The sequence below is a fragment of the Brachybacterium sp. SW0106-09 genome (assembly GCF_001293905.1).
In the GTDB taxonomy this organism is placed as follows: domain Bacteria; phylum Actinomycetota; class Actinomycetes; order Actinomycetales; family Dermabacteraceae; genus Brachybacterium; species Brachybacterium conglomeratum.
Genome location: NZ_BCAK01000003.1, coordinates 57,672 through 115,342, shown reverse-complemented (window position 1 = coordinate 115,342; position 57,671 = coordinate 57,672). Strand labels below are relative to the sequence as shown.

At 73.6% G+C, this 57,671-nt stretch carries 46 protein-coding genes and 1 tRNA gene (2 of these 47 cut by a window edge); 26 read left to right on the top strand and 21 right to left on the bottom strand.

All coding sequences use genetic code 11. The features are described from left to right. Both Y09_RS02685 and Y09_RS02680 read left to right on the top strand, forming a co-directional pair. A protein-coding gene (locus Y09_RS02685; protein WP_053916144.1) for a TadE family type IV pilus minor pilin crosses the window boundary here: on the top strand, positions 1-358 show its 3' portion. 38 nt of this gene lie to the left of the window's left edge; 358 of the gene's 396 nt are visible here — the last part of the coding sequence; the start codon falls outside the window, past its left edge; it ends in the stop codon at positions 356-358. Then, positions 355-693, top strand: a complete 339-nt coding sequence (locus Y09_RS02680) for an Rv3654c family TadE-like protein (RefSeq protein ID WP_053916118.1) — start codon at positions 355-357, stop codon at positions 691-693. The genes Y09_RS02685 and Y09_RS02680 overlap by 4 nt, the downstream gene beginning before the upstream one ends. A 61-nt stretch (positions 694-754) precedes the next feature. Here Y09_RS02680 and Y09_RS02675 read toward each other — a convergent pair whose 3' ends face one another. Together Y09_RS02675 and Y09_RS02670 are read right to left on the bottom strand one after the other, a co-directional pair. Beyond that, positions 755-2,098: a heparan-alpha-glucosaminide N-acetyltransferase domain-containing protein gene (locus tag Y09_RS02675; RefSeq protein WP_053916117.1), complete on the bottom strand. Its 1,344-nt coding sequence runs from the start codon at positions 2,096-2,098 to the stop codon at positions 755-757. A 172-nt stretch (positions 2,099-2,270) separates the two neighbouring features. Further along, the gene (locus tag Y09_RS02670) at positions 2,271-4,715 is read right to left on the bottom strand and encodes a DEAD/DEAH box helicase (RefSeq protein ID WP_053916116.1); all 2,445 of its coding nucleotides are present in this window, start codon (positions 4,713-4,715) and stop codon (positions 2,271-2,273) included. A gap of 93 nt (positions 4,716-4,808) precedes the next feature. On the opposite strand from Y09_RS02670, the gene Y09_RS02665 reads away from it, so the two are divergent. The 9 genes from Y09_RS02665 to Y09_RS02625 all read left to right on the top strand — a co-directional run bounded on the left by Y09_RS02665 (position 4,809) and on the right by Y09_RS02625 (position 17,044). Beyond that, positions 4,809-6,434, top strand: a complete 1,626-nt coding sequence (locus Y09_RS02665; RefSeq protein ID WP_053916115.1) for a methyltransferase — start codon at positions 4,809-4,811, stop codon at positions 6,432-6,434. Next, positions 6,431-7,411: a phosphatase PAP2 family protein gene (locus Y09_RS02660; RefSeq protein ID WP_053916114.1), complete on the top strand. Its 981-nt coding sequence runs from the start codon at positions 6,431-6,433 to the stop codon at positions 7,409-7,411. Before Y09_RS02665 ends, Y09_RS02660 begins: the two co-directional genes overlap by 4 nt. Before the next feature lie 101 nt (positions 7,412-7,512). After that, positions 7,513-10,215, top strand: coding sequence for a type I DNA topoisomerase (topA, locus tag Y09_RS02655; RefSeq protein WP_053916113.1), 2,703 nt, complete (start codon positions 7,513-7,515; stop codon positions 10,213-10,215). A 299-nt stretch (positions 10,216-10,514) separates the two neighbouring features. Continuing rightward, positions 10,515-11,867 (top strand): ABC transporter substrate-binding protein, encoded by a 1,353-nt coding sequence (locus Y09_RS02650; RefSeq protein WP_053916112.1) that lies wholly within the window; start codon positions 10,515-10,517, stop codon positions 11,865-11,867. Then, positions 11,864-13,018 carry a carbohydrate ABC transporter permease gene (locus Y09_RS02645; RefSeq protein ID WP_053916111.1) on the top strand — a complete coding sequence of 385 codons (1,155 nt, stop codon included), beginning with the start codon at positions 11,864-11,866 and terminating at the stop codon, positions 13,016-13,018. Before Y09_RS02650 ends, Y09_RS02645 begins: the two co-directional genes overlap by 4 nt. Continuing rightward, positions 13,015-13,878: a carbohydrate ABC transporter permease gene (locus tag Y09_RS02640; protein ID WP_053916110.1), complete on the top strand. Its 864-nt coding sequence runs from the start codon at positions 13,015-13,017 to the stop codon at positions 13,876-13,878. Before Y09_RS02645 ends, Y09_RS02640 begins: the two co-directional genes overlap by 4 nt. Before the next feature lie 129 nt (positions 13,879-14,007). After that, a complete protein-coding gene (locus Y09_RS02635; RefSeq protein ID WP_053916109.1) occupies positions 14,008-15,081 on the top strand; it encodes a Gfo/Idh/MocA family protein in 1,074 nt (357 codons plus the stop codon). Beyond that, on the top strand, positions 15,078-15,869 hold the full coding sequence (gene tmk, locus Y09_RS02630) for a dTMP kinase (protein ID WP_010549528.1): 792 nt from the start codon (positions 15,078-15,080) through the stop codon (positions 15,867-15,869). Before Y09_RS02635 ends, tmk begins: the two co-directional genes overlap by 4 nt. After that, entirely contained in the window at positions 15,866-17,044 is a 1,179-nt protein-coding gene (locus Y09_RS02625) for a DNA polymerase III subunit delta' (protein ID WP_053916108.1), read from the top strand. The genes tmk and Y09_RS02625 overlap by 4 nt, the downstream gene beginning before the upstream one ends. A 140-nt stretch (positions 17,045-17,184) precedes the next feature. Here the strand turns inward: Y09_RS02625 and Y09_RS02620 are convergent, their stop codons facing one another. The 4 genes from Y09_RS02620 to nth form a co-directional block, all read right to left on the bottom strand. After that, the gene (locus Y09_RS02620; RefSeq protein ID WP_053916107.1) at positions 17,185-18,228 is read right to left on the bottom strand and encodes a DUF3027 domain-containing protein; all 1,044 of its coding nucleotides are present in this window, start codon (positions 18,226-18,228) and stop codon (positions 17,185-17,187) included. Between the two features lies 1 nt (position 18,229). Next, positions 18,230-18,616: a cold-shock protein gene (locus tag Y09_RS02615; RefSeq protein WP_053916106.1), complete on the bottom strand. Its 387-nt coding sequence runs from the start codon at positions 18,614-18,616 to the stop codon at positions 18,230-18,232. A gap of 270 nt (positions 18,617-18,886) precedes the next feature. Next, on the bottom strand, positions 18,887-19,585 hold the full coding sequence (locus Y09_RS02610; protein WP_053916105.1) for a CoA pyrophosphatase: 699 nt from the start codon (positions 19,583-19,585) through the stop codon (positions 18,887-18,889). Next, positions 19,582-20,277, bottom strand: a complete 696-nt coding sequence (gene nth / locus Y09_RS02605; protein ID WP_053916104.1) for an endonuclease III — start codon at positions 20,275-20,277, stop codon at positions 19,582-19,584. Before nth ends, Y09_RS02610 begins: the two co-directional genes overlap by 4 nt. A 156-nt stretch (positions 20,278-20,433) precedes the next feature. Between nth and Y09_RS02600 the strand changes: the two genes are divergently transcribed. Further along, entirely contained in the window at positions 20,434-21,111 is a 678-nt protein-coding gene (locus tag Y09_RS02600) for a Crp/Fnr family transcriptional regulator (RefSeq protein WP_010549522.1), read from the top strand. Positions 21,112-21,273: 162 nt separating this feature from the next. Here Y09_RS02600 and Y09_RS02595 read toward each other — a convergent pair whose 3' ends face one another. The 4 genes from Y09_RS02595 to Y09_RS02585 are packed head-to-tail and all read right to left on the bottom strand — an operon-like array spanning position 21,274 to position 23,114. Further along, positions 21,274-22,095 (bottom strand): MBL fold metallo-hydrolase, encoded by an 822-nt coding sequence (locus tag Y09_RS02595; RefSeq protein ID WP_082358592.1) that lies wholly within the window; start codon positions 22,093-22,095, stop codon positions 21,274-21,276. Positions 22,096-22,106: 11 nt separating this feature from the next. After that, positions 22,107-22,613 (bottom strand): RidA family protein, encoded by a 507-nt coding sequence (locus Y09_RS02590; RefSeq protein WP_053916102.1) that lies wholly within the window; start codon positions 22,611-22,613, stop codon positions 22,107-22,109. A 4-nt stretch (positions 22,614-22,617) separates the two neighbouring features. Continuing rightward, on the bottom strand, positions 22,618-22,788 hold the full coding sequence (locus tag Y09_RS17045) for a DUF4177 domain-containing protein (protein WP_010549519.1): 171 nt from the start codon (positions 22,786-22,788) through the stop codon (positions 22,618-22,620). Positions 22,789-22,811: 23 nt separating this feature from the next. Then, the gene (locus Y09_RS02585) at positions 22,812-23,114 is read right to left on the bottom strand and encodes a WhiB family transcriptional regulator (RefSeq protein ID WP_010549518.1); all 303 of its coding nucleotides are present in this window, start codon (positions 23,112-23,114) and stop codon (positions 22,812-22,814) included. Between the two features lie 238 nt (positions 23,115-23,352). Between Y09_RS02585 and Y09_RS02580 the strand changes: the two genes are divergently transcribed. The 6 genes from Y09_RS02580 (at position 23,353) to Y09_RS02555 (ending at position 30,796) form a co-directional block, all read left to right on the top strand. Then, on the top strand, positions 23,353-25,752 hold the full coding sequence (locus Y09_RS02580) for a penicillin-binding protein (protein WP_053916101.1): 2,400 nt from the start codon (positions 23,353-23,355) through the stop codon (positions 25,750-25,752). Between the two features lies 1 nt (position 25,753). Further along, on the top strand, positions 25,754-26,692 hold the full coding sequence (locus Y09_RS02575; RefSeq protein ID WP_053916100.1) for a metallophosphoesterase: 939 nt from the start codon (positions 25,754-25,756) through the stop codon (positions 26,690-26,692). Between the two features lie 55 nt (positions 26,693-26,747). Further along, positions 26,748-26,821 (top strand) — tRNA-Pro (locus Y09_RS02570). 678 nt (positions 26,822-27,499) lie between these two features. Next, a complete protein-coding gene (locus tag Y09_RS02565) occupies positions 27,500-28,555 on the top strand; it encodes a peptidoglycan-binding protein (protein ID WP_234695602.1) in 1,056 nt (351 codons plus the stop codon). A gap of 202 nt (positions 28,556-28,757) precedes the next feature. Then, positions 28,758-30,170, top strand: a complete 1,413-nt coding sequence (locus Y09_RS02560) for a beta-N-acetylhexosaminidase (RefSeq protein WP_053916098.1) — start codon at positions 28,758-28,760, stop codon at positions 30,168-30,170. A gap of 8 nt (positions 30,171-30,178) precedes the next feature. After that, the gene (locus tag Y09_RS02555; protein WP_053916097.1) at positions 30,179-30,796 is read left to right on the top strand and encodes a LytR C-terminal domain-containing protein; all 618 of its coding nucleotides are present in this window, start codon (positions 30,179-30,181) and stop codon (positions 30,794-30,796) included. 25 nt (positions 30,797-30,821) lie between these two features. On the opposite strand, the gene Y09_RS02550 is transcribed toward Y09_RS02555, so the two are convergent. Continuing rightward, positions 30,822-32,783, bottom strand: a complete 1,962-nt coding sequence (locus tag Y09_RS02550; protein ID WP_053916096.1) for an Ig-like domain-containing protein — start codon at positions 32,781-32,783, stop codon at positions 30,822-30,824. Between the two features lie 88 nt (positions 32,784-32,871). Here Y09_RS02550 and Y09_RS02545 point away from each other — a divergent pair, with 88 nt between their 5' ends. Further along, positions 32,872-34,416: a phosphotransferase gene (locus Y09_RS02545; RefSeq protein ID WP_053916095.1), complete on the top strand. Its 1,545-nt coding sequence runs from the start codon at positions 32,872-32,874 to the stop codon at positions 34,414-34,416. Here Y09_RS02545 and Y09_RS02540 read toward each other — a convergent pair. The 8 genes from Y09_RS02540 to Y09_RS02505 all read right to left on the bottom strand — a co-directional run bounded on the left by Y09_RS02540 (position 34,379) and on the right by Y09_RS02505 (position 45,511). After that, on the bottom strand, positions 34,379-34,888 hold the full coding sequence (locus Y09_RS02540) for a hypothetical protein (protein WP_010549510.1): 510 nt from the start codon (positions 34,886-34,888) through the stop codon (positions 34,379-34,381). The genes Y09_RS02545 and Y09_RS02540 overlap by 38 nt on opposite strands. A gap of 139 nt (positions 34,889-35,027) precedes the next feature. Continuing rightward, positions 35,028-38,441 carry an ATP-binding protein gene (locus Y09_RS02535; RefSeq protein WP_234695601.1) on the bottom strand — a complete coding sequence of 1,138 codons (3,414 nt, stop codon included), beginning with the start codon at positions 38,439-38,441 and terminating at the stop codon, positions 35,028-35,030. A 54-nt stretch (positions 38,442-38,495) separates the two neighbouring features. Then, positions 38,496-39,530, bottom strand: coding sequence for an alcohol dehydrogenase catalytic domain-containing protein (locus Y09_RS02530; RefSeq protein WP_053916093.1), 1,035 nt, complete (start codon positions 39,528-39,530; stop codon positions 38,496-38,498). A gap of 41 nt (positions 39,531-39,571) precedes the next feature. Further along, positions 39,572-41,533: an SIP domain-containing protein gene (locus Y09_RS02525; RefSeq protein ID WP_053916092.1), complete on the bottom strand. Its 1,962-nt coding sequence runs from the start codon at positions 41,531-41,533 to the stop codon at positions 39,572-39,574. 4 nt (positions 41,534-41,537) lie between these two features. Next, entirely contained in the window at positions 41,538-42,554 is a 1,017-nt protein-coding gene (locus Y09_RS02520; RefSeq protein WP_053916091.1) for an iron chelate uptake ABC transporter family permease subunit, read from the bottom strand. Continuing rightward, complete coding sequence (locus Y09_RS02515) at positions 42,551-43,549, bottom strand: iron ABC transporter permease (protein WP_053916090.1); 999 nt, start codon at positions 43,547-43,549, stop codon at positions 42,551-42,553. The genes Y09_RS02520 and Y09_RS02515 overlap by 4 nt, the downstream gene beginning before the upstream one ends. Before the next feature lie 3 nt (positions 43,550-43,552). Next, positions 43,553-44,611, bottom strand: a complete 1,059-nt coding sequence (locus Y09_RS02510; protein ID WP_053916089.1) for an ABC transporter substrate-binding protein — start codon at positions 44,609-44,611, stop codon at positions 43,553-43,555. A 204-nt stretch (positions 44,612-44,815) separates the two neighbouring features. Next, entirely contained in the window at positions 44,816-45,511 is a 696-nt protein-coding gene (locus Y09_RS02505) for a DUF4194 domain-containing protein (protein WP_053916088.1), read from the bottom strand. Between the two features lie 170 nt (positions 45,512-45,681). On the opposite strand from Y09_RS02505, the gene Y09_RS02500 reads away from it, so the two are divergent. The 4 genes from Y09_RS02500 (at position 45,682) to Y09_RS02485 (ending at position 49,419) form a co-directional block, all read left to right on the top strand. After that, a complete protein-coding gene (locus Y09_RS02500; protein WP_053916087.1) occupies positions 45,682-46,164 on the top strand; it encodes a hypothetical protein in 483 nt (160 codons plus the stop codon). Positions 46,165-46,389: 225 nt separating this feature from the next. After that, positions 46,390-48,189, top strand: a complete 1,800-nt coding sequence (locus tag Y09_RS02495; RefSeq protein WP_053916086.1) for a hypothetical protein — start codon at positions 46,390-46,392, stop codon at positions 48,187-48,189. Between the two features lie 118 nt (positions 48,190-48,307). After that, complete coding sequence (locus Y09_RS02490) at positions 48,308-48,676, top strand: MGMT family protein (RefSeq protein WP_082358591.1); 369 nt, start codon at positions 48,308-48,310, stop codon at positions 48,674-48,676. After that, positions 48,673-49,419 (top strand): hypothetical protein, encoded by a 747-nt coding sequence (locus Y09_RS02485; protein ID WP_053916085.1) that lies wholly within the window; start codon positions 48,673-48,675, stop codon positions 49,417-49,419. The genes Y09_RS02490 and Y09_RS02485 overlap by 4 nt, the downstream gene beginning before the upstream one ends. Before the next feature lie 27 nt (positions 49,420-49,446). On the opposite strand, the gene Y09_RS02480 is transcribed toward Y09_RS02485, so the two are convergent. Beyond that, positions 49,447-51,009 carry a DUF3375 domain-containing protein gene (locus Y09_RS02480; RefSeq protein ID WP_053916142.1) on the bottom strand — a complete coding sequence of 521 codons (1,563 nt, stop codon included), beginning with the start codon at positions 51,007-51,009 and terminating at the stop codon, positions 49,447-49,449. Positions 51,010-51,320: 311 nt separating this feature from the next. On the opposite strand from Y09_RS02480, the gene Y09_RS02475 reads away from it, so the two are divergent. The 3 genes from Y09_RS02475 (at position 51,321) to Y09_RS02465 (ending at position 56,233) form a co-directional block, all read left to right on the top strand. Further along, a complete protein-coding gene (locus Y09_RS02475; RefSeq protein WP_053916084.1) occupies positions 51,321-54,371 on the top strand; it encodes a glycoside hydrolase family 2 TIM barrel-domain containing protein in 3,051 nt (1,016 codons plus the stop codon). A 132-nt stretch (positions 54,372-54,503) separates the two neighbouring features. Next, on the top strand, positions 54,504-55,247 hold the full coding sequence (locus Y09_RS02470) for a hypothetical protein (protein WP_234695600.1): 744 nt from the start codon (positions 54,504-54,506) through the stop codon (positions 55,245-55,247). 155 nt (positions 55,248-55,402) lie between these two features. After that, a complete protein-coding gene (locus Y09_RS02465; protein ID WP_053916082.1) occupies positions 55,403-56,233 on the top strand; it encodes a proline-rich domain-containing protein in 831 nt (276 codons plus the stop codon). An 85-nt stretch (positions 56,234-56,318) separates the two neighbouring features. Here Y09_RS02465 and Y09_RS02460 read toward each other — a convergent pair whose 3' ends face one another. Further along, positions 56,319-57,671: the 3' portion of a hypothetical protein gene (locus Y09_RS02460; protein WP_053916081.1), read on the bottom strand. Its footprint extends 237 nt past the window's final position; the window shows 1,353 of its 1,590 coding nt (coding positions 238-1,590); its start codon lies off the right edge, out of view — the gene reads right to left on this strand; it ends in the stop codon at positions 56,319-56,321.

Below are 57,671 nucleotides of genomic sequence, written 5' to 3'. Positions count from 1 at the left end.
CCGGGGGTCCGCCACGGCGGAGACGGCGATCGTGCTGCCCGTCGTGGTGGTGATGGTGGTGGTCGTGCTGCTGACCGGTGCGGGCCTGGCCTCCCAGCTGCGGCTCGAGAGCGCGGCGCGCGGCGCGGCGCGGGAGCTCGCACGGGGAGAGGAGACCGCGGCGGCGGTCGAGGTCGCGGAGCGGATCGGCGGGGAGGGCACGGCCGTGTCCGTCTCGGGATCCGGCCAGTGGGTGCGGGTCGAGGTGACGCGCACGCTGCAGGCCCCCGCGGGGCCGATGTCCGGCGCGTCCTGGTCCCTCAGCGCCGACGCCGAGGCACGGCTCGAGCCGCAGCTGCTCGAGAGAGGGACGCCATGAGCACGTCGAGCGCGTCGGTGCTGGCCTGGACGGGGACGACGACCACGGTGGTGGCCGCCCTCGCGCTGCTGGGCGGCGGGGTGCTCGCCCGGGCCGAGGCGGGCACCGCCGCGGATCTCGCCTCCCTCGCGGGCGCCGATGCGCTCGCGGTCGCCCATCCGCACCCCTGCCGGGTGGCGGCGGAGACGGCCGAGCGCAACGGCGCGAGGCTCTCCGGCTGCGAGCAGCGGGAATGGGACGTGCTCGTCCGGGTCGAGGTCGACGCCGGAGCGCTCCCCTCCGCGGTCGCGGAATCGAGGGCGGGCCCCGGGCCGTCGGAGGTCCCGGAGACGTGAGCGAGGACGGGCTCCGCAGGAGACGAAGGCCCCGACGCCGCAGCGACCTGCCGCCAGCGACCTACCGGACGGCGGACCTCGGGGCGGGGCCGGGTGCCGCGGCGGGGACCGCCTGCCCGGCGCGCCGCGCGGCCCAGGCGGTGACCCGCTCCAGCGGTCCGCGCCCCTTGAGCGCGGACCAGGCGGTGCAGGCCACGAGCAGCACCACGGCGGAGGCGACCCAGACGCGGTCGTCCTCGATCCATCCGCCGGGCCCGGCGAGCACGACCAGGGAGACCAGGTGCACCGAGTAGGCGGTCAGCGGCATCGATCCCATCGCCGACAGCGGCAGCAGCACCCAGCGCAGGGGTCGCGCGATCAGCAGCAGCCCTCCGATCACGGCGAGCGCGATCCCGCCCGAGCGGAAGATCTCCAGCGTCGAGCCGGAGTGCGGCGTCAGCGAGATCACGGACTCGCCGAGCTCCCACGCCGGGTCCATCTCCGCGAGGGACTCCCCATAACCGTCCCAGCCGAGGCCGGGCTCGTCCTCCTCCTCGGCGCTCTCCTCGACGACCGCGCTCGGTGCCGCGGACTCCGCCTCGGGCCCGTACACCTCAGGGGCGAGCGTGCCGAGCAGCGCCGCGAGCGCCATCCCGGCCACGGTCGCGAGCACCGCGGCCCCCGCGCCGATCGCGGCGATCCTCGCCGCCACCCCGGGACGGTCCAGCGGCATCCGGCCCAGCGCCATCCCCAACAGGATCAGCGGCGCCCAGGAGGTGAAGCGATAGCTGCCGATCAGCACGAGATCGGCGCCGGGGCCGTAGGAGCCGAGCGAGAGCATTTCGGCGAGCGTGACCAGCACCGGCCCGAGCAGCGCGATCGGCAGCGCGAGCAGGAGCAGGCGGGAGGGGCGCAGCCGGATCACGGGCAGCGCCGCGATGTACACGACCCCGTAGAAGGTGAGGATCACCGCGACCCCGGTGCCCATCATCTCGAGCACCAGGCCGATCAGGAAGATCGCGATGCCCCGGCCCAGCAGGGAGGCGCGCAGCCGCGGCAGCTCGGCCGGCTCCGGGATCCGCCGCCGCCCGGTCACCAGGGCGATCGAGATCCCCGCGAGCACGGCGAAGAGCATCGAGGAGTTGCCGTGCACGATCGAGAGGTAGCTGGCCGGCCAGGTCGGGTCGAAGGGCGGGATGTCCCCGACGTGCGCCCCGATCATCCCGAGGATCGCGAGGGCGCGGGCGATGTCGAGGGCGTTGACGCGCGGCGGGGAGACCAGGGCGGCCAGCCTCTCGCGCGGACCGCGGCGCGCCGGAGCACCGGACCGCGCAGCCGGGGCCAGATCCGTCCCCGCGCTGCCGGTCGCTGCACTGCCGGTCGCTGCAATGCCGGTCGCTGCAATGCCGGTCGCTGCGCTGTTCATCGGCGGCTCCTCAGCCCGATGCGGCCATGCCGCTCCACCCGCACCGCGGGGAGCTGCTCGAGAGCGGGCCCCGACGGCCGCGCCCGTCCCGGGCGTCGCACCCCAGTATGGCCCCGAATCGGACATTTCATCCATCGCGGAGGGGTGCGGTGCGTCCGTCGGCGCGCCGCCCTCACTCCTCGAGCAGCCCCAGGAGCCGCACGGCCTGCGTCTTCGACAGGGGCTCGTTGCCGTTGCCGCACTTCGGCGAGACCACGCAGGCCGGGCAGCCCGCCTCGCAGCCGCACTCGGCGATCATGTCCGCCGTGGCCCGCACCCAGGCGGCGGCATCGTCGGCCCCGCGCTCGGCGAAGCCCGCGCCGCCCGGTGCCCCGTCGTACACGAAGATCGTCGGCTCCCCGGTGTCCTCGTGCTGGGCGGCGGAGAGCCCGCCGATATCCCAGCGGTCGCAGGTGGCCAGCAGCGGGAGCATCGAGATCGCGGCGTGCTCGGCGGCGTGCAGCGCCCCGGGCAGCTCCTCGGCGGGGATCTCGGCGGCGTCGGTGCGCTCGCGCGGGACCACCCACCACACGGCCTTGGTGGTCAAGGTGCGCGGCGGCAGGTCCAGCGGGTGCTGGGCGAGGACGGCCTGCGTGAACACGTCCCGCACCTGGTAGCCGGTGACCTGGTCGGTGACGTCCACGGTGCCGAAGCACAGCCGCACCCCGTCCTTCCAGGGCACCTCGCGGTCCACCTGGCGGATCCGCAGCGTCGAAGCGGACTGCGGATGGGTGGAGTGCAGCGGGTCCTCCCGTCGCACGAAGGCGACGGCCTGGTCCACGTCCAGTCTGTTCACCACGTAGCTGCGGCCCTGGTGGAGGTACACCGCGCCGTCGTGGACCTGGGTGTGGGCGCTCGCGGCGTCGACCGTGCCCAGCAGCTCCCCGCCCGCCTCCTCGACGATCCGCACCGGCTCCCCGCCGCTGCCGCGCAGGTCGGTGAGCTCGTGCGCGGACTCGCTCAGCGTCCAGTACCAGCCGGTGGCGCGGGAGCGGAGCACGCCGCGGGCGGCGAGGGTCGTGAGCAGCTCCCGCGCCGTCGGCCCGAAGATCTCCTCCTCGCCGTCGCGGATCGCGAGCTCGGAGGCGGCGGCGCACAGGTGCGGGGTCATCACGTAGGGATTCGCGGGGTCGAACACGGCCGCCTCGACCTCGGCGCCGAACACCGTCTCGGGATGGTGGACCACGTAGGTGTCCAGCGGGTCCTCGCGGGCGACGAACAGGGCCAGGGAGCCGCCGCCCGAGTCCTGCCGGCGGCCGGCGCGGCCGAACTGCTGCCACAGCGAGGCGCGGGTGCCGGGCCAGCCGGCGACGACCACGGCGTCCAGCCCCGAGATGTCGATCCCGAGCTCGAGGGCGTTGGTGGAGGCCAGGGCCCGCAGCTCGCCGCTGCGCAGGGAGTCCTCGAGCACGCGCCGCTCGCGGGCGAGATAGCCGCCGCGATAGGCGGCGATCCGCTGCGCGGCATCGGCCAGGCGCGCATCGGCGCCCTCCTCCGCCTTCTGCCCCAGCAGGCGCCGCGCCCCGGTGGAGACGAGCTCCGCCCCGCGCCGCGAGCGGGCGAAGACGAGGGTCTGCACGTCCCGCTCGACGAGATCGGCGAGCAGCGCGGCGGCCTCGCTGGTGGCCGAGCGACGCAGCGGCTCCTCGCGACGGCCCTGCCCATCCTCGTCGGGGCCCTCGTCCTCCTCGCCGTCGTTCGCGTCGCGGCCCGGCTCCTCCCACCGCGCCGGGTCGCCGCGGCCGTCCACGCGGGTGCGCGTGCCCGGCTCCCACAGCCCGATCGTGAGCCCGGCCCGGGGCGAGCCGTCCTCGGTGACCGCCTCGACACCCCGTCCGATCAGCCGTGAGGCGGACAGCTCCGGGTTCGCGGTGGTGGCGGAGGCGAGCACGAACGTGGGATCGGCCCCGTACCGCGCGGCGATCCGGCGCAGGCGCCGCAGCACCATCGACACATGGCTCCCGAACACCCCCCGGTAGCTGTGGCACTCGTCGATCACCACGTAGCGCAGCGCCCGGAAGAAGTGGGCCCACTGCTCGTGCCCGGGCAGGATCCCGAAGTGGAGCATGTCGGGGTTGGTGAGCACCACGGTGCCGTGGCGGCGCACCCAGCGGCGCTGCTCGGCCGGGGTGTCCCCGTCGTACACGGCGATGCGGGCGTCGCGGATCCCGGCCCCGTCGGCGAGCGCGGTGATGTTCGTGAGCTGGTCCGCGGCGAGCGCCTTGGTGGGCGAGAGGTAGAGCGCCGTCGCCCGGGGCGCCCCGGGGTCGATCTCCCGCGCCCCGATCGCGGTGAGGGTCGGCAGCAGGTAGGCGAGGGACTTGCCGGAGGCGGTGGCGGTGGCGAGCACCACGTCCTGGCCGTCGTGCGCCAGGCGCGCCGCCTGCTCCTGGTGGATCCAGGGGGCGGTGATGCCGCTCTCGGCGAGGTGGAGGACCAGGCGCGGGTCGGTCCACTCCGGGAAGGTGCCCCGTCGGCCCTCGCGGGCGGGGCGCCGCTCGACGTGGGTGAGGCAGCCGTGGCGGATCAGCGGGGCGCTGAGGTCGGCGAGCAGCTCCGAGGCCCTGCCTGCCCGCATCCCTCACCGTCCTCCCGCGTCCCCACAGGGTCTGCGCATTCTCCGCACGTCCTCCCCGGAATCCTCCGGGCGCGCTGGGGCACAATCGTAGCCATGCCCGCCACCGCCCCGGAGCACGCACCGGCCGCCGCCCCGACCGTCCTGACCGCCCAGATCGCGGCCCTCGGCACTGACCTGCGCGAATCCCGCTACGTCACCGAGCACCTCGAGGAGGTCCTCGGCGCCGTCGCCTCCGCCGCGCTGCGTCGCGAGGACCCGGCGCCGGCCCGTCGCCGGCTCGCCGGGAGCACCGATCCGGCCGCGACGCTCCTGGCCCTGTTCGTGCTCGGCGAGACGCTGCCCGCGGCCCGGGTCGCCGCGGCGCTGCCCACCCTCGGCCTCGACGGCGCGCAGCGGCTCGGCCTGCTCGCCCCCGCCGACCGGCCCGCCGGCGACCGGCCCACGGCCGACGGGCATGACGGGCACCCCGCCGACGGGTCCGCGGCGGACGGGCCCTCCGTCCGCGCCCTCGTGGACCTGGCCCCCTACGCCGCCGAGGACGATGCCGGCCCGCTCCACTGGTGGATCGCCTCGGACCTCTCCGAGCTCGCGACCGGCGCCCCGCTCTCCCCCGAGCACGTCCTCGGCGTGGGCGGCGCCTCCCTCACCCTCGCCCGGATCACGCCTCGCACGCCCGTCGGCCGAGTGCTCGACCTCGGCTGCGGCGGCGGGATCCAGGCGATGCACGCCTCCCGCCACGCCGAGCACGTCGTGGCCACCGACCTCTCCGAGCGTGCCCTCGCCTTCGCCGCCTTCAACGCCGCGCTGAACGGGATCGAGCTCGACCTGCGCCGCGGCTCCCTCCTCGAGCCCGTCGCCGGCGAGGTCTTCGACCTCGTCGTCTCCAACCCGCCCTTCGTGATCACGCCCCGCGCGGGCGACGACGAGCACGACCCCTGGACCTACCGCGACGGCGGCCGCGCCGGCGACACCCTGCTCGCCGAGCTGCTCGCGCAGCTCCCCGCGCACCTCGCCCCGGGCGCGAGCGCCGTCATGCTCGGCAACTGGGAGATCACCGACGAGGAGGACGGCTTCGCGCATCCGCGGGCATGGCTCGAGCCCGCCCTCGCCGACGGAGTCGACGCCTGGGTGCTGCAGCGCGACCGCGAGGACCCCGCCGAGTACGCCGGGACCTGGGCCCGCGACGGCGGGATCACGCCGCGCGATCACCGCTGGGACGCGCTGATCGACGCCTGGCTCGAGGACTTCGCCTCCCGCGCGGTCGAGGGCATCGGCTTCGGCTACCTGCTGCTGCGCCGTCCCGACGCCGGCCGACGGGGCCTGCTGCGCACCGAGCTCACGACCGGCACCGGGAGCGGCACCCTCTCGGAGCACCTGGCCGCCTCCCTCGCCGCGCTCGACCGCCTCTCCGCGCTGGACGACGAGGCGCTCGCCGCGACCCGCCCCGTCCGCGCCGAGGACGTCGTGGAGCGCCGCCATCTCACCCCCGGCCAGTGGGACCCGCTCCTCATCGAGCTGGTGCAGGGGGCGGGCCTCGCCCGCACCGTCCCCGCGGACCAGGCGCTCGCCGCGACCGTCGGCGCGCTCGACGGGACGCTCACCCTCGGCCAGGTGATCGCTGCGGTCTGCGCCCTCACAGACGCCGACGTCGAGGAGACCCGCGCCCGGATCCTGCCCGCCGTGCGCGAGCTCGCGCTGACGGGGATGGTGACCCTGTGACGGCGCCCGAGGCCCTCCCCGCGGCGGAGCCCGCACCGCCCTCCCCCGTCGGCCTCGCCCGGCCGCTGCTGTCGCTGCTGGTCGCCGCGGTGTGCGGCGCGGCGGTGGTGCTGATGGCCCGCGGCGCGGTCGGCACCGCGAGCGGTCAGCGGCTGGACCAGCTGACCCTCTCCGGCTCCCGGAACCACGACGGCCTCCTCTCGCGGATCGCGGAGCTCGCGGTGGAGACGGTGAGCATGCCGGTGATCATCGCCCTGCTCGCGCTCACCGCCGTGGTCGCGCTGCTGCGACGCCGTCCCGCGCTGCTGCTGCCGCTGGCCTCGCTCGTGCTCGGCGCGAACCTCACCACCCAGGTGATCAAGCACCTGCTGGTCAGCCGCGAGGTGCTGGGCCCCGGCATCGAGCCGACCACGAACTCCTTCCCCTCCGGCCACTCCACCCTCGCGGCGACGACGATGATCGCGCTCGTGCTCGTCGCCGGACGGGCCCGGCCGCTGGTCGCCCCGCTCGGCCTGCTGTGGAGCGGCGCCGCCGGCATCGGCACCCTCGTCACCGGATGGCACCGGCCCAGCGACGTGATCGGCGCGATCGCGGTCAGCGCCGCCTGGACCTTCCTCGTGCTCGGGGTCGACGGCCTCCACACGAGGCGGCGGCTCCGCCACGCGGCCGCGCACGCCGGCCGGGGGCGGCGACGTCGCGGACACGACCTCCGCCAGGACGTGCCGCGCCTGCCGCGGGCCGAGCTGGCCTGCGCCCTCGTGCTCGGCGCGATCGGCGCCGTCGGCCTGGTCACCGGGGCCGCGGGCATCGCCGGCCTCCCCCTCCCGCTGGACCTCGCCGACCGGGCCTCGCAGCTCGCGGCCTTCCGCGCCACCGGCGCCGTGATCGCCGGCGCGACCGCCGTCTGGGTGGCGCTGGTCATGGTGCTGCGCACGCCGAGCGTCCTGCGGGCACCTCCGGCGGAGCGTGTACCGTGAGCAATCGCCGCGCGCCGAGTCAGCGCCCGGCGGAGATGCGACCCCGCGACGGGGCGTGACGTACGGCCGCGAGCGACGCGGCGAGGAAGGACGCAGGCGACGTGACAGGCGGACGGCATCTGGTGATCGTCGAGTCCCCGGCGAAGGCACGGACCATCGCCCGGTATCTGGGCGATGAGTACGACGTCAAGGCGTCGGTGGGCCATATCCGCGACATCCCCGTGCCCCGAGACCTGCCCGCCGAGATGAAGAAGGGGCCGTACGGGAAGTTCGGCGTCGACGTCGAGGGCGGCTTCGACCCGTACTACATCGTCAGCCCCGACAAGAAGAAGACCGTCGCGGAGCTGAAGAAGTCCCTCAAGGACGCCGACACCCTCTACCTCGCCACCGATGAGGACCGCGAGGGCGAGGCGATCGCCTGGCACCTGCTGGAGACCCTCAAGCCCAAGAAGTCCACGCCCGTCAAGCGCATGGTGTTCCACGAGATCACCAAGGACGCGATCCAGGGAGCGCTGGAGAACACCCGCGACCTCGACGCGCACCTGGTCGACGCGCAGGAGACCCGCCGCATCCTGGACCGCCTGGTCGGCTTCGAACTCTCCCCCGTGCTGTGGCGCAAGATCAAGCCGTCGCTGTCGGCCGGGCGCGTGCAGTCCGTCGCGACCCGCCTCGTGGTCGAGCGGGAGCGGGAGCGGATGGCCTTCGTCGCCTCCGACTACTGGGACGTGACCGGCACCTTCGGCCCCGACGCCGAGCAGTTCACCGCGAAGGTCCAGACCGTCGACGGCGCCCGCGTCGCCACCGGCAGCGACTTCGCCGACGACGGCACCCTCAAGCCCCGCTCGAAGAGCGCGACGATCCTCACCGAGGCCTCCGCCCGCGAGCTCGTGCAGGTCCTCGACTCCACCCCGGCGACCGTCACCTCGCTGGAGTCCAAGCCCTACACGCGCCGGCCCGCCGCCCCCTTCACCACCTCCTCGCTGCAGCAGGAGGCCAGCCGCAAGCTGCGCCTCGGCGCGCGCCAGGCCATGCGCGTCGCGCAGTCGCTGTACGAGAACGGCTACATCACCTACATGCGCACCGACTCGGTGACGCTCTCGGGCGAGGCGATCCGCGCCTCCCGCGCCCAGGCCGCCGAGCTCTACGGCTCCCAGTACGTGCCGGACAAGCCCCGCGTCTACACGAACAAGTCGCAGTCCGCGCAGGAGGCGCACGAGGCGATCCGCCCCGCCGGCGACCACTTCCGCACCCCGGCGGACGTCGCGGGGCAGCTCTCCGGCGACGAGTTCCGCCTCTACGAGCTGATCTGGAAGCGCACCGTCGCCTCGCAGATGGCCGACGCGAAGGGCACCACCTCCACCGTCGAGCTGAAGGTCGAGAACGAGGGCCGCAGCGCGACCTTCCGCGCCGCCGGCACCGTGATCACCTTCCGCGGCTTCCTCGCCGCCTACGAGGAGGGGCGCGACGCCTCCCGCTACGGCGACGACGACAAGGGTGACGACAAGCGCCTGCCGCAGATGGAGGAGGGCCAGACCCTTCCCACCCGCGAGCTGGTCCCCGACGGCCACACGACCACCCCGCCCCCGCGGTACACCGAGGCCTCGCTGGTCCGGGCGCTCGAGGACCGTGGCATCGGCCGTCCCTCGACCTACGCCTCCACCGTCGCAACGATCCAGGACCGCGGCTACGTGCTGCGCCGCGGCACCGCGCTGGTGCCGAGCTGGACCGCCTTCGCGGTGGTGCGCCTGCTGGAGGAGCACTTCGGGCCGTTCGTCGACTACGACTTCACCGCTCAGATGGAGGCGCAGCTTGACCGCATGGCCCGCGGCGAGCTGGGACGCGCGGACTACCTGCGCGACTTCTACCTCTCGGACGGCTCGGGCGATGCCCCCATCGGGCTGAAGCCCATGGTCGACGACCTCGGCGAGATCGACGCCCGCGCCATCAACTCGATCGAGATCGGCGAGGGGATCACCCTGCGCGTGGGCCGCTACGGCGCCTACGTCGAGCAGTACCCGACCGACGAGGACGGGAACGTCGTCGAGGGCACGGACCCGCGCCGCGCGAACGTCTCCGACGAGGTCGCGCCCGACGAGCTCACCGTCGAGAAGGCCAAGGAGATGCTCGAGCGCGCCAAGGACGACGGCCGCGTGCTCGGCACCGACCCCGAGACCGGCCACGAGATCATCGCCAAGGACGGCCGCTACGGCCCCTACGTCACCGAGGTGCTGCCGGAGCCCGAGAGCACCGACGGCAAGAAGGTCCCCAAGTCGAAGCAGCCGAAGCCCCGCACCGGCTCGCTGCTGAAGTCGATGGACCTCTCGACCGTCACGCTCGAGGACGCGCTGAAGCTGCTGAGCCTGCCGCGCGTGGTCGGCACCGCCGCGGACGGCACCGAGATCACCGCCCAGAACGGCCGCTATGGCCCGTACCTGAAGAAGGGCACCGACTCGCGCTCGCTGGAGACCGAGGAGCAGATCTTCTCGATCACCCTCGAGGAGGCCGAGAAGATCTGCGCCCAGCCGAAGACCCGGGGCCGGGCCGCCGCCAAGCCGCCGCTCAAGGAGCTCGGCACCGACCCCACCTCGGAGAAGCCGATCGTCATCAAGGACGGCCGCTTCGGCCCGTACATCACTGACGGCACCACGAACGTCTCCTTGCGCGCGACGGAGAAGGTCGAGGAGATCACGGAGCAGGTCGCGATCGAGAAGCTCGCCGAGAAGCGCGCCAAGGGACCGGCGAAGAAGCCCGCCGCCCGCCGCACCACCACCACGCGGAAGAAGTCCGCCTCCGCGAAGAAGTGAGCCGGCGCCGACAGACGCGGCAGCGCGTCCGTCGGCGCCTTCGGCGCGGTCCGGTCGGCAGCCGTGCTGCCCGCCCCGCGGTCCCCGTCCGCCTCCCCGGAGGCGCTCGTCGACCGTGGGGCGATCACGATGGGTGCGCGAAGCGGCAGGAAGCGCCATGCAAGCGGTCAGTACCGTGCACTGCAGGTAGACATCGTCGCATCGACCGGCGGTGGGGAGCACCGAGCCCGCGCCTGTCCGACATTTCCGGCTTACAGTGAGCTCACGTGCTCGAAGCGGACTCACGAAGGAGTGGACTCATGGATCGACGCCCGAGTCGGCGCACGGTCATGGCCGGGGGCGCGGCCGCTGCGGCCGCGCTCGGCGTGACCGGATGCCTGCAGAACCCCGACCCGTCCCGCGGAGGCGGCGGAGGAGGTGGTGGGGAGAAGTACGTGGAGGGACAGGTCCCCGGTCCCGGGACCGTCAGCGTCCTCGGCGCCTTCGGCGGTCAGGAGGAGGAGGCCTTCCTGGCCTCGCTCGCCGCCTTCGAGGAAGAGTCCGGGATCTCCGTCCAGTACTCGCCCGATCAGGACTTCACCACAACCATCCAGCAGCGGGTGGGCTCCGGCGACGCCCCCGACGTGGCACTGTTCCCCCAGCCGGGCGGTCTCTTCGACCTTGCCGCGCAGGGGCACATCACGGCGATCGACGCCTTCCTCGATTACGACTCGCTGAACTCGACCCTGATTCCGGGCTTCCTCGACTCCGCCCGCTACCAGGGCCGCGTCTACGGCGCCCCGATGAGGATGGCGTGCAAGTCCCTCATCTGGTACCCGAAGAAGGCGTACGAGGAGGGCGGCTACTCGACCGAGCCCGCCACCATGCAGGAGCTCTACTCCATCGCCGACGAGATCAAGGACACCGGTATCGCTCCGTGGTCCGACGGCTGGAACTCCGACCAGGCGACGGGCTGGGTGGGCACCGACTGGATCGAGGAGTTCATGCTCCGGGTCCATGGCCCGGAGCTCTACGACGAGTGGATCTACCACCGGATCCCCTTCAACTCCCCCGAGGTCGTCGAGGTCTTCGACATCCTGGGCGAGCTGCTGAAGACCGAGGGGAACGTGCTGGGCGGAACCGCCACGATCCTCAACACGCCCTTCTCCGAGGCCCCGCTGCCACTGTTCCAGGACCCGTCCCGGGCGATGTACGTGCGGCAGGGCAACTTCGTCACCGGCTTCCTCCCGGAGGACATCCTGGCCAACCTGGACGAGGAGGTCGGTGTGTTCGCGATGCCCCCCTGGGAGGGCGGCTTCGAGGGTCAGCCGATCCTGGGCGGCGGCGACCTCGCCGCACTGTTCACCCCCAACGACGACTCGGTCGCACTGATGAAGTTCCTGACCTCCCCGGAGTTCGGCGCCGAATGGGCGCAGGCCGGCGGTTGGCTCAGCCCGCACAAGACCTTCGACGCCTCGCACTACGCCGACGAGACCACGCGCCGCGTCGCGGAGATCGCTTCGAACGCCGAGGTGTTCCGCTACGACGGCTCCGACGTCATGCCCAACGCCGTCGGCGGCGGCAGCTTCTGGACCGGCATGGTCGAGTGGCTGAACGGCTCGAAGAGCGCCCAGCAGGTGTGCGACGAGATCGAGGCGGGGTGGCCGCAATGACCGCCACGACGACCCGCTCCTCGGGCTCACCGGCGATCACGCCGCGTGAGCGGGCGGGATCCCCCGCCCGCCCGGCGCTGCTGATCCTGGGGGCGGTCGGGCTCGTGGTGTCCGTGTGGCTGGTGTGCAACGCCTTCCTCGCCTTCGCCTACTACCCGCAGTGGTTCCTGCACTCCAAGCTGATCATCGGCGTGCTGGGCCTGGTGTTCGGCATCGGCGGTGCGGTCGTGTTCTTCCGCTTCCTGAACATGATCATCGAGGGCCTCCCCTCCCGGCTCAGCGAGGGCCTGATCCCCTACGCCTTCCTGCTGCCGGCGCTGACCCTGCTGGGTCTGATGCTCATCTACCCGACGGTGCAGACGATCGTGTACTCCTTCGCGAATGCCGACTCCACCGCCTGGGTGGGCCTGGAGAACTACGGGGCGATCCTCGGCTCCGGGGAGTTCTGGCAGGCCATGCTGAACAACTTCCTGTGGATCCTGATCGTCCCGCTGATCACGGTCGCCTTCGGCCTCGCGGTCGCGGTGCTGGCGGACAAGCTCTCGGCCACCGGCGAGCGGGTCTCGAAGTCGATGGTGTTCCTGCCGATGTCGATCAGCTTCGTGGGCGCCTCGACGATCTGGGGCCTGATCTACGCGTTCCGCCCCCCGGACACCGAGCAGACCGGTCTGCTCAACGCGGTGGTGGTGGCCCTCGGCGGCGAGCCCCAGGCCTGGCTCCAGATCGACACCGCCCGGCTGAACTCGCTGCTGCTCATGGTGATCCTGGTATGGCTGCAGACGGGCTTCGCGATGGTGCTCATCAGCTCCGCGATCAAGGGCGTCCCCGAGGACACCATCGAGGCGGGCCGGATGGACGGCGCCGGCGAGGCGCGGATCTTCTGGCAGATCGTCTTCCCGCAGGTGCGGCCCACCCTTCTCGCCGTGTTCATCACGGTGCTGATCCTGGTGCTGAAGGTCTTCGACATCATCTACGTGATGACCAACGGCCGCGACAACACCGACGTCATCGCCAACCTGTACTTCCGCAAGCTGTTCGTGGAGCGCCAGGCCGGGGAGTCCTCCGCGATCGTGGTGGTCCTGCTGGTGCTGATCATCCCGGTCCTGGTCTACCAGGTGCGGTCCTTCAAGGCGCAGGAGGCGAACCGATGATGGGCACGATGAAGGACGGGCGTCCCCGCTCCCTGCTCGCGATCGTCGCCATGGTGGTGCTGGCCCTGCTGTGGACCGTCCCGACGATCGGGCTGCTGGTCACGTCGTTCCGCTCTCGCGAGGATGTCGCCTCGACGGGATGGTGGGACGCGCTGCTGAACCCCTTCGGAGCCGGCTGGACGCTGTCGAACTACGAGCGGCTGTTCGAGTCCACCTCGTCCGGGTCCTCGCTGCTGAACTCGGTGATCGTGGCGGTGCCGGCGACGGTGCTGCCGATCATGTTCGCGGCCTTCGCCGCGTACGCGTTCGCCTTCATGCGGTTCCCGGGCCGCGAGATCCTGTTCATCCTCATCGTCGCGGTGATGGTGGTGCCGATCCAGGTGGCCTTCCAGCCCATGCTGGACCTGCTGGGCCCGCGGGGGCTCGGGATCAACGGGCAGTTCGTGGCGGTGTGGCTGCTGCACACCGGCTTCGGCATGCCACTGGCGGTGTACACACTGCGCAACTACATGGCCACGCTCCCGAACTCGGTGATCGAGAGTGCGAAGATCGACGGCGCCTCGCACTTCCAGACCTTCTGGAAGCTAGCCGCACCGATGTCGATGCCGGCCATCGCCGCCTTCGCCACGCTGCAGTTCCTGTGGGTGTGGAACGACCTGCTCATCGCGAAGCTGTTCCTGGGCGGAGGCGACAACAAAACGATCATCGTGGACCTTCAGCAGATGCTGGGCACCCAGGGACAGGGTGAGGAGCTGCTGACCGCCGGCGCCTTCCTGTCCATGGTGATCCCGATGGTCGTGTTCTTCTCGCTGCAGCGCTTCCTGGTGCGCGGCATGACGGCGGGCTCCGTGAAGGGCTGAGCGGAGGGTCGAGCCGTCGGCCGGGCCTCGGCCAGGACGGACGGTCCTACGATTCAGCCATCGGCGCAACCGCATCCACAGCGTCCCCGGCACCCCCGTGGTGTCGGGGACGCTCGATAGATTGGACCCATGAGCCAGACCGACGAGAACCGCGGCGCCGTCCCGCCCGCCCTGGTCCTGCCAGAGTCCGCCGTCCCCGATCCGGCCTCGGCGCCGGGTCTGCGCTGGGGCGTGGTCTCCCCCGGGCACATCGCCGGCCAGTTCACCGACACCGCGCATCGGGCGACGACCTCGCGCATCGTCTCGGTCGTCTCCCGCTCCGCCGAGCGGGCCGCGGCCTTCGCCGCCGAGCACGGCATCGAGCGCTCCTTCGACAGCGTCGAAGGCATGCTCGCCGCGGGCGGCATCGACGCGGTGTACATCGCCTCCCCGCACGCCCAGCACCACGAGCTGGCCCGCCCGGTGCTCGAGGCCGGCGTGCCGGTGCTGGTGGAGAAGGCGTTCACCCTGAACACCGCGCAGGCCCGCGACCTGCTCGACCTCGCCCGGGAGCGGGGCGTGTTCGCCATGGAGGCGATGTGGGCGCGCTTCCTGCCGCAGTACGACCTGCTGCGCGGCGTGATCGGGGCCGGCCTGCTCGGCGAGATCGTCGAGGTCGCGGCCGACCACGGCCAGGCCATGCCCACCGACCCCTCCCACCGCATGAACGCCCCCGAGCTCGGCGGCGGGGCGCTGCTGGACCTCGGCGTCTACCCGATCTCCTTCGCGCAGATGGTGCTCGGCGATCTCGAGGACCTTGTCGTGCGCGGGGAGCTGACCCCCACCGGCGTCGACGCGACGCTCGGCCTGCTCGCCCGGGGCGTGCGCGGCGGGTTCGCGCGGCTCGGCACCACGCTGCGCACCCGCACCCCGGCCGAGGCGGTCGTCGCGGGCACTGCCGGCACGGCCCGCCTGACCGGTCCGTTCTACGCCCCGGGCACGCTCACCGTCGAGCTGCTCGACGGCCGTTCCGCGTCCTTCGCGCATCCTGGCACGCCCGGCGACGGGATGGCCTACGAGATCGCGGAGGCCGCCCGACGGATCACCGCCGGCGAGCTCGAGTCCCCCCTGATGAGCTGGGCGGACACCCTGGCGGTGATGGAGACGATGGACGCCGTCCGCGCCGCGCTCGGCGTCGTCTACCCCGGGGAGGAGGACGTATGAGCCGCACCGAGCCCGCCCCCGCGCCGCACGAGGACGCCCTGCAGGCCGCGGCACGGCACGCACCGGCCCTGCACAGCACCTCCCTGCGCATCCCCGCGACGCACCCGCCCCGCCGCGGCGTGTTCATCTCCTTCGAAGGAGGGGACGGCGCCGGGAAGTCCACCCAGATGCGGATGCTGCGGGACCACCTGGTCACCGAGCGCTCCGTCGCCGAGGACCTCATCCTCACCACCCGGGAGCCGGGCGGCACGCCGCTCGGCGAGAGCATCCGCGAGCTGCTGCTGCACGGGGAGCACGTCGAGCCCCGCGCGGAGGCGCTGCTGTACGCGGCGGATCGCGCCCACCACATCGCGACCGTCGTCCGCCCCCACCTGGCCCGCGGCGGGCTCGTGCTCGGGGACCGATATCTCGACTCCTCCGTCGCCTACCAGGGCGCCGGGCGCGAGCTCTCGCCGGAGGAGATCGCGGGGCTGTCGCTGTGGGCGGTCGACGGGCTGCTCCCCCATCGCACGATCCTGCTCGACGTGCCCACCAGCGCCCTGGACGAGCGGCGCGGACCCGCCGGAAAGGACCGCCTGGAGAGCGCGGGCCTGGAGTTCCACGAGGCGGTGCGCGAGGAGTTCCTCGAGCTCGCCCGCGCGGATCCCGAGCGCTACGCCGTGATCGACGGGACCCGCCCGCGCGAGGAGGTCCACGCGGAGGTGCTCGCCTCCGTCGCCGAGGTGCTGAGCCTGTTCGACCCGACCTTCGAGCCGGTGCCCCCGCCCCGGCACAGGGACGAGCAGTGACCGCGGCCGCGCAGGCGGCCGGAACCCCGCACGCGCCCGGGGTGTGGGCCGACGTCGTGGGCCAGGACGCGGCGGTCGCGCAGTTCCGCCGCGCCGCCTCCCCCGAGGGGTCCCTCGCCCAGGCCTGGCTGATCACGGGCCCGCCCGGCTCCGGCCGCTCCACCGCGGCCCGGGCCTTCGCCGCGACCCTGCAGTGCGAGCAGGGCGCCGGCTGCGGGCAGTGCCCGGCCTGCCGCACCACCCTCGCGGGAACGCATCCCGATGTCACCGTCGTCGCCACCGACAAGCTCTCCATCGCGAAGGAGGAGGTGCGCTCGCTGGTGATGACCGCGCAGCGCGCCCCCGCCACCGGCCGACACCGGGTGCTGGTCGTCGAGGACGCGGACCGCATGACCGCGGGCACCTTCAACGTGCTGCTGAAGTCGATCGAGGAGCCGCCGCCGTCGACGGTGTGGATGCTGTGCGCCCCCTCGGCGGAGGACCTCGCCCCCACGATCCGCTCCCGCTGCCGCCTGGTGACGCTCACGGTCCCGGACTCCGACGTGGTCGCGGAGCTGCTGCGCCGCCGCGACGGGATCGAGGACCAGCTGGCACTGCGTGCGGCGCGCGCCGCCCAGGGCCACATCGGTCTCGCGCTGCGCTATGCGACGCAGGAGGGGGCGCTCGGCGCGCGGGTGGAGTCGGCGCGCACGCTGCTGGCCCTGCGCACCGCCGGCGGCGCCGTGCTCGCCGCCCAGGCCCTCGTCGAGCGGGCGACCGCCGAGGCGAAGGAGCACGCGGACCAGGTCGCGCTCGAGGAGAAGGAGCGCTTCCTGCGCTCGGCCGGGATCGACGACGGGAAGGTGCCGCCCTCGCTCCGCTCCCAGATGCGCCAGCTCGAGGAGGACGCCAAGCGGCGCCAGACCCGTCTGGTCCGTGACGTGCTGGACCGGTACCTGCTGGACGCCCACTCGGTGCTGCGCGACGTGCTGAGCCGCCAGCTGGCCACCGGGTCGGAGTTGGTGAACGTCGACGTGACGGACGAGATCGAGCAGGCCGCCGCGAACGGCACGGGCCGCTCCACCCTCGCGCTGCTCGAGGCCGTGCAGGAGGCCCGTCAGCGGATCGCGGGGAACGTGCCGCCGCTGCTCGCGGTCGAGGCACTGCTCGCCCGGATCGCCGTCTCCCAGCGCTGACCCCGCCGGGCACCGGGCCGGATCCGCCCCGCGCGCCCACTCCCGGAGGTCACCGCGACGTCATGTGCGCCCCTGTTCCGGTTCTGGAACAGGGGCGCACATGAGCTGCGGGGAGCGGTCCGCCGGCCGGAGGCCGGGGATCAGTCCTCGGGAGAGTCCGCCTCGGGGATGTCGAAGGACAGGGCCGGGTGCTCCGTAGGGGCCTGCTCCTGCGCGGCCTGCTCCGGCTCGGCCGGCGCGGGCTCGGCGGCCGGCTCGACGAGCGCGACGTCCGCCGGGGCGGAGCTGCTGTCGGCGTGCGAGCCCCCGGCCTGGGCGGCGTCCTCGGCCTGGGACCCCTCGGCCCCGGCACCGTCGGCCGGTGCGGTCGCGTCCGCCGCGGCCTTCTCGTCGTCGACGACCTCGACGTCGAGCTCGTCGACGATCACACCCGCGCCGCAGGGGATCTCGGGCTCGCCGTCGTCCTGCCCGGTCTCGGAGTGGGCACCGCAGCCGTAGCCGAGGTGGACCACGCGGCCGTCGGCCGGGGACCACTCGTTGGTGCACACGCCGAACTCGGAGCGCAGGGAGCCGGAGAGCTTCGTCAGGAAGCCGCAGCTGGTGCAGCTCGCGGGGACCGTGCCCTTGCGGCCGCGGGAGGAGGTCTGGCGGGGGCCGAACTCGCCGGCCTGCCAGCGCTCGGCGGCCTCGCCGCGGCCCTCCTGCGAGAGCACGCGGGGGCGGCCGAGTCCCAGCTCCCAGAGGGCGACGCGGTCCTCGTCCTCGTCTCCGGTGGCCTCGTAGCCCTGCTCGAGCCGCTCGTCCTGCTCCCGGTAGGGCAGCAGGTCGTCGGCGCCGACGTCCTCGGGCTTCAACCGCTCGGACCACGGCTCCCAGGCGGGGGCGAGGATCGCGTCCTCGCCCGGCAGCAGCGCGGTCTCGGCGACGGTCGCGGCCTTCGCACGGGAGGCGCGGGCCAGCACGACCACCCAAGACCAGCCGCGGTAGCCGGGCATGGTGCACTCGAAGACGTGTGTGACCAGCCGCTCCCCCGTCGCCTCGACGCGGAGGTGCTCACCGACCTGTCCGGGCTCGGTGACGTCCTCGAGCGCCTCGCGGGCGAGCTCGACGGCGGCCGCGGCGACCGCGTCGAGCTTGGGACGTGCGGTGCGGGGACGGCGGGGGGCGGTGGTCGGGGACGTCATCTCAGGCCTCGAAGTTGTCGGCGACGGCTCGCAGCACGGTGGCGATCTTCTGGGAATGGCCGCGATCGGGGTAGCGGCCGTGGCGCAGCCCGGTGCCGGCGTCGTCGAGGAGCCGGATCAGGTCCTCGACCATGACGGCGAGGTCCTCGGGCTTCTGGCGGCGGGCGCGGGCGACCGACGGCGCGGGCTCGAGCAGCTGCAGGGAGAGCACCTGCGGGCCGCGGCGGCCGTCGACCATGTCGAACTCGACGCGGGCGCCGGGGCGGAGGGTCGTGACCCCCTCGGGCAGGGTGGTGGCGTGCACGTACACGCTCTGACCGTCCTCGTCGTCGAGGATGAAGCCGAAGCCCTTCTCGGCGTCGTAGAACTTCACCTTGCCTCGTGGCACCTGGATCCCATTCCTCATCTGGTGGTCGTCGTGGGGCGATTCTCGGATCCCGGGCACGTGCGGACCGGCGTGCCGGCCGCCTCCACCCGGGAGGCTGCCGGAGCGGGTCCGGCAACACTCCATGCTATCGCGAGCGAGCCGGAGGCGGCGAGCGGGTTCCTGTGAGGTGACGACGGCCACCGCAGGCGCCGACAGGACGGCGCGGGCAGGACCCGACAGGTCGAGGGCGCAGCGCAGCACCCTGCTCGACGGGACGGCACGGTCCCCCGCTCAGCGGCGACGCTCGGGCGGGATCTCGCGGGTCGGGGCGTCAGCCGGGACGGGGTCGAGGCCGAGCCCGGTGAGGACCTGCTCGAGGATCATCGCCGTGAAGCCCCAGACGAAGGCGTCCTCGGGCAGCTCGAACACGGGGCCGACGTCGTGCCCGTTCAGCCGGCCGCGTCGGCGCAGCGCGGCGTCGTCGAGGGAGTCGCTCCCGGTCAGCGGCGCCCACACCAGGCGCTCGACCTCGATCGGGTCCTGCACCCCGAGCGGCGGGACCTCGGCGGACCAGCTCAGCACCGGGATCACGAGCTGACCGCGCCAGGGCATCGGGATCGGGGCGAAGGCGCCGAGCACGTGCGCGTCGGCGGGGTCCAGCCCCGTCTCCTCCTCCGCCTCCCGCAGGGCGGTGTGCACGTCGTCGCGGTCGCCGGGGTCGCGCTTGCCTCCGGGCAGGGAGAACTGGCCGGGCTGGGAGCGCAGGCGGTGGCCGCGCTCCTCGAGGACGAGCCGGGCACCGGCCAGATCCGTGCCGGCGACGTGGATGAGCACGGCACTGCGTCGCCCGCCGTCGGTCGGCATCGGCGGGGAGCCGCGTCCGTCCCGACGCTCCACGAGCACGTCCCCGCGCCGGGCCCGCTCGGCGAGCGGGGCGAGGAAGCCGGCCCCGCCGGGGAGCCCCTCGGCCGACGGGACGGCCGCGCTCATGCCGCCTCCCCCGCGCTCGGGCAGAGGTCGGCCAGCACGCACTCCCCGCAGCGGGGCGCCCGCGCCGTGCAGACGCGGCGGCCGTGGAGGATCAGGCGCAGCCCGAGCATCGTGAGGTCCTCGGCGTCGGCGCCCGTGCCGTCGGCCTCCACCCGCGCCACGACGTCCTCCTCGACCGCTCGCGGGTCGGTGGCCGTCGTCCAGCCGAGCCGGCGCGAGAGCCGTCCCACGTGCGTGTCCACGGCGAGCAGGGAGCGGCCGAACCAGGCCCCGCGCACCACGTGCGCGGTCTTCCGGCCGACGCCCGGCAGCCGCTCGAGCGCGGCTTGGTCGTCGGGCACCTCCCCGTCGTGGTCCACGAGCAGCGCACGGGAGAGGCCGATGATCCGGCGCGCCCGGGTAGCGCCCATCCCGAGCGGGCGCACCTGCTCGGTGACCGCGTCCTCGTCGGCCTCGGCGAGAGCGGCCGGGCCGGGCCAGCGGGAGAACAGTCCGGGGGTGACCTGGTTGACGCGCACGTCGGTCGTCTGCGCGGAGAGCACGGTCGCGACCAGGAGTTCGAAGGCGTCGCGGTGGTCGAGCTCGGTGCGCGCACCGACGTGGAGGCGCTCGAGCCGGGCCGCGACGAGACCCGCGTCGGCGGGGGCCCCGGAGGCGGCCGCGGCGGGGCGGCGGGACGACCTGCTCGACATGCCGGAGACGTCTCCCTTCCTCGGTGATGGGCCACGACGCCGCGAGCGCGATAGTGTTTGACCATCATGTGACAGCCGCCACCGCTGAACGTGGCGTCCGCCACAGGTTGCACAGCACGGTCCCGGAAGATCGGGACCCCACATCCAGGAGGTTCCGTGGACGAGAACATCGTACGGTCGTCGCCGCTGTTCGCCGCGCTCGACGAGGACGGCAAACAGGCGGTCCTGGCGTCGATGAAGCAGGAGGACTACCACCGCAGCGCCATCATCTTCCGTGAGGGCGATCCGGGCGACCGGCTCTTCATCATCGGCTCCGGCAAGGTGAAGGTCGGCCACGCCTCGGGTGACGGCCGCGAGAACCTGCTCGCGGTGCTCGGCCCGGGCGAGACCCTCGGCGAGCTCTCGCTCTTCGATCCCGCGCCGCGCAACGCGACGGCCACGGTCGTGGCCGAGTCGACCCTGTACTCCCTCTCGCAGCAGGACCTGTACCGGGTCCTCGCGCAGCGTCCGGAGGTGGGCCGCCACCTGCTCGCCTCGCTCGCGCGCCGTCTGCGCAAGACCAACGAGTCCCTCGCGGACCTGGTCTTCGCCGATGTGCCCGGTCGCGTGGCGAAGAACGTGCTCGACCTCGCCCAGCGCTTCGGGCGTCAGACCGACGACGGCGTGATGGTCGCCCACGGCCTGACCCAGGAGGAGCTGGCCCAGCTGGTCGGCGCCTCCCGCGAGACGGTGAACAAGGCCCTGGCCGACTTCGCCTCCCGCGGCTGGATCCGGCTCGAGGCCCGCGCCGTCCTCATCGCCGACGTGGAGCGCCTGCGCCGCCGCGCCCGCTGAGGCGGGCCCGGGCGTCGCGTGCAGACGCCCGACGCTCCGCCCGCGCACGAACGGCCCTCCTCCCCGCGCGGGGAGGAGGGCCGTTCGTGCGCCCGCGGTGATGGCGCCGCGCCCGGAGCCCGCAGCCGCGGGGGAGACACGGCGCAGCGCCGCAGCGCGGGGTCAGCGCTCCTGAGCGAGGTGGTCGAGGGTGGCGCGGAGGTTCCAGCGGGCCGCGTCCTGCAGCTGCTCGGGCAGGTCCGGGCCGTAGACCACGCGCAGCAGCCGGTCGAGGGTGAGCACCCCGGCGGTGCGGGCGCGCCGCACCTGATCGATCCGCTCCTCGCGATGCGCGATCGTCTCCTCGAGGACGGCGAGCACTTCCAGCGGGGAGTCGACGGACGGGCCGTGGCCCGGGAAGAACGCGCTGATCCGGCCGTCCTCGGCGAGGGCGTGGAGGATCGCGAGGGACTGCAGGTACTCGGTGAGGGAGCCGCCGTGCTCGGGCACGATCACCGTCGAGGAGCCGCCCAGGAGCGTGTCGCCGGTCAGCATCCGCCCGCCCTCGACGAGCACGCCGACGGAGTCGGAGGTGTGCCCGGGCAGGTGGATGACATGTCCGACGGTCCCGTTGTCACCGATCAGCGTAGCGGGCAGCGGGCGCGAGCCGGGCACGGCGGACTGATCGGCCGCCCACAGCGGCACCTCCCGGCCGCTGCGGGCGGTGAGCTGCCGGGCGAGGGTCGCGGCGCCCGCGGCGTGGTCCGCGTGCCGGTGGGTGACCAGCACACCCTCCGGTCGGGCGTCGTCGCCGCAGGTGAGCAGCAGCTCAGCGAGGTGCTCGGGATCCTTCGGGCCGGGGTCGACCACCCACACCTGGTCCTCGTCGCGCAGCACGTGGCTGTTGGTGCCGGTGAGCGTCATGGGGCCGGGGTTGCCGGCCCGCACCACGATCAGCTCGACCGCCGGGGCGTCGGGAGCCCGCTGCCCGAGATGCTCGTCCATCGCGGCCCCGCTCAGGCGGTGGGGGCGAGAGACGCGGAGAGCTCGACGACGAGCTCGAGCTCGACCGGTGCATCCAGGGGCAGCACGGCCACGCCCACGGCGGAGCGGGCATGGCTCCCGGCCTCGCCGAAGACCTCGCCGAGCAGGGTGCTCGCGCCGTTGATCACGGCGGGCTGTCCCGTGAACGAGGGATCGGAGGCGACGAAGCCGGTCACCTTCACGATCCTGACCACCTGGTCGAGGTCGCCCACGAGCGCCTCCACGGCGGCGAGGGCGCCCAGGCAGCAGGTCGCGGCGAGCTCGGCGGCCTGCTCGGCCGTGACCTCGGCGCCGACCTTGCCGGTGCGCGGCAGCGCCCCGTCCACGAAGGGCAGCTGCCCGGAGGTGTGGACGTGGGAGCCGGTCCGGACGGCCGGCACGTAGGCGGCCACCGGGGCCGCGACCTCGGGCAGAGCATGCCCGAGCTCGGCGAGGCGTGCGCGGGTGCGGGGGCTGCGCGCCGGAACGGCGTCGGTCATCGGCTCAGCCCTCGCCCCGGGGGCGCTTGAGATAGGCGACCAGGTTCTCCGGGTTCGGCCCCGGCACGACCTGGACCAGCTCCCAGCCCTCGTCGCCGTAGTTGTCCAGGATCTGCTTGGTCGCGTGGATCAGCAGCGGGACGGTCAGGTACTCCCAGCGGGTGAGTGTGCTCATGGGGACGAGCCTACCCGGGGAGGTCAGCCGCCGACGGCCTGCTGCTCGGCGCGCCGCAGCAGCGCGGACCAGTCGCTGACGTGCGGGTGGCGGCGCAGCAGGCGTCGTCGCTCCCGCTCGGTCATGCCGCCCCACACGCCGAAGTCGACACGGTTGTCGAGCGCGTCGGCCAGGCACTCGGTGCGCACCGGGCACGCGCCACAGGCCGCCTTGACGGCGTGCTGCTCCGCGCCCTGCACGAAGAACCCGTCGGGATCCATCGTCACGCAGGCGCCGCGGGCGGCCCAGCTGCTGTCGCCGGTGAAGGCGCTTCCCCCGATGGTCATGCTCCATCCCCTTCCGTCTCCCGGATCGACCTTGATCCATTCCTCGCCCCACTGTATGGAGACGGTCGCCACATGGCAAAACGCGCGGTGCTCCGCGACGGCGGTCGCGGCCCGTGCTAGCGCGCGCACGAGCCGGTGTCGCCGGGGCAGGTCACGGCGCGGCATCGGCTTCGTGAAGATTCCGCGCGCGCGGCCTGCCTGATGGCCGCTCCGGGGAGGGTCGCCGTACTGTAGTTCCATGGCCCGCACCTCGCCCGCGTCCAGCTCGGGACGCTCCCTGCCCGTCGCCCTGGCGCAGACCGTCTACCTGCTGCTGGGGCTCCTCGCCGTCTCGGCCCTCGCCGGCGTCCTGCTCGCGGCGTTCTTCCTCCCCGCGGTCTCGGCGACCTCGGCCGTCGCCGAGGACGGGGTGGACCTCTTCGAGTCCTACCCCAGCGAGCTCGAGGTCGAACCGCTGAACGAGGCCAGTCGCATCGAGGCGGCCGACGGGTCGCTGCTGGCGACCTTCTACACCGAGAACCGCATCATGGTGCCGATCGAGGAGATCTCGCCCCACATGCAGAACGCGGTGATCGCGGTCGAGGACCGCCGCTTCTTCGAGCACGGCGGCGTGGACCCCAAGGGCCTGGTCCGCGCCTTCGCCTCGAACGCCGCGGGGGGCGCGACGCAGGGCGGCTCGACGCTCACCCAGCAGTACGTGAAGAACGCGCTGCTCATGGACGCCGTGCAGCGCGGCGACCAGGAGGATCAGCTCGCCGCGACCGAGCAGAGCTACGGCCGCAAGCTGCGCGAGGCGAAGCTCGCGATCTCGCTCGAGAAGCGGTGGAGCAAGGACGAGATCCTCAACGGCTACCTGAACGTGGCGCAGTTCGGCCCCTCCCAGTACGGCGTCGAGACGGGCTCGCGCCACTACTTCTCCAAGAGCGCGAAGGACCTCAACCCCGGCGAGGCCGCGCTCCTGGCCGGCATCACCAACGGCCCGAACCAGTACGACCCGGTCACCCATCCCGAGGCGGGCGAGAAGCGCCGCAACGAGGTGCTCGCGGACATGAAGCGCGAGGGCTTCGTGACCGAGGAGGAGTACGAGCAGTACACCTCCCAGCCCGTCGAGGAGATGCTGCAGATCCAGAACGTGCGGGCCGGCTGCGCCGACGCCGGCACGAGCGGGTTCTTCTGCGACTACGTCACGCGCTCCCTGCTGAACGACCCGAACTTCGCCCCCACCTACGAGGAGCGGCGCAAGCTGCTCTACGGCGGCGGGCTCACGATCAGGACCACGCTGGACCCGAACACGCAGGCCGCAGCGGTCGACATCCTCCAGCGCAAGGTCCCCGGCGACTCCCAGCACGGCTTCGGCCACTCGATCGTCACCGTCGAGCCGGGCACCGGCAAGATCCTCACGATGGCGGAGAACCGCACCTTCAACCCGCGCGAGGGCTCCCAGCCCGGCGAGACCGCGATCAACTACAACGTGCCGCAGGCCCTCGGCGGCGGCAGCGGCTTCCCCGTCGGCTCGACCTTCAAGCCCTTCGTGCTGCAGAACTGGCTCGAGAGCGGGCGGAGCATCGACGACCGGGTGAGCACCACGCGCGAGGCGATGTCGAGCTTCCCGGCGGAGTGCCTGCCGCGCGGCGCCTGGCGAGAGAACCCGGGCTACAACCCGGACAACGCGGTCTCCGTGCCGATCGCGCCGATGGAGACGGTGCTGAACTCGACGAAGTTCTCGATCAACACCTCGTACGCGAACATGGCCCGCCAGCTGGACCTGTGCGGCATCGCGGAGACCGCCCGCGACATCGGCGTTGTCCCCGCGACCTACAACCCCTACGACCCCACCACCTGGGACATGCCGATCGAGGACCTGTACGGCACCGAGCTGGCCCCCTCCGTGGTGGTCCTCGGCGAGCTGAGGATCTCGGCGCTGGACATGGCCTCGGCCTACGCGACCTACGCCTCGGGCGGCACCTTCTGCTCGCCCCAGGCGATAACCGAGGTCGTCGACCGCAACGGCGACCCGATGGAGATCTCCGGCGCCCAGTGCCACCAGGCGGTCGAGAAGGAGGTCGCCGACACGATGGCGTGGGTGCTCCAGCAGGACCTCGAGGACCCGCGCGCGACCGGCAAGGGCAAGACGATCCCCGGCCACGCCGCGGGCGGCAAGACCGGCACCTCCGGCTCGCAGTTCCACACCTGGTACGTCGGCTTCACCCGCCAGATGTCCACCGCGGTGTGGTTCGGCCACCCGCAGTCGAACATCCGTCCCGGCGGCTTCGACGTCGACGGGGAGATGCTCCGCAGCGGCAGCGTCTGGGGCAACACGGTCTCCCTGCCCACCTGGCAGGAGTACATGACCCGGGTGCACGAGGGGCTACCCGGCGAGCCCTTCCCCGCCGCCCCGGCCCCGACGGACACCGCCGCGGGCGACGCGGTCGAGAAGGGGAAGGTGCCCGACGTCGGCGGCATGCCGATCGAGCAGGCCCGCGCCGCGCTCGAGGCGGCCGGCTACTCCGTGCGGATCGAGCAGGCGCCGCACGGCGAGATCGGTGCCGGCCATGCGATCGACACCGACCCGCCGGCGGGCACCGAGCTGCCCGAGGGCCGTCCCGTCGTGATCCGCGAGTCCTCCGGTGAGGAGTGAGGTGGGGCCCGCGATCGCGGCCGCCGGTGCGCTCGGCGGGCTCGGTCTCGGGCTCGCCGGGGCCGCCCACGTCTGGGCCCGCCATGTCGAGATCCATCGGTACACGCTGCGCGAGGCCGAGCTGCGGATCCTGCCGCCGGGCGCGCGCACGAGACGGGTGCTGCACATCAGCGACATCCACCTGCTGCCGGAGCAGCACCGCAAGCTCGCCTTCCTCGAGCACCTCGAGAGCCTGCGCCCGCACCTGGTGATCGACACGGGCGATAACATCGCCTCCGCGGCCGCGGTCCCGGCCCTCGCCGAGGCGATCGAGCCCCTGCTGCGCCGGCCCGGCGCCTTCGTGATGGGCTCGAACGACATGTTCGCGCCGATGCCGAAGAACCCCGCCCGGTACCTGCTGCCGGATCCGCGGCCCGCCGGGCTCACCGAGCCCCGGGAGCCGACGCTGCCCACCGCGGAGCTCGCCGCACGTCTCTCGGAGCACGGCTGGAAGGACCTGACCAACACCCGTGCCACGATCGAGCTCGGCGGCCTGGAGGTGCGCCTGGCCGGCGTCGACGACCCCCATCTCGAGCGCGACCGGATGCCCGCCCCGCCCTCCCCCGCTCCGCGCACGCCCGAGCACGGCAACGTGCTCCGGGTGGGCGTCGCGCACGCCCCCTACCTTCGCGTGCTCGACGCCTTCGTCGCCGACGGCGCGGAGCTGATCCTCGCCGGGCACACCCACGGCGGCCAGCTCCGCCTTCCCGGCATCGGCGCGCTGGTCACGAACTGCGACCTGCCCCGGCAGCAGGCCCGAGGCCTCTCCGACTGGCAGGGCGTGCCGATGAACGTGAGTGCGGGGATGGGCGCGAGCCCGTACTCGAACTACCGTCTGCTGACCCCGCCGGAGGCGACCTTGCTCACGTTGCGGGCCCGGAGGCCCTCGGGCGTCGGCTGACCGGCCGGGAGCCTGCTAGAGTTTCTCCTCGGTGACCCGCTCGATCAGGTTCCACCGGGGTGTGGCGCAGCTTGGTAGCGCGTGCCGTTCGGGACGGCAAGGTCGCAGGTTCAAATCCTGTCACCCCGACCCTCCGGGGAGTCGCGAGATCCATCGATCTCACGACTCCCCTTCTGCGTCGGCCGGCGGTCCGACCGCCGGCCGTCCGCGGGATCGACGACGACGATGATCCCGCTCCGCACACCACCCTCGAGGCGTCACTTTATCGCCAAACGACCATTCTCGGTCGGGTCGATCGCGCTTTCTTTCGACGACCGTCAGGACACTCCCGGACCCTTCGCGACCTAAATCGGATTGTTCGGACATTTCGCCGCACCGCTCGGTGACCGATGGGTCGACCAGCAACATCACTCCAGTCGGACATAACGGGCATTTCGTCGACACGAATGACAATGGAGTAGTTATCACGGTGGAATTCATTCCTCGGGTGGAACACGCGGCATTTCGGGCGCGGTTCGCAAAATCTTCGCAAAGAAGTGCACGCCCGACAGCAAACCCACCTGTGGTCATACATGTCCTCACCCCTACAGTGACCTGCGGCGCCGCCTTTCCGAGGCGGCTCCCACCGGGCTGCCGCCTCCCCGTCACCGGTCCGGTTCCTTCCTCCGCTTCCCTGGGTGACGGGCGCAGGCTCCGCGGACTCCCCCACAGGTCCGCGGCGCATCGACTGCGAGGCGACGGAGAAAGTGATCGCCACCGATGTTCCGCACCGCTCCACGCGCCACGCACCGGGCTCCCGGCCGTGCCGTGATCGACTACCGAGGGCTCGCCGCCCCGGTCGGCAAGGGCGTGGGAGGGGCCGCCGTGATCGGCGCCGTCTCCGCGACCGCCGCCCTCGCCGGCGGCGCCTCCGCCACCGCGCAGGCGCCCGCGGCCCCCGCCGCCTCCGCCGCGCCGTCCGCCGGGACCGCTGCCGCGATCCCCGCGGCCGCGTCCGCCGTCGCGCCCGCCAGCACGCAGTACACCTCGGTGAAGCTGCGGCTCGGCTCCCGCGGCAGCGCCGTCTCCTACCTCCAGCAGCGTCTGAACGCCCACGGCGCGAGCCTGAAGGTCGACGGCGTGTTCGGCTCCGCGACCCTGCGGGCCGTCAAGAACCGTCAGTCCGCGGCCGGCATCGGCGTGGACGGCGTGGTCGGTCCGAAGACCTGGAACGCCCTGACCGGCGGTTCGTCCTCCGCTCCCGCGGCCGGCTCGTCCTCCTCGCAGCCGAAGCTGCGTCACGGCAGCCGCGGCAGCGCCGTGTCGACCCTGCAGAGCGGACTCAACGCCCGCGGTGCCGATCTCAAGGTCGACGGCGTCTTCGGCGCCGCCACCGGATCGGCCGTCCGCTCCCTGCAGTCCGCCGCCGGCATCGGCGTGGACGGCGTGGTCGGTCCGAAGACCTGGAACGCCCTGTACAGCGGCGTGTCGGTCCCCTCTGGCGGCACCGGCGCGAGCTCGGGCACCACGGTCAACGGCAGCGCCATCGTCTCCGCGGCCCGCGCACAGCTCGGGGTCCGCTACAAGTGGGGCGGCTCCACGCCCTCCTCCGGCATGGACTGCTCCGGCCTCGTGTACCACGCGTACAACCAGGCCGGCATGAACATGCCGCGCAAGACCGCCAAGGGCTACACCTTCGGCGGGCGGATCATCCCCAAGTCGCAGGCCAAGCCCGGCGACCTCGTGGCCTTCACCGGCAACGACTACGGCCACATGGGGATCTTTACCGGCGGCAACGGCATCATCGACGCCTCCGGCTCGCGCCAGCAGGTCGTCGAGCGCACCATCTGGAACGCCCCGCACGTGTTCGTCACCTACCGCTGAGTCGGCAGGGGTCGCGCATACGACCATGACGGCCTGCTCGACGCGAGAGCGTCACCGGGAAGGAGCAGGGCGACATGGTGGAGGAGCCCGGTCGGCATCGCCGACCGGGCTCCTCCGCGTCCGGGCCGGTTCGTGCCGCGGGATGTGATCCACGTGGCAGACTGGTCGGGTCACGAACTCCCACGTCCCTCAGGAGATCCGGATGCCCGACCCCATCGCCCTCGTCCCGCTGCCCCGATCCGTCGTGTGGTCGGAGGGCACGTGGGAGACGACCGACCCGTGGGAGGGTCTCTCCGTCGGCCTCAGCGAGGACCTGCCGGCGACCGAGTACGCCCTCTCCATCTCCCCGCAGGGCGCGGCGCTGAGCGCCGGCAGCGAGGCGGCCCTGGCCGACGGGCGCAACACCTTCGCCCAGATCGTCACCGGGGCCGACGGGTCGATCCCGTGCGTGACCATCGCGGACAGCCCGAAGCACGCCTGGCGCGGCATGCACCTGGACGTCTCGCGCCACTTCCTCCCGGTCGAGGAGATCGAGACCCTCCTGGACGGGATGGCCCTGCACCGCCTGAACGTCCTGCACCTCCATCTCACCGACGACCAGGGATGGCGCGTGGAGATCAAGGGCTACCCGCGCCTGACCGAGGTCGGCGCGTGGCGGGAGCAGACGCTCGTCGGCCACATGAGCGGGGACGAGGAGTCCTGGACCTTCGACGGCGTGCGCCACGGCGGCTCCTACAGCCAGGAGGAGCTCAAGGGCCTCGTCGAGTACGCGCGGCGCCGCGGGATCATGATCGTCCCCGAGATCGACCTGCCCGGGCACATGCAGGCCGCCGTCGCCGCCTATCCGGAGCTGGGGAACTTCCCCGAGCAGCAGGTGGGCGTGCGCGAGGTGTGGGGGATCTCCGACCACGTGCTCGGCGTCTCGGACCAGGTGTTCGACTTCCTGCGCGACGTGCTCACGCAGGTCGCCGGCATCTTCCCCGCCCCCTACGTGCACATCGGCGGCGACGAGTGCCCCACCGGCGAGTGGGAGCGCTCCTCCCAGGCCCGTGCCCGCATGAACGAGTGGGGCCTGACCCGCGTCTCGGAGATCCAGGGACGCTTCACGACCTTCGCCTCCGAGGTGCTCGCCGAGCAGGGCAAGCGCGCGATCGCCTGGGACGAGGTCCTGGAGACCCATCTGCCCGACGACACCGTGATCATGAACTGGCGCGGACCCTCGGGCGTCGGGGAGGCCACCTCGCGCGGCTTCCAGACGATCGTGGCGACCTCCGACCTGCTCTACTTCGACCACTACCAGGCGGACCCGGCCGACGAGCCGCTCGCCATCGGCGGGAGGACCACGCTCGAGGACGTGTACACCGGTCGTCTGCTGCCCAAGAAGATGAGCGCGGAGCAGGAGCGTCTGGTGATGGGCCTGCAGGCGCAGCTGTGGACCGAGTACCTGCCCGACGCCGGCGCCGTCCAGTACATGGCCTTCCCGCGCCTGTGCGCCTTCGCCGAGCGGGCGTGGGGCTCACCCGAGCAGAGCTGGGACGAGTTCCAGGAGCGCCTGCGCGCCCACCTGCCGCGCCTGGACGCCTTCGGGATCCGGTACCGCCCGCTCGACGACTGACACCTGCGATGCCCACCTCCCACCGCGACGCGCACCCCTACGGCCGCTCGGCCGACGACGTGCGCCGTCGTGACACGCGGCTGCGTCGCACGCGCCGGCTCCGTGCGACGCAGCTCGCGTTCTTCTCGGTGCTCGCCGTGGCGCTGATCGCCGTGGGCGTGTACGCGGTGGGCGAGCTGCGCGAGCCGGTCGAGGAGCCCGGGATGATCGCACCGAAGGAGTTCGGGCCGGACCCGGTCGCCGTGGAGTGCCCCGACGAGGGCGCCGTGCCGTTGCCGCCCGCGGAGGTGACGGTCACCGTGCTGAACGGGACCACCCGCAGCGGACTCGCCGGCGAGGTCGCGCACGAGCTCGCAGGGCGCGGCTACGAGACCGGCGAGCCGGGAAACACACGCAGCGCGAGCGGCCCCGCCACGATCGTCCACGGGCCGGCCGGCTATCTCGCGGCCCAGTCCGTGCGCGCCCAGCTCGCCACGGCCGACTTCGAGCCCGTGCTGAAGCTCGACGAGGCGAAGGAGGGCACCGCCGTGGATCTGCTGCTCGGCGATGGCTTCACGGTGCTCGCGCCGGCGCCCGCGGCCGCAGATGCGCTGGAGGCGCCCGTCGCCGCTCCCGAGGGCTGCTGAGCCCGTCCCACGAGCGACCCCCGGGTCAGTCCTCCCAGTCCCGACGATCGACCTCGCTCCGCGTCCCGGTCCACAGCGAGATCGCGCCGCCGAAGAGCAGCAGCATCACGATCGTGCCGAAGACCAGCGCGGTGCTGGGCGAGGAGGGCATCAGCCCGGCCAGCACGCTGTTGATGCCGGAGACCTCGGGGCCCGACTCGCCGGCGGCGGCCAGGCCCGGGTCGACGTCGACCGCGAGGCTCGCCCTCGCCGGGATGCCGGTGCTGTCGACCACGTGGTAGGTGATCGTGGAGGTGCGCCCCGAGAAGCCCTCCTCCGGGGTGAAGGTCACCGCGCCGTTGCCGCTGACGGTGAACTCCCCCTCCCCCGGGATCACGAGGCGCTTGCCGCGCCCGTCGCGGAGGTCGGCGAGGTTGGTCGCCTCCAGGGCGCTGATCTCCACCGTGGCCGGCTCGAGGGGCTGCGAGCCGCTGCCGGCGGTGTCGTTGCCGAGCACGTCCACGGAGACCGGGCTGCCCGGTGCGGTGCGCGCCTCGTCGTCGCGCAGGGTTGCGACGATCGGCGAGTAGATCGCCGTCAGCGAGGCGCTGACGGGGTTGTCGGCGTAGACGCCGCGGGCGGTGATCGCCACCGGATCGGCCGTGCCCTCGAAGCCCTCCTGCGGGGTCAGGGTGACGGTGCGGGACTCGAGGTCGATCCGCCAGGTGCCCTGGTCGGGGACCGTCAGCGTCGTCCCGTCGGCCGAGACCTCGGCCCCCTCGGGGGCCTCGGCGGCGTCGAAGCGCAGCGAGTCCGAGCGCACGTCGCGGATGCCGGTGCTGAGGTCGAAGACGATCTCGGTGCCGGGCAGGGCCGCCTGCTGCCGGGAGAAGAGCACGGGATAGGCGGTGCTCAGCAGCGCGGTCGCGGCCGTCGCGCCCTCGCCGTCCCCGCCGGTGATGCCCATCGGCGCGACCACGCGCACCTCGTCGCTCTCCGGGGAGAAGCGGACCGTGGCCGTCGCGCGGTCCAGCGTCCACACGCCCACGTCCTGCTCGGTCACGCGGGTGCCGTCGGCGGAGGCCTCGTAGGCCCGCTGGTCGCCGAGGGGCTCCAGGCGCAGCGTGGTCGGGTCCACGTTCTGCTGCCCCTCCCCCACCACGAACACGATGTCCTCGCCGAAGGGTGCGGAGCGGTCGAGGTCGGAGATGATCGGGATGGTGAGGGTGACCGTCCCGGCCCGCTCGACGGCACCCTCCTCGTCCTCGACCACGTAGAGGACCGGGTTGAGCTGACGGCCGAGGTCGGGGCCCACGGGGGTGTGGGTGAGGCTGCGGCGATCGCTCGAGAGCTGCCAGGTGCCCTGGTCGGGGACGGTCGCACGACTGCCGTCAAGGCCGACGGTCGAGCCGGCCGGGAGGTCCGCGAGCTCGAGCCGCACGGTCCCGTCCTCGGGCAGGTCGTCGGGCAGTTCCACCGTCGTGGCCTCCCCGGCGGAGCCGTGCGCATCGAGCCGCTCGAGCTCGAGCAGCTCGGGCGTCAGCAGCACGGGCAGGGAGCGGCTGTCGTGGAGGCTCCCGATGGTCAGGGCGATCGGGGTGCTGGGACCCTGCACCCCGAGCAGCGGCGTGAACACCAGCTCCTGGCCCAGCAGCGTCCAGGTCCCCTCCCCGGCGACCGCGATGCTGAGCGAGTCCTCCCCCAGCTCCATCGTCGAGCGGACCGCCTCATCGAGCTCCTCGGGCACGGCGAGGCGTGCCGAGTCCGGGTCGACCTGGTCCTCGACGTCGTCGGCGACCAGTGCGCGCAGCGGGATCCGCGTGACCGTCCCGGGAATCATCGAGAGGGTCTGCGTCTGGGCGGGGAACTCGAAGGGGCCGTCCTCCCCGAGCGCCGACGCGGCAGGCGCGAGCGAGACCGCGAGCGCGGCGGAGGCCAGGAGCGCCGCCGCGCGGGTCAGCGGCCGTGGCCCACACGCGCGCGGGGGACGGGGCGGGGGGTCGAGCACCGGCCCAGCCTAGCAACGGCCGCGGCGCGGGCCCTGGGGAGGCGGACCTGCCCCTCCCTCCCGGACCCCTCGACCGTAGAGTGACCCCATGGCCGATGCGCGCTCCACCGCCCTGCTCGACATGACCCTCCTGCCGCCGCTCGGGGAGGTGCTCGATCTCGCCGCCGCGCAGCTCGCCGCCTGGATGCCGCAGCAGCGCTGGTACGCGCACAAGGGCGCCGGCGCACCGCAGGTGGAGGTCGCCGGGTGGGCGCCCCTTCGGATCGCCCCGGATCATGTATCCGTCCTGCTCGTGGCCGCGGTGCATCTCGGCGACGAGGACCGCCCCGCGGTCGGCGGTGCAGCCGACGGCTCGGTGGGCAGCGGGCCCGACGGTGTGCCCGTCGCCCCGGGCACGGCTCCCGGCGCCCACCACGGGCCGACCGGGCCCCGGGAGCCGGACGCCCTCTACCAGGTCCCGCTCGTGCTGCGCCGCCCCGAGGACGCCCCCGCCCCCGAGGAGGGCGCCGAGATCGGGGTGCTCGCGGTCGCCGGCGGTCCTCTGCGGGTGGACGACGCGACGCGGGACGCCGACGGGCGCGCCGCCCTGGTCGCGACCCTCGTCTCCGGCGACGGCGCCGCCGGCCCCGGGCTGTCCCTGGCCTCCCACCGCACCCGCCCCGGCTCCCCGTTGCCGCTGGGCCGAGCGATGCGAAGCCGGGTGCTGGCCGGGGAGCAGTCCAACACCTCCCTGATCATCGAGACGGAGGGAGCCTCCCCGCTGATCGTGAAGCTGCTCCGGGTGCTGCAGGACGGGGAGAACCCCGATGCGGTGCTGCAGGGCGCGCTCACCGCGCAGGGCTCCGCCCACGTGCCCGCCGTCGTCGGCGCCGCGACCGTGCGCACCGGCGCGATGCGCACCCATGCCCTCGTCGCCCAGGAGTTCCTGCCGCAGGTCGAGGACGCCTGGCGGGTCGCGCTGCGGCTCGCGCGCGCCGGCGAGGACTTCACCGCCCCCGCCCGGGCGCTCGGCACGACCCTCGCCGAGGTGCACCGCGATCTCGCCGCCGCGCTCGGCACGGTCGCGGCCGACGAGGGCGCGGTCCGGGCCGTGCTCGCGCAGATGCACAGGCGTCTCGCACATGTCGCCGCGGAGGTGGAGCAGGTCGCCGCGCACCGGGAGCGTCTCGCCGCCCTGCTGGACACGGCCGCGGGCCAGACGTGGCCCGCGATGCAGCGCATCCACGGGGACCTGCACCTCGGACAGGTGCTCGCCTCGCCCGAGCGCGGCTGGGTGCTGCTGGACTTCGAGGGCGAGCCGCTGCGGCCGCTCGCCGAGCGCGCCCTGCCCGACTCCCCGCTGCGGGACGTCGCCGGGATGCTGCGCAGCCTCGACTACGCCGCCGGCGCCGTCGCCCTCGAGCACGGGGTCGACGCGGGCTCCTGGGCGGCCGACGCCCGCGCCGCCTTCCTCGAGGGCTGGGCGGCGGAGGCCGGGACGCCCGCGCCCGCGGTGCTCGCCGCCTTCGAGGCCGACAAGGCGGTGTACGAGGCGCTGTACGAGTCCCGTCAGCGCCCCGACTGGCTGCCGATCCCGCTCGGCGCGCTCGAGCGGATCAGCGCACGAGGCGCGGGGGCGGGGTCGGCGGGCTGAGCGCCGAGACCGGGCTGGTGGTGGTGATCGGCGTGAGGGAGCCCGGCAGGAACGGGGCGCTGATGGCCCGCACCGCGACGCGCACGCCGACGATCACCTCGAGCAGATCGCCGTCGGCCCCGCCCCAGGTCGCATCGAGGATCCCGTTCGCCTCCTCGGCGGAGCGGCGGGTGAGGCCGTGGGCCGCGGCGCGGCGCTCGACCGCCTCGAGCAGCCTCGCGCTCGCCGCCTGATCGGGATCGGGCGTTCCGTCGGCCGCGAGGAGGGCGCTGACGTGGCAGAGCGTCTGCAGCCCGTGCCACGAGCCGCCCGAGGAGCGGTCGCGCTCGGGGCGGTGGTCGCGGAAGGCGATCAGCCCGGGCTGCTGCTCGAGGAGCACGGCGGTCACGTCCTCCAGCAGGGAGCGGATCCGCGCATGGGTGGCGTCCTGGCCCTGGATCTCGTCCTCGGTCCCTCGGGGGAGCGCTGACATCCTCGACCGCCTCTCCCGTCGCGCCGCCCGCGGCGACGTCCTGCTCCGTCACCCGTCCGCGCGGGTGGCGACCAGGGTATCGGCCCCTCGGGGAGCCCTGCGATGGGGAGAACTCCCCATCGGCCGGCGAGCGCCGGGCTCAGCCCTCCTCGACAGGCACGAACTCGACCGGGGAGACCGAGGAGTAGCGGTCCTGTCGGATCGAGACCACGCCGACGCCGCCGATGAACGGGGCGAGCGCCTGCGGGTTCTTGCCGGGGTTGGCGAGGATGACCTGGAAGCCGAAGTGGCGGAAGGACTCCATCGCGGCGGTGATGAACTTGCCCGCGCCCTTGGAGAACGCCTCGTCGATGATGATCGGCGCGTAGCGGGGCACCTCCTGCCCGGTGCCGGCGAGCTGGTAGCGCAGCGCCGCGGCGAGGCAGAAGGTGGCCAGGCGCTCGTTCTGGCCGCCGGAGAGGGGGCCGCCGGACTCGTGGGCGTGGACCACGGTGCCCTCGGCGTCGACCTCCTCGGCGTGGAAGTGCACGTGCCGGCGCACGTCGAGGATGACGCGGGAGACCTGGTCGTCGCGGGTGCGGGCGGCGCCGATGAGGTCCATCAGGTGGCGCAGGGACAGGAAGCGCTCCTCGGCCCGCTCCCGGTCGCGGGAGATGTCGTTCAGCGCCGTGTCCGCCACGGCCTCCTCGAGCGCCTTCCTGAACTCGTCCAGGGCCGCGAGGTGCACGGGCCGCATCGACAGCTGCAGGAAGCGGCCGGAGTGGAACTCGACCTGGGCCAGCAGCGCGTTGATGCGCTGGAGGCGCTTGCGGATCTCGGCGGGCTCGCGCGCGATCGCGGTGGCCAGCGCCTGCACGTCCCCGAGGGTGTTGCCGGTGAAGAACTCGAAGAAGCGGTCCTCGACCTCGGGCAGCTTCTCCTCCTCGATCCGCTGGAGGATCGCGAGATAGTCCTCGATCCCCTCGAGGGTGGGGGCGGTGTCCCCGGCCTGCGCGGGCCAGCGGCGGGAGAACTCGCGCATGGCGGTGCGCATGTCCTCCTCGGCGCGGGAGGTGCGCTTGGTGAGGTCCATCAGCTCCGCGTCCAGGGTGGCGGAGGCGTCCTTGGTGACGCGGTCGATGGTGGACAGCACGAGCGTCGGGGCGATCGCGGCGAAGCGCGCGGCGAGCTCCTCCTCGATCTCGGGGTCCAGGCTCGTCTCGGCGATGCGCTCCTTCGCCTGGGCGAGGCGCTCCTCGGCCCGCTCGGCCTGCTCGGAGGTCTTCCCGGCCGCGCGCACCACCTCGAGCAGCTCCTCGTCGCTCGCGGCGATCGAGGCCTCGACGTCGTCGATCTGTCGGGCGAGCTCGGTGAGGGCGGCGGAGCCGTCCTCCGCGGCACGGACCATGTCGCGCAGGTTCGCCACGCGCCGCGCGACCGAGGCGGCGTCGATGTCGTCCCAGGTGACCGCACTGATCGCCTGAAGAGCGTAGAGCCGCTCACGGCGCCGCTCACGCTCGACCTCGACGTCCTTGCGGCGGGCCTGCGCCTCGAACAGCGCCTGCTCGGCGCGGGTGCGCTCCTGCTCGAACACGGCGCGCTTGGCGCGGTTGTCGAAGCCGAGCACCCACTGGGAGCGGTCGTTGATAGAGCGGTCGGCGTTCTTCTCGTGCCGGGTCGCGGAGTGCTTGATCTGGCCGGAGCGGAGCACGGCCCGGTTCAGCCGGGTGAACTCCTCGAGGTTCTCGGCGCAGGTGTAGTCCATGCGGGCGGCGATCTCGTGGGAGAGCCAGACGTGGAACTCGCCGTCCTTGACGTCGAGCTTCGCCGCGAGCGAGCGCTCGTCGATGTTCTTCGCGGGGCGGCGCAGATCGGTGTTCACGCGGTTGTAGGAGATCCGACGGCGCAGCTTCGTGCGGTCGATGACCTGCGCGACCTGGCGGTACGCCCGGTCCGGGACGAGGATCGAGCGGGCCAGTCCCCGCAGCGCCTGCTCCGCGGCGGCGGTCCATTCCTCCTCGCCGTCGCGCACCTGCAACAGCTCGGCGGCGAAGGGCAGCTCGGTCGGGGCGATGCCCACCTCGGCGGCGATGTGGTCGCGCAGGGCCACGTCCTCGGAGTGGAGGTTCGAGGCGCGGGAGGTGAGGGAGGCGAGCTCCTCGCGGGTGCGCTGGAGTGTCGCGCCGAGCTCGCGCACGGTCGCCTCCGCCTCCCAGCGGGCGGCGTCGGCGCCCCGCTCCTCCTCCTCGAGGGACTCGCGCAGCTGCGCGACCTCGCGCTGCAGGCCGAGGAACATGTCCTCCCCCGCCGGGGTGCGCAGCTCCACGGTCGCCAGCTGCGAGGCGAACTCGGCGGCCCGCTCGCGGCGGCGCTCCCGCTCCACCTCGAGCCCGGCGATCTGCTGCTTCCAGTCGTCGATCTCCCCGCCGCCGGCGCGGCGGCGCTGCTCCTTGAGCTGGGCGAGGTCGGAGCGGGCCTCGGACACGTCCTGGGTGAGGCGGCGCTGCTGGGCGGTGAGGGAGTCCCGCTCCAGCTGGAGCCGGCCGGTCTCCTCCCCCAGCAGGCGCACCAGGTGCTGGGCGGCGAAGACGTCGATGTCGGCGCGGCGGTCCACCAGCTCGCCGCCGCGCTCGCGCATCGCGGACCAGTCCTCGTGGGTGGTGCGCAGGGTGCGCAGCAGGTCCCGCTGCTCGCGCGCGGTCACCAGGGCCTCGTACACCTCGGAGAGGTTGTGGAAGTTCGTCAGCGCCTGGTCGGCGAGCTCGAAGGTGCGCGGCTCGTCGAGCATGTAGTCGCGCAGCAGCGCGTTGACGTCGCCGAGCTCCTTGGCGGACTGGATCTTGTGCAGCAGCCCGAGCGCCTTCTCGTCGGGGATGCCCAGCAGCTGGCAGAAAGCGGCCCGGTACTCGCGGAACTGGCGGAAGGTCTGGGTGCCGGGGTGTGCGGCCTCGAGCGCCTTGCCCTCGATCTGGGTGGAGACGAACTGGCGCAGGTCGGTGACGTCCAGGGGTTTCCGGGCGATCACGTAGAGGGACTTCACGTCGGAGTCCGCGGAGTGGCCGGCGTGCAGGAGCAGCAGACGGGAGAGCTGGACCGTGCCGCCGCGGCCGTCGCCGTAGCGCAGGGTGAGCACCGACAGGGTCGTCTTCTCGCGCAGCACCTCTTGGCTGAACTCGCCGGTGGCCTGGTCGTAGTGCATCGCCCAGGCGCCGCGGACGTAGCTGGCGACGGTGCGGCGGTACTTCGAGCGCTGGGGGCCGGCGTCGGAGGCGGCGGCGTTGAACTGGAGCGTGCGCGGCGGGGTGAGCAGGGCGCTGATCGCGTCCAGCAGCGTGGACTTGCCGGTGCCGGGTCCGCCGGTGAGGAAGAAGCCCTTGGAGGAGATCTCCAGGTCATGGGTGCCGTGGAAGGTGCCCCAGTTGGAGATCTGCACATGGGTGAGGCGCCACTGCCCCGGGTGCGGGTGATCGGGGTCGGTCACCGCCGGCTCGGCGGGGGCGTCCGGCCCGGCCATGCCGGGGAGGTCGAGGACGTCCTCTCCCCGGGTGTTCGCGGCGTCAGTCGTGGTAGGCACCCCGTCAGGGTACCGAGTCCGATCGCGGTGCGGGGCTGCCCGGGGTAGCCCCGCTCACGGCCGGATGATCCCCACCCCGGCAGGGGTGCGCTCCCCGAGCTCGACGAGCGCGTCGCAGGCCTGCTCGAGGTCGAGGGTGCGGGTGACGAGGGCCTGCGGTCGCAGCGAGCCCTCGCGAACCAGGGCGAGCAGCCCCGGATAGTCCGCGGCGGCCATGCCGTGGCTGCCCAGCACGGCGAGCTCCTGGGAGATCACGCGAGGGATCGCGAGTCGCGGCGGCTCCGCGTACAGCCCGATCTGCACATGACGTCCGAGCGGCGCGAGGGCGAGCAGCGCCGCGTCCGTCGTCGCCTCGCGGCCGAGCGCCTCGACGCTCGCCGTCGGCCGATCCCCCGCCGCCTCGACGATCGCCGCCGCCGTCGCCGCCGGATCCAGGCCGCGGGAGTCCACGGCCACCGCCGCGCCGTGCTCGCGGGCGAGGGCCAGGGCTCCGGGATCGATGTCGACGGCGATCGGCCGGGCGCCGAGCGAGGCGGCGATCATGATCGCCGAGAGCCCCACCCCACCGCAGCCGATCACGGCGACGGACTCCCCAGCGCGGAGCCCGGCGCGGGCGGTCAGCGCCCGGTAGGCGGTCGCGAAGCGGCAGCCGAGGGTCACGACGGCCTCGGCGGGCAGCTCCTCGCCGACGGGGACGAGGTTGTGGTCGGCGGCGCGGATCACGACCTGCTCCGCCCAGGAGCCGTCGTGGGTGAAGCCGGGCTGGGTCTGGTCCGGGCAGATCTGGGCAGCGCCCTGCCGGCACCAGCGGCAGCGCCCGCAGCCCTCGACGAAGGGGGTGGTCGCCCGGTCCCCGACCCGCACCGACGTGACACCCTCCCCGAGCGCGGCGACGCGGCCGACCATCTCGTGCCCGGGCACGCGCGGGAGCGTCACCGAGTCGTCATGACCGGCGAAGGCGTGATGGTCCGAGCGGCACAGCCCCGTCGCCTCCACGTCCAGCACCACGCCGCCGGGCGGGGCCGACGGGGCGGGGAGGTCGCGGACCTCAGGACGGAGACCGAACTTCTCGATGACGACGGCGCGCATGGGAGGAGTCTGTCAGCCCCGCGGGTGGGTCGCCTTCGTGCTCACCCTTCGGCACGCCCCTTGCGCCAGTAGCCCATGAAGCTCACCTGCTTGCGGTCCACGCCGAGCTCCTTGACGAGGTGGCGGCGCAGGGTGGTGATCACCCCCGCCTCCCCGGCGAGCCACGCGTAGAAGGGGCCGTGCCCCTCGGTGGTCTCCCACAGGATCGACGTGTCGATGTCGACCTCCTCGAACTCGCCCGGCTCGGCGGGCACGCCGACGGAGCAGTCCTGGCACAGCTCCGGCCGCTCGTCCAGGAGGCGCCGCACCGCGGGGTCGAGGAGCGTGCCGTGCGGGGCGTCGCCGCGGGCGAGCCAGGTCAGCTCCACGTCGGAGCGGGAGAGGACGCGCTGCTCGTCCCGGGCGTCGGGCACCTCGATGAAGGCGTGGCCGGTGAAGCCGACGGGGAGCGTCTCGAGGATCGCGCAGATCGCGGGCAGGGCCGTCTCGTCGCCGGCCAGCAGCAGGCGCCGGGCGGTGCCGGGACGGAACTCGATCCCGCCGTAGTCGGGGCCGACGAGGCGGCGGTTCGGGCCGAGCATCGTGATCGTGTCGCCCACCTCGGCGGCGGCCGCCCAGCGCGCCGCGACCCCGGAGCCGGGGACGACGGGCTCCTCGAGGTGCAGGACCATGTCGATGTCCAGCTCGGGGTCCTCCCCCAGGTTCCCGGGATGGCCCGCGCCGCGCATCTCGCGGATCGAGTAGGTGCGCATCCAGCCGCGCTCGGCGGTGTCGACCTGCAGCCAGTCGCGATACCAGCCCGCGAAGGCGTCGGGGTCGGAGACGGCGTCGGGGCGCAGCGCGGCGAAGTGGTCCACGCTCGCCTCGGGGCCCGGGATGATCAGCTTGATGCGCACGTCCAGCAGCGGCCCGCCCACGCCGAGATGGCGCAGCTCGGGGCTGGTCAGGGTCAGGCGCACGAGGTTCTCGCCCACCATGGTGCGGGCGCCGACCGTGAGGGTGAAGGCGAGCTGCGGGCTCCCCTCGAGAGCGGGGACCAGCACGGGCTCCTCCGAGGCGCGGGCGGCGGTGCGGTGCTGGTCGGTGGCGACGGGCATGGGGTCCTCCTCGGACTCGTCGGCCGTGCCGGGGGCGGTCCCCGCGGCGGCCTGGCGTGTGGATTCGGGGTCGGTGCCGTCGGCGCCCCGGGAGGCGACGGCGTCGGGTGCGGTCTCGGGGGCGGCCTCCCGGCCCAGCGGCAGCACCATCGGGGTGCCGGTGACGGGGTCGGGGGCGATCAGGGCGTTGAGGGCGAAGACCTCCTTGACCATGGCCGAGGTGATCACGTCGGCCGGGGCGCCCTGGCAGTGGACGGCGCCGCGGTGCACGGCGACGAGATGGTCGGCGTAGCGGGCGGCGAGCTGGAGGTCGTGCAGCACGATCGCGACGGTGGTGCCGCGGGTGCGGTTCAGTTCGCTGACCACGTCGAGCACCTCGAGCTGGTGGGTGACGTCGAGATAGGTGGTCGGCTCGTCCAGCAGCAGCACCTCGGTGCGCTGTGCGAGGGCCATGGCGATCCACACCCGCTGGCGCTGCCCTCCGGAGAGCTCGTCGAGCAGACGGCCCTCGAGCTCGTCGGTGCGGGTGAGGGCCAGCGCCTCGGCGACCGCCTGCTCGTCCTCGTCGCTCCACTGCGGGAACAGGCCCTGGTGCGGGTAGCGGCCGCGGGTGACCAGCTCGCGCACGGTCACCCCGTCGGGTGCGAGCGGGGACTGCGGCAGCAGGCCGAGCCGGCGGGCGAGCTCCTTGCCGCGCAGGGAGTGGATGTCGGCGCCGTCCAGCAGCACGGACCCCTGACGGGGCGGGAGCAGGCGCGACAGGCCCCGCAGCAGAGTCGACTTCCCCGAGCCGTTCGCGCCGACGATCATCGTCACCTTCCCCTCGGGGAGGGTCAGGTCGAGGTCATCGACGACGACGCGTCGCTCGTAGGCGAGCTGCAGGTTCCGGGCGGTCAGCTGGGCCACGGGATCACCTTCCACTTCCGGAGGTCTTCGAGCGCACGAGCATCCACAGCAGGAACGGCGCCCCGAGCGCTCCGGTGATGACGCCGGCCGGCATCTCGTGCCGGCCGAAGAGGTTCTGGCCCGCGACGTCGGCCGCGAGCACGAGCACGGCGCCGAGCAGCGCCGCGAGGAGGAAGCTGGGCCGGCCGGCGATCATCCGCGCGAGGGGCCCCGCGAGGAAGGCGACGAAGGCGAGCGGTCCGGCGACCGCGACGGTGAAGGAGCTCAGCAGCACGCCCACGATCACCAGCGCGATGCGGGTGGCGGGCACGGGCAGGCCGAGGCTGGTGGCGGTCTCGTCCCCCAGCTGCAGGATCCGCAGCCGGCCCACCAGCGCGGCGAGCAGCGGCACGAGCACCACCAGAGAGCCGGCCAGCACGGCGGCGCGCGGCCAGGTGGCGCCGGCGACGGAGCCGACCAGCCAGTGCATCGCATCCCCCGCCTGCTGGGACTCCATCCGGCTGAGCAGGTACTGGATCACCGCGGTGAAGCCGGCGGCGACCCCGAGGCCCACCAGCACGAAGCGGTCGTCGACGGCCCCGGCGCCGCCGGCCCCCGGACCGCCGGGTCGGTGCGCCCGCGCCACCCACAGCACCAGCAGCGCGGTGCCGAGGCCGCCCAGCAGCGTCCACCAGAACAGCGCCATGCCCTGGGCGTCCAGCACGGCCATCGCCAGCACCGCGGCGGCGGCGGAGCCGAGGGTCACGCCGATCACGTCGGGGCTGGCCAGGGGGTTGCGCAGCAGGGTCTGGAAGACGGTGCCGGACAGGCCCAGAGCCGCCCCGGCGAGCGCGCCGACGACCGCAGCGGGCAGGCGGTCGTCCATGACGATGAAGGAGACGCCGGGGATCTGCTCGCCGAGCACGGCCCGCACGGCGAGGTCGGCGTAGACGAAGGGGGTGCCCAGCAGCACCCTGGCGGTGAGCAGGCCCGCCACGACCAGGACCAGCAGCAGCGGGAGGAGGAGACGGCGCGAGGTCACAGGGCCACCCGCTTCCGGGTCCGGATCAGCACGAGGAAGACGGGCACGCCGAGCAGCGCGGTCATCACGCCGACCTGCACCTCGGCGGGTGGGGCGATGACGCGGCCGACCACATCGGCCAGCAGCAGCACCACGGGGCCGAGCAGCAGCGAGAGCGGCAGCAGGCGGCGGTGGTCCGAGCCGACGAGCAGGCGCACCGCGTGCGGGACCACCAGGCCGAGGAAGCCGACCGGTCCGGCGAGGGAGACCGCCGCCCCGACCAGCAGCACGATGCCGACGCCGAGCACGACCCGGGTGCGGCCCACGTGGACGCCGAGCCCGGCGGCGGCGTCGTCGCCGAGGGCGAGGGCGTTCAGGGACCGGGAGGCGCCGAGGACGATCACGGCCCCGATCAGCAGGGCGGGCGCGACGGCCGCGAGGTCACCGAGGTCGCGGGCGCCGAGGGTGCCCACCTGCCACAGCCGCATCCGGTCCAGCGCCCCCTGGTCGAGGATCACGAGGGCGTGGACGAGGGAGCCGAGCCCCGCGGTGACGGCGGCGCCGGCGATCGCGAGGGTGATCGGGGTGGCGCCGGTGCGGCTCGCGGCGGCCAGGGCGTAGACGAGCACGGCGGCGAGGGCCGCGCCCACGAAGCCCGCCGCCATGAACTGGGTGACGCTCGAGAAGGAGAAGAGGTAGACGCCGGTGGCCACGGCCGCGGCCGCGCCGGAGTTCAGTCCGAGGATCCCGGGATCGGCCAGCGGGTTGCGGGTCATGCCCTGCAGCCCGGCGCCGGCGAGCGCCAGGGCCACGCCGACGGCGAGCCCGGCGAGGGTGCGCTGCAGGCGGCTGGCGAGGACCACGTGGTCGGCGCTGCCCGGGTCGAAGGCGAGCGCGGCCTGCCAGGCCGCGTCGAGGGGGACGGTGCGGGCGCCCACCAGCAGGGAGAGCACGCAGGCGACCGCCAGGGCCGCGAGGGCCCCGGCGGTCGCGAGCAGGGTGGGGCGGGCGGGCACCGCTCAGGCCTGGGCCGTCTGCGCGGCCTCGATCACGGAGGGGACCACGTTCTCGAGCGCCCAGGGCAGGCTCAGCACGCTCGCCGCGGAGATCGAGAGGGTCTGGTGGTCGTCGGGGGTGAGGACGAGGGCGCCGCTGGCGACCGCGGGGATCTGGGCGAACAGCGGATCGTCCTGGAAGGTCTCGACGGTGTCGCCGGCAGCGGCCCAGGTGTAGAGGACGTCGGAGACGAGCTCGTCGCCGCGCTCGGCGGACCAGTCGAAGTAGAAGGTGTTCTCGTCGGCGGTGTTCTCGGTGACGACCTCGGCCTGGGTCATGCCGAGCGCGGTGAAGAAGCGCGGGCGGGTGTCGTCGCCGGAGTAGATCGAGATGGTGTGGTCCGTGGTGGACAGGCTCGCGGCGATGAAGGTCGACTCGGCCACGGCCGGGTTCTCCTCGCCGACGGCGGCGAGGTCGGCGGTGAGCTGCTCGGCGAGCTCGGCGGCGGCGTCGCTGCGGCCGGTGGCGGCGCCGACGGCGGTCAGCACCTCCTCCCAGGAGGCGGTGTAGTTCGCGGCGAGCGGGCCGATGGTCGGCGCGATCTTGCTGAGGGTCGCGTACTCCTCCTCGGTGAGGCCGGAGTAGGCGGCGATGATCAGGTCCGGGGTCAGCGCGGCGATCTCGTCGGTGTTGACGCCGTCGGCCTCGGAGTAGGTGGTCGGGGCGTTCTCGCTGCCCCAGGAGGCGCCGAGCTCCTCGAGCTTGGCATCGATCCAGTCGGTGGACTGGTTGTCGTTGCCGCCCCATTCGACCAGCGGGAGGCCGACGGGGACGATGTCCAGGGCGAGGGCGGTGTCGGCGTTGACCCAGGAGACGGTCGCGATGCGGGCGGGCTCCGCGGCGATCTCGGTGGTGCCGTAGAGGTGCTCGACGGTCACCGGGAAGGAGTCGGCCGCGGCGCCGGAGCTGCCGCCCGCGTCGGAGGCGTCGGTGCCGGCGACGTCGCCGCCGCTGCAGGCGGCGAGTGCGGGCAGCGCGAGGGCGGTGAGCACGACGGAGCGGCGCGTGAACGAGCTCGGCATGGGGCGATCCTTCTCTCGGCACCCCCGGTCCAGGGGTGAGGTGAGCCTGACCTTATTACGCAACTCTCGCGTCACTCAATTGCCGAGAGCACCTCTGTGGGCCTGCGTCCGGGGCCGCGAGACAACCGTCCCGGTCACAGCCGCGCAGCCCGACAGGAATGCGTCTCAGATCACGCCGTGGATCAGCTCAGATCACGCCGTTCATCAGTCGGTCGACGCCGCCCCGTCCTCGTCGTCCGCGCCGTCCACATCCTCAGCGTCGCGGGGGTCCTCGAGCCCGTCGACCCCGGCCTGCCGGTACAGGGAGATGAACTCGCGCGCCGTATCGGGCCCGATCATCAGCCGCAGCACCGGGGAGACCTCGAAGTCATCGCCCTGCTCGTCCAGCAGTCCGGCACGCTGGACCTTCGCGATCGAGGCGCGGACCTCCTTGGCGAAGCCGGCCTCGTCGGTGGAGGTGGTGCGGCGATAGGCGGCCAGCGCCTGCTGGATCTCAGCCTCGGAGACGACGGTGCGCTGGCCACGGGAGGACTGGGTCAAAAGCATCTGGCGCAGCACGAGCAGCAGCACGGAGTCGAGCCGGTTCATGCCGGTCAGACGACGCAGGAGCTTCGGGGCGTCGGGGTCGTCCTCGCTCTGGCGCACGAAGGCGACCTGGGCGTCGTCGTCGACGATCAGCTCGAGGAAGAGGTCGGCGAGCCGGGCCTCGATCGCGCCCCGGTCCCGCAGCAGCTGCGCGTAGCGGCCGCCGTCGCGGCGCCCGTCGAGGAAGGGGCCCTGGAGCAGGTGCACGAGCACGCGGCGGGACTCGTCCACGAGCGCGCCGCCGGGCACGGAGGGGCTCGCCTCCTCGCCGGGCGCGTGGTCGTCGGGTTCGGTGCGGTGCGCAGGACTGGTCACGGCCAGACAGCCTACCGGCGCGGGGCGCGACGAGCGGGCGCCCGGACAGTGCGGGGCACTTCGACCGACTGGCGAGAAATCCACCCACAACGGACATCGATCGGGTGGAATCGGGGGATGCCCGGGCGGGACGGACCGCCTGCGGCCCGCCGAAACCACGAGGAGCCGTCATGTCCGATCTGCCCGTGCCCGCTGTTCTCGCGATCCTGGCGGTCGTCCTGCTGGTGCTGGTCGTGCTCGGCGTCCTCGTGGCGCGCGGCCGACGGGACGAGCAGGGTCCGGTCGGCACCGGAGCGACGCAGGGCGGCGCCTCCGCGGAGTCCTCGACCGGCGCATCGGCCGCACGGCCGGGCGACACCTCGAGCGATGGACCGACGGTCTCCGACGCGAGTGCCGATCCCGCCGGCCCTTCTCCCTCGTCCGCCGAGGCGACGGGGGCCGCGCCCGCCGGCGCGGTGGAGGAGGACCCGTCGGCACCCTCGGACCCGGCGCCCATCGACGATGATCCGCGGCCCTGGTGGGAGCGCCATGGTCGCCGCGCCTCGCGTCCGCTGCTGAGCGAGCGCTCCGAGGCCCGGACCGTCGAGGAGGAGCTCGCCCCGGCGCAGAACTGGGAGAGGCCCCAGGACGGGGAGGCCGAGCCCCGGCGCTGAGCCGCGCCGACAGCTACCGGCACGGGCGGACGACCGCTCCCCCGCCACGCTCAGGACGCGCCCGTCGACGGCTCGGCGGGACACGTCGTGCCGATCGGCTGGTCGAAAATCGCTCCGGATCCGTCTCGGTCTGGTGGAATCGGGGCATCGCCCTGTGCCGGGACCCCCGTCCGGGGCGCGCTCCGCCGCCCGGCGGTGGAGCAGTCGAGCGGTGAGGAGCCGACCATGACCGACCTGTCCACCCCAGTGATCGTCGGGATCATCCTGCTGGTCCTGATCGTCGTCATCGTCCTGATCGTCGTGGGCGCGAACGCCTCGAAGCGTCGCAAGCAGCGACAGCAGGAGGAGGATCGACGCCGCGCCTCGGAGATCCGCGAGCAGGCCGCTCAGAAGGAGCAGTCCGTCCAGGAGCGCGATCTGAAGGCCCGCGAGTCCGAGATCGAGGCCGACAGGGCCCGTCTCGAGGCCGAGCGGAAGGCGAACGCGGCCGAGCAGGAGCAGCTCGCCGCCGAGCGTCGCCGGAGCGAGGCCGAGACGCAGCGCCAGGAGGTCGACCAGGAGCGCAGCGCCCTCGAGGAGCAGCGCGCCGAGGCGGACCGCCTGGACCCCGATTCCCCCACGCCCCGCGACGGGGACCGCACCGCGCCGGCCGCAGGCGCTGCGGGCCACGACCGCACGGCTGGCGAGCGCATGTCCGACGAACGTGCGGCCGACGGCCGACGCGTCGATGACCGCGCTGCCGACGATCGCTCCGCTCGCGACGACCAGCGCACCGTCCGGGGCGATGAGCGACCCGTGCAGCGCGAGGACGAGCACCGCAGCGGGGCCGGGACCGCAGCCGCGGCCGGTGTCGCAGGCACGGCCGGCGTCGCCGCCGGGGCGGCCGCCGCGAATGGCGGCTCGCCGGAGGATCGCGCTTCAAAGGATCGCTCCGCAGTGGCCGACGACGCGTCGTCGCACGAGCGTCCGCACGGCCGTCGCGCCGCTCGCACCGAGCAGGAGCCGCGCGACGACCGGAACCCCGAGGGCGACGTCCGCGAGGGAGGTGCCCGAGAGGACCGGACTCCCGAGGATCGCGCCCCTGTCGACCCGGCCCGCGATGACCGCGCCCACGAGGGCCTGGATCGGGACGGGGCCGTTCGCGACGGCGGGGCCGCCGGGGTCCGTGAGGCCGGCCGTCCCGTCGGGGCCGGCGAGGCCCGCGCGACCGACCATCCCGTCGGGGCCGGCTACGAGGGCGAGGCCCACCGGGCCGAGCAGCGCCCGGTCCGCGACGAGTCGATCGACCGTCACGACATCGATCAGCAGGACGTGGCCCGGCACGATGCGGACCGCCGGAATGACCTGAACGATCACTCCGCGGGTCGGCAGCAGGCCGACCCGCAGCGCATCGATCAGTCGGCGGTGGACCGCAGCGACGTCGACCGGTCCGCCGTCGACCGCGGCGAAGCCGATCGCAACGACGTCGATCGCGACGACGCCGCCCGTTCCGAGGCGGACCGCCACGACCCGGTCCGCTCCACGGACGAGACCGGCGACCTCGGCCGGGCCGGGACGGAGCGCGACGAGCGCGGCGTCCGCGACGACCGCGTGGGCGATCAGCCGGCGCGCGCCGAGGACCGCTCGGGCATGGAGCCTCCCGTCGCGCAGGACTGGTCCGGCGGCTCCGCGGACCGGCGCGGCACGGAGCAGGATCGGCTCAGCGTCGATCAGGACCGGCTCGGCGCCGATCGACAGGCCTCGCAGCCCCAGGACGGTCCGGAGTTCCGTCCGGCCGGGGCAGATCCGGCGGTTCCGCAGGACGGTGCTCGCCACCAGGACGAGTTCCGCCCCCTGGACAGCCGCGACGGTCGCCAGGACGGCTTCCAGACCCAGGAGTCGCGACAGGGTGAGTTCGAGGACGATCCCTTCTTCCGCCAGGAGCAGCAGCTGCGGGACCAGAACGGCGATCTCCCGCCGAAGGCTCCGGAGTTCGGTGCCCCTGAGGACGGCATCGACGGCGAGGGCGGGGGCGCACGTCGCTGACCCCTCCTGACCGTGGACCCGACCCCGGCGCCCCTCGGCGCCGGGGTCGCTCCCTGTTCGGGCCCGCATTCGGTCCGGTGCCGCGGATCGTCCGGAGCCGCGTGCCAGACTGTCGGCCATGCCCGAGCGCACGACCCGCACCCGCATGGATGACCTCACGGTCGAGCGGGTGCTGCGCGTGGTCGAGGCGATCCCGCCGGGACGCGTCGCCGCCTACGGGGAGGTGGGCGCGATCGTCGGCGTCGGCCCGCGTCTGGTGGGACGGATCATGGGCACCTGGGGCTCGTCGACGCCGTGGTGGCGCGTCACGAACGCCTCCGGCGACCATCCGCTGCTCGCCCGTGCCCTTCCCCACTGGCAGGAGGAGGGGATCGTGGTGAAGCCGAACGGGCTCGGCTGCCGGATGAAGGACTTCGGCGCGGACCTCGAGCAGCTTCGGGCCGACGCCGCACCGGCCCTCGCAGAGCTGAAGGAGGCAGGCGCATGAGCCCCTCGCTGCGCGGCGCCGAGCACCTGGTCTGCACACCACGGGCCCAATTCCGGATGCACTATTCGGCGCTGGTCTGGGCCGTGCTGTGGCTGGCCCCCCTCCTGCTCGCCGCACCCCTCGTGGCCACCGGAAGTCCTGGCGCCGTGGCCATAGGGCTGGTGCTGGTCTGGCTCCTGGCCTCGCTTCCGCTGACCTGGTTCCTGCGCCGCCACCGGATGCTCCTCACCGACCGGGCGATCGTCATGGGCCCCTTCGTCCCCCGCGTCGCGCCCACTGTGCTGTTCCACGCCGACATCGACGCCTCGACGATCCGTACCTGGTCGAACCTGCGCGCCTATCTACGCGCCGCCGAATTGAGCGCGTTCGAGAGCGGCGAGATGATCACTCCCCTGTCCCGCCTCGGAGTCACGTTCCGGGCGCGCCGCAGCGGTCGTCTGCAGGACGGTCGCCTGGTCGAGAGCGACATCGCCGCCGCGCTCGGCGGGACCATCGAGATGTTCGCGCTCACCGGCTCCGCGGAGCGTCTCGTCGGCGCCCTCACCCCGCTGCTGGTCGCGGCCCGGGTCCCGGGCGCCGCGGACGTGCCGCGCACCGCTCTGCCCCCGGGCCGTCTGTCCGGGGAGAAGGACTCACACCGCACCGAGATCCCCGGCTGGCCCGCGCCGCGTCCGGGCGAGCGCTTCGAGGACCTTCCGCCCGAGGTGCAGGAGGGCATACGCCGGCGCATGTCGAAGGGCTGAGGGCGCCGCCCCTCGCCCCGTCGGGGCTCACTCCACCGGGACGTCGTCCAGGAAGTAGAACGAGGGGACGCGGGCGGCGTAGTCGTTGCCGTCCAGCTCCCGCCAGGTGACGATCTCGGTGGAGCCCTCGCGCTCCTGCGCATGCGTGGTCGCGAGGAACATCAGCCCGATCACGCTCGCCAGCCCCTGCTCGGCAGGCTTCTCCCGCAGGATGTCGCCGATCGAGGCCTGGCCGGAGCGGCCGCGCACGTCGTTGACGTGGGAGGTGAGGCCGACGAGATCGATGTCGTTGGTGCGCACGAGGTCCTGGAGCACCTCGACGCTGAGAGACGTCGCATCGTGCACCTCGGCCTCCGCGGGGGCGCCCGGATCGGTGGGGTCCTTCAGCCGGTGCTGGGAGCCGGAGGAGATCTGGACCCGCGAGAGGTCGAGCTCGAGCGGGAAGGGGGTGCGGGTGGGCACCTCGTCCTTCTGCGCCAGAGCCAGTCCCTGCGCCTCCTGGAGGGCCTCAAGCAGCACCCGGTGCTGGCGGAAGTCCTGGGAGCGCACGAAGCGGGCCAGCGAGCGGTACAGCTCCGTCTTGACGTCCAGCACCTCCTGCGCCGGCTCGTAGAGGTCGCTGAACACGTTGGCGAGGCGCTCGCGCTCGTCCCGGGAGAGGGAGCGGGAGAAGTCCCGCTCGAGCAGACGGTCCACGAGCTCCTGCGTGGCACGGGTCTGCGCAGGGTCGTTGAGCATGCGGAAGAAGGCCGTGAAGGTGCGGCCGACGGTCGACTGGCCCAGCAGGTCGTCCCCGGCCAGCAGCTGCTCGAGGATCTCGCCGCGCGAGCCCTCCGGGGAGAGGATCTGCTCGCGCAGGTGCAGGTCCACGGCGCGCAGGTCCTCGCGGTACTGGAGGAAGTCGCCCGAGAGCTCCTGGGCGATCTGCAGGATGTCCCGCAGGCGGTCCACCGACGCCTCGGCGCTGGGGAGCATCAGCTCACCCTCGGCGAGCTCGCGGATCTCCTGCTCGATCCGCTCGCGGCGACGCTGGAGATCGGCGAGCCGCACGTCGCGGTCGGTCTCCGTCTCCTGGGCGAGGCGGTCGAACTGCTGGATGACCAGCTGCAGACGCGACTGGGTGGTCGTCGGCCGGTGCTCCTCGAGCGAGGCGATGAACTGGATCGCGTCGATCGTGGCGGGGCTCGGCTCGAAGGTCGTCTCGGTGCGCTGGGGGTCGTCGCGACGGGTCAGGTAGCCCTCGCGCACCCACCCGTCGACGTATTCGGCGGCGCTGCGCCCGCCGCGCGCCTCGTCCTCGGCGCCGTCGGCCGAGGCGGCTCCGTCCGCCGTGGAGGTCCCGTCGGCCGGGCCCTCGTCGTCGTGCAGCAGCGAGAGGTGCGCGCCCACGCGGGCGATGAGCTCGCTGCGCGGCAGCCGACGATCGCCGGACGGGAAGGTGGCCTGCAGGATCGCGAGCACCGCCGGGGCCTTCGTCGCGGCGAGCAGGCGCCAGGTGCTGGCCCGGCGCAGCTGCTCGTAGGCCTCCTTGCGCGCGGACACGGCGTCGCTGCGGCGGTCCGTCCACCGGTTCGGCTCGGTCGTGGTCACGGTCAGCGAGTCTAGCGGTCCGCTCCCCGCTTCGATGCAGGGCCTCGACTCCGGCCGATGCCGGGCCTTCCCCTGCGCCGTCGCCCGGTGCTGCATCAGGACCATCACCAAGCCGGCCGCCTCGGTGACGGTCCTGATGCAGCTCTCGGAGCGTGCGACGGGCCGCGCGCCTGCCCCGCCCCAGTCCCCCGCCCGGCCCGGACCGCCCCCGGCCATCGGCCCTCACCGCCGAGTAGGCGTGGGTACACTCGTTCGTGAACGTTCACGACACCGTCTCGTGACCGCCCCGCCGACCCAGGAGAGACTCACCGATGAGCACCCCCGCCACCCCGGACGCCCGCGCCGGGCACACCGCACCCCAGGACGCCGCCCTGCCTCCCGCCGACCGCACCGACCGCTGGTGGGAGGACCTCGCCGGCGGCCGCAACCGCCTGCGCGGCCGCGCGCACCTGCACTCCGACGCCCCCGCACTGAGCCTCGACGGGACCTGGGAGTTCCGCTATGGCACCCGCGCCGACGGCACCGACCTGGGCGAGCCCGGCGAGATCGCCGTGCCGGGCCTGTGGCAGCTGCAGGGCCACGGCGCCCCGCAGTACACCAACGTCGTCTACCCGATCCCGATGGACGTCCCCCACGTCCCGGACGAGAACCCGACCGGCCATTACTCCCGCACCGTCACCGTCCCCGCCGAATGGGCCGACTCCCTCGACTCCGGCGCGAAGGTGCTGCTGCGCTTCCAGGGCGTGGACTCCGCGGCGAAGGTCTGGATCGACGGCACCGAGATCGGCGTGACCTCCGGCTCGCGCCTGACCCAGGAGTTCGACGTCACCGACGCCCTCTCGGCCCCGGGCGAGCACCGCCTGGACGTGCGGGTCGTGCAGTGGTCGGCGAACACCTATGTCGAGGACCAGGACATGTGGTGGGCCTCGGGCATCTTCCGCTCCGTGGACCTGCTGCTGCGCCCCGCCGGCGGGATCCACGACCTCGCGACCCATGCGGACTTCGACCCCGCGACCGGCCGTGGCACCCTCACCGCCACCGCCTACGGCGCCGGCGGCGAGATCGTCCCCGCGACGGTGCGGATCCCGGAGCTCGGGATCGAGGCCGCGGCCGACGGGACCGAGATCGCCGCCGGCGGGGTCTCCCCCTGGAGCGCGGAGTCGCCGCGGCTGTACGAGGCGAGCGTCTCCACCGACGCCGGCACCGAGACGGTGACGCTGAAGCTCGGCTTCCGCCGCGTGGAGGTGGACGGGGAGATCTTCCGCGTCAACGGCGAGCGGATCGTGTTCCGCGGCGTGAACCGTCACGAGGCGGATCCGGTCGTCGGCCGCACCCAGCACCTGGAGAACCAGGACCTGGACGTCGCGCTGATGAAGCAGCACAACCTCAACGCCGTGCGCACTTCCCACTACCCGCCCCACCAGCGCTTCCTCGAGGTGTGCGACGAAGCGGGCCTGTACGTGATCTGCGAGGGCGACTTCGAGACGCACGGCTTCCACGTCGACTCCACCTGGGGCGAGGACGGCACCGGCGCGGCCGAGCGTCCGGCGGCGGACGACCGCTTCCGCCCGATGCTGTGCGAGCGGTCCGAGCGCTTCGTGCTGCGGGACCGCAACCACGCCTCGATCGTCATGTGGTCGATCGGGAACGAGGCCTCCACCGGCCCGGTCACCGAGGCGATGATCGAGACGGTCCGCGCCACGGACCCGACCCGCCCCGTCATCTACGAGCAGGACTACCGCGCCGAGACCGTGGACGTCTTCTCGCTGATGTACCCCACCCATGACGAGACCGAGCAGATCGGCCGTCGGGCGCTGACCGAGGAGTACCGCGAGAAGCTCATCGGGATGCTGCACCACCTGGGCGTGGACCCGGGCGAGGCGGGCTTCGGCTCCGACGAGTCGCCGATGCCGGCGCTGTCGAAGCCCTTCCTGTGGATCGAGTACGCGCATGCGATGGGCAACGGCGCGGGCGCCCTGAAGGAGTACATGGACCTCGTCCACCGCTACCCGGCGCTGCACGGCGGCTTCATCTGGGAATGGATCGACCACGGCATCGTCACCACCGACGCAGAGGGCAACGAGATCTACGGCTACGGCGGCGACTTCGGCGAGCGCCTGCACGACGGGAACTTCGTCGCCGACGGGCTGCTGCTGCCCGATCGCACCCCGTCCCCGGCGCTGCTCGACGCGAAGCACCACTACTCCCCCGTCGGCCTCGAGGTCGGCGCCGCCACGGCGAGCATCGTGAACCGCTACGCCTTCTCGGACCTCTCCCACCTGCGCGCCGAGGTCTCCACCGACCTGCAGGCGAGCTGGCAGGAGATCGAGCTGCCGGCCCTCGCCCCGGGCCAGAGCACCGAGCTGGCGCTGCCGGAGGGCGAGCACGCCGCGGTGACGGTTCGCCTCACGACCCGGGAAGCCGACGGGCCGGTCCCGGCCGGGCACGAGATCGTCGCGGCCTCGCACGTGGACGCGGAGCGTCTGGCCGCCTCGGTCACCCCGGCCCCCGCCGCGGCGATCGCGCCGCAGCAGGCGGCCGACGGCACCTGGCAGGTGGGGCCCGCGCGCCTGGACGACCTGGGCCGGCTCGTCGGCCTCGGCGAGCTCGCCCTCGAGCACGCGGGGGCGGACCTGTACCGCGCCCCGGTGGACAACGAGCGGGCCCGCACCCGCTACCCGCTCGAGGCACGGTGGAAGCGGATCGGGCTGGACGTCGCCCGTCGCCGTCTGGTCGGGATCGAGGCGGGCGCCGAGCAGCTCGTGGTCCGCTCCCGGATCGGCCTGGACGGCAACGCCCTGCACGCCGACGTCACCGAGTCCTGGCGCGCCGATGCGGACGGGGTCGAGCTCGCGGTGACGGTGACCCCGTCGGCGCTGTGGCCCGAGGACCTGCCGCTGCCGCGGATCGGCTGGAGCTTCGCACTGCCGGCGGCGCCCGGCGAGGTGGAGTACGAGGGCTTCGGCCCGCACGAGATGTACCCGGACACCGGCGGCGGCACCACCTTCGCACGCCGCACCGCGAGCGTCGAGGAGCTGCAGGTCCCGTACGTGTTCCCGCAGGAGAACGGCAACCGTGCGGGCGTGGTGCGGGCCGTGCTGAGCCGCGGGGAGGCGGGCTCCGGCCTCGAGCTCACCGCGCCGGAGGGTCTCGGCCTCGCGGTACGGCCGTGGTCGACCGCGGAGCTCGACGCCCGCGCCCACGACGGGGCGCTGCGTCCCGACGGCCGCACCTGGGTGACCCTCTCGGCGGCGCTGCACGGCGTGGGCTCGGCGGCCTGCGGTCCGCAGCCGCTGCCCCAGCACGTGCTGACCGCCCGGGAGGAGAGCTTCCGGATCCGCTTCGCGCCTGCGGGGAGCTGAGCTCCTCGGGGCCGGTGGTCCCCTCGCAGCCCGCGAGGAGACCACCGGACCTTCCCGCCCGATACCCTGGCCAAGGCGTCAGCGCGGCGCCATAAGACCTGCCCCGCGCAGAGCGGGGCTCGAGGGGGACGCATGACTCAGGGGTACGGATCGCAGGGCGGCCAGCAGGGGCAGTGGGGCGGTCAGCCGCCGCAGCCCGGTCAGCCGCCGCAGAGCCAGTGGGACGGGCAGGGTGCATCGCCGCAGCAGTGGAGCCAGGGCTCGGCGGCCCCGGCCTCCCCGGGCTGGGGGCAGGGCTCCCCCGGCCCGGGGTCGGGCGGCTACCCCGGCGCAGTCGGTGCCGTGCCCTCGGTCTCCGCCGAAGGCGTGAACTGGCCTCGTGTGAAGACGCTCGGCATGGTGCTGCTCATCGGCGCCGTGCTGCTGCTGGCGATCCGGGTGGGCATCGACCTCGCCGCGATCGTCGGTGCCGACGGGATCGCATCCTCGAGCGCCGGCGGGGAGATCACCGGCGGTCTCGCGATCGGCTCGAGCCTCGTCCTGCTGCTGCTGTACATCGCGAACCTGCTGGTCAGCCTCGTGGTGATGGTCCTCGGCATCGTCGCAGCGGTCATGGGCCGGGGCCGGGCCCGTCTCGGCGGCGTCCTCGTCGCCGTCGGCATCCCCGTCGCCACGATCCTGTACTGGATCCTCTCGATCGTGATGGGCATCGTGCTCGCGGCCTCCGGCGCGGTGGACGCGAGCGGCGAGCTCACCGCCTCCCACTTCCGCCTGGTCTACGGCGTGGACATCGTCCGCGCGGTGCTGATGGGCGCGGTGATCCTCCTGGGCGCCTTCTTCGTGCATTCCACCGCCAAGAAGAAGCTTTCCGCCTGACCTCCCCGGTCCGGACGGCGGACGCCCGGATCGAGACCGCACCGTCACCCGCGCACGAGTCGCGCCTCGGCGGCGCCCGATACGCTGGACCGGGCGCCGCCGCGGCGCCGTACGACGACGGCCCCGCCGACGCGGCGGGGCCATGAGGGAGACGCATGACGCAGGGGTACGGACCGCAGGGCGGCCAGCAGGGCCAGTGGGGGCCGCAGGGCCAGGAGCCGCAGCAGCCGCAGTGGGGCCAGCCCTCCCCGCCGCCGGCCGCGCCGCAGTGGGGGCAGCAGCCCTCCGGCCCGGCTCCACAGCAGGGTGAGCAGGCGCAGTGGGGCGGGCAGCCGTCCGCGCAGCCCCAGCCCGCCGCCTCGCCGGCGCAGCCGCAGTGGGGCGAGCCGTCCGCGCCGCCGGCCTCCCCGGCGCAGCAGTGGAGCCAGGCCTCCCCGCCGCCCGCGCCGGGCGGGTACCCCGGTGCCGCCGGCTCCCAGGGCTTCGCGAGCGCCGGCGCCCCGGGCGCCGTCGGCGGCGGGTCGAACGTCGCGAAGCTCATCACCTGGATGTTCTACGCGGTGCTCGCCGTGGTCGCCGTGCGGCTGATCGCCAACGTGATCGTCGTCGCCGTGCAGTTCGCGGGAGGCGCCACCGGCTCCGCGACCACGGTCGGCGTCGGCGGCGTCCTGGGGATCCTGGGCCTGCTGGCCAACGGGCTCGTCACCCTCGCCCTGATCGTCCTGGCCGTGATGGTCGCGGTCCAGGCATCCGGCCGTGGCCGGACCGGCGCGATCATCGTCCTGGCGACGCTGGTCCTCGCAGTCATCGCGTACTGGATCCTCTACGGGATCCTCCTCCTGATCGCCGCGAACGCCGACTACAGCACGGCCGGGCTCTTCTCGCTGATCTACCTGATCGCGGAGATCATCCGTGCGCTGATCGTGTTCGCGGCGCTGATCGTCGGCGCGCTCATGTCCCGCCGCTGGGCGAAGGCGAACGCCTGACAGCTCCCTGTGCTCCACGGCGCCCCGGTCCTGCTCGCAGGGCCGGGGCGCCGTGCATCCGGAGACCGTCCCGCAGACTGCCCGATCAGCCCCCGAGCAGCACGGCCCCCTCGTCGGTGCTGATCAGGGCGCGTCCGCCGCTGAGGGGGTGCCAGGCGGTGACCTCCTCGTCGAGGACGAGCTCCTCGCTCACCTCGCCGTCCTCGGCGGTGATCACGCGCAGCCGCTGCGCGCCGCGGGGGTCCAGGGGCTCCTCCCGCGCGATCTCGTCGAGCACGACGGCGGTGCCCGAGGCGAGGCCGCCGCGCACCTCCGCCTCGGGGTCGTCGAGCGGGAGGGTCCAGCTGTTCGTCCCGGTCGCGGTGTCGTAGGCGAGGAGCTGCCCGGCCTCGTTGGTCAGCACCATCCGGGTCCCGTCGATGCCGATGCGGGCGGTGAACGCCTCGGCCTGCGCCACGCCGTCCCCGCCCGGCGCGGTCCAGTCCGCGCCGTGCTCGGAGGCGAGGATCTCGCCCTCGGTCGTGGTCCCGGCCTCGGTGCCGGAGGCGAGGACGCGGCCCGCCTCGAGCAGCACCGTCCAGTCCCCGGCCGGGGAGGGCGCGGACTCCCACAGCGGTGCGCCGTCGCGGAAGGCGGTCGCGGTCAGCGCACCGTCCTCCCCCGCGCAGACGGTGAGCACGAGCGGTCCCTGCTCCTGCACGGACTGCGGGTCGGGCGGGGCGGGGGTCGCCGCGATGCGGCAGTCGGCGTCGGCGGGGGCGAGGACCCGGCCGACGGGGAACCCGGTGGCGGCATCGATCTGCAGCCAGCCCTGGGCGGGGTCGAAGCGCAGCGGCACCGACGGCAGCACCCCGGTCGCGGCGACGGCGTCGAGCAGGCCGGGCGGGGCCTCGGCCCGGGCGGGGAGCGCAAGGCCCGCCTGGTCGGGTCCGCGGGTCTCCTCGGCGTCCATGACGGTCCACAGCGGCTCGTCGGGGGCGGCCAGGTCGATGCCCCGCACCCGGCAGACGTCCTCCTCGCAGTCGCGGACCACGAGCAGATCGCCGTCGAGGGCGAGCGGGGTCCCGGCCACCTCGACGGGTGCGGGGCGGCCCCCGGCCTCGCCGGCGCCGCTCCCCTCGGCATCGCTCCCGCCGCCGAGCTCGTGCACCCGCGTGACCTCCCCGCTCACCTGGACGAGCCGGGTCCCGTCGGCAGAGAGGGCGAGCACGTCGCCGGGCGCGGACTCGACCTCGCGCGCTCCGGTCGCGGGCTCGAGCAGCTGCGCGGTGCCGTCGGCGCGGCGCACCAGCACAGGCCCCTGCCCGCCGGGGGCGGAGGCGACCGTGTCCCCCTCGCCGAGCGGCGCGATCTCCGCGACGGCGGCGCTGCCCAGCGAACCGACGCGGGAGGCGAGCACGGCGGGAACGGTGAGGGCGAGGGCCACGACGAGCGCGAG

Coding starts and splice junctions, on each gene's coding strand:
- Y09_RS02545 (WP_053916095.1), top strand. CDS start 32,872: ATGGCCGATGCGCGCTCCACCGCCCTGCTCGACATGACCCTCCTGCCG.
- Y09_RS02490 (WP_082358591.1), top strand. CDS start 48,308: ATGCCCGAGCGCACGACCCGCACCCGCATGGATGACCTCACGGTCGAG.
- Y09_RS02530 (WP_053916093.1), bottom strand. CDS start 39,530: ATGCGCGCCGTCGTCATCGAGAAGTTCGGTCTCCGTCCTGAGGTCCGC.
- Y09_RS02650 (WP_053916112.1), top strand. CDS start 10,515: ATGGATCGACGCCCGAGTCGGCGCACGGTCATGGCCGGGGGCGCGGCC.
- Y09_RS02585 (WP_010549518.1), bottom strand. CDS start 23,114: ATGACCATCGGGGGAAGCGCCTTCACCGGCGACAGCAGCTGGGCCGCC.
- Y09_RS02470 (WP_234695600.1), top strand. CDS start 54,504: ATGACTCAGGGGTACGGATCGCAGGGCGGCCAGCAGGGGCAGTGGGGC.
- Y09_RS02595 (WP_082358592.1), bottom strand. CDS start 22,095: ATGGACGAGCATCTCGGGCAGCGGGCTCCCGACGCCCCGGCGGTCGAG.
- Y09_RS02580 (WP_053916101.1), top strand. CDS start 23,353: ATGGCCCGCACCTCGCCCGCGTCCAGCTCGGGACGCTCCCTGCCCGTC.
- Y09_RS17045 (WP_010549519.1), bottom strand. CDS start 22,788: ATGAGCACACTCACCCGCTGGGAGTACCTGACCGTCCCGCTGCTGATC.
- nth (WP_053916104.1), bottom strand. CDS start 20,277: ATGTCGAGCAGGTCGTCCCGCCGCCCCGCCGCGGCCGCCTCCGGGGCC.
- Y09_RS02670 (WP_053916116.1), bottom strand. CDS start 4,715: ATGCGGGCAGGCAGGGCCTCGGAGCTGCTCGCCGACCTCAGCGCCCCG.
- Y09_RS02560 (WP_053916098.1), top strand. CDS start 28,758: ATGCCCGACCCCATCGCCCTCGTCCCGCTGCCCCGATCCGTCGTGTGG.
- Y09_RS02465 (WP_053916082.1), top strand. CDS start 55,403: ATGACGCAGGGGTACGGACCGCAGGGCGGCCAGCAGGGCCAGTGGGGG.
- tmk (WP_010549528.1), top strand. CDS start 15,078: ATGAGCCGCACCGAGCCCGCCCCCGCGCCGCACGAGGACGCCCTGCAG.
- Y09_RS02665 (WP_053916115.1), top strand. CDS start 4,809: ATGCCCGCCACCGCCCCGGAGCACGCACCGGCCGCCGCCCCGACCGTC.
- Y09_RS02495 (WP_053916086.1), top strand. CDS start 46,390: ATGACCGACCTGTCCACCCCAGTGATCGTCGGGATCATCCTGCTGGTC.
- Y09_RS02485 (WP_053916085.1), top strand. CDS start 48,673: ATGAGCCCCTCGCTGCGCGGCGCCGAGCACCTGGTCTGCACACCACGG.
- Y09_RS02680 (WP_053916118.1), top strand. CDS start 355: ATGAGCACGTCGAGCGCGTCGGTGCTGGCCTGGACGGGGACGACGACC.
- Y09_RS02645 (WP_053916111.1), top strand. CDS start 11,864: ATGACCGCCACGACGACCCGCTCCTCGGGCTCACCGGCGATCACGCCG.
- Y09_RS02510 (WP_053916089.1), bottom strand. CDS start 44,611: ATGCCGAGCTCGTTCACGCGCCGCTCCGTCGTGCTCACCGCCCTCGCG.
- Y09_RS02555 (WP_053916097.1), top strand. CDS start 30,179: ATGCCCACCTCCCACCGCGACGCGCACCCCTACGGCCGCTCGGCCGAC.
- Y09_RS02640 (WP_053916110.1), top strand. CDS start 13,015: ATGATGGGCACGATGAAGGACGGGCGTCCCCGCTCCCTGCTCGCGATC.
- Y09_RS02675 (WP_053916117.1), bottom strand. CDS start 2,098: ATGAACAGCGCAGCGACCGGCATTGCAGCGACCGGCATTGCAGCGACC.
- Y09_RS02635 (WP_053916109.1), top strand. CDS start 14,008: ATGAGCCAGACCGACGAGAACCGCGGCGCCGTCCCGCCCGCCCTGGTC.
- Y09_RS02475 (WP_053916084.1), top strand. CDS start 51,321: ATGAGCACCCCCGCCACCCCGGACGCCCGCGCCGGGCACACCGCACCC.
- Y09_RS02500 (WP_053916087.1), top strand. CDS start 45,682: ATGTCCGATCTGCCCGTGCCCGCTGTTCTCGCGATCCTGGCGGTCGTC.
- Y09_RS02540 (WP_010549510.1), bottom strand. CDS start 34,888: ATGTCAGCGCTCCCCCGAGGGACCGAGGACGAGATCCAGGGCCAGGAC.
- Y09_RS02620 (WP_053916107.1), bottom strand. CDS start 18,228: ATGACGTCCCCGACCACCGCCCCCCGCCGTCCCCGCACCGCACGTCCC.
- Y09_RS02590 (WP_053916102.1), bottom strand. CDS start 22,613: ATGACCGACGCCGTTCCGGCGCGCAGCCCCCGCACCCGCGCACGCCTC.
- Y09_RS02610 (WP_053916105.1), bottom strand. CDS start 19,585: ATGAGCGCGGCCGTCCCGTCGGCCGAGGGGCTCCCCGGCGGGGCCGGC.